58 protein-coding genes, 6 tRNA genes, 4 pseudogenes and 1 other annotated feature (1 of these 69 running past the window's edge) are annotated in these 57,671 nt (G+C 43.0%); of the genes and pseudogenes, 27 read left to right on the forward strand and 41 right to left on the reverse strand.

Annotated elements, in window-relative coordinates:
* The 18 genes and pseudogenes from JCM14374_RS10625 to JCM14374_RS10710 form a co-directional block, all read right to left on the reverse strand.
* The coding region (locus JCM14374_RS10625) for a methyl-accepting chemotaxis protein (RefSeq protein WP_054697056.1) at positions 1-1,548 on the reverse strand (1,548 nt) is incomplete at its 3' end.
* A gap of 478 nt (positions 1,549-2,026) precedes the next feature.
* Entirely contained in the window at positions 2,027-2,707 is a 681-nt protein-coding gene (gene phoU, locus JCM14374_RS10630; protein WP_054697059.1) for a phosphate signaling complex protein PhoU, read from the reverse strand.
* A gap of 17 nt (positions 2,708-2,724) precedes the next feature.
* Positions 2,725-3,485 (reverse strand): annotated as a pseudogene (gene pstB / locus JCM14374_RS10635) (phosphate ABC transporter ATP-binding protein PstB).
* 17 nt (positions 3,486-3,502) lie between these two features.
* A complete protein-coding gene (gene pstA / locus JCM14374_RS10640; protein WP_054697062.1) occupies positions 3,503-4,339 on the reverse strand; it encodes a phosphate ABC transporter permease PstA in 837 nt (278 codons plus the stop codon).
* Entirely contained in the window at positions 4,329-5,309 is a 981-nt protein-coding gene (gene pstC / locus JCM14374_RS10645; protein WP_157049086.1) for a phosphate ABC transporter permease subunit PstC, read from the reverse strand. The genes pstA and pstC overlap by 11 nt, the downstream gene beginning before the upstream one ends.
* Before the next feature lie 273 nt (positions 5,310-5,582).
* Positions 5,583-6,446: a phosphate ABC transporter substrate-binding protein gene (locus tag JCM14374_RS10650; protein ID WP_054697066.1), complete on the reverse strand. Its 864-nt coding sequence runs from the start codon at positions 6,444-6,446 to the stop codon at positions 5,583-5,585.
* A 253-nt stretch (positions 6,447-6,699) separates the two neighbouring features.
* Positions 6,700-8,457 carry an ATP-binding protein gene (locus tag JCM14374_RS10655; RefSeq protein WP_054697068.1) on the reverse strand — a complete coding sequence of 586 codons (1,758 nt, stop codon included), beginning with the start codon at positions 8,455-8,457 and terminating at the stop codon, positions 6,700-6,702.
* Positions 8,450-9,178 (reverse strand): response regulator, encoded by a 729-nt coding sequence (locus JCM14374_RS10660; RefSeq protein ID WP_054697071.1) that lies wholly within the window; start codon positions 9,176-9,178, stop codon positions 8,450-8,452. Before JCM14374_RS10660 ends, JCM14374_RS10655 begins: the two co-directional genes overlap by 8 nt.
* Positions 9,179-9,355: 177 nt before the next feature.
* Positions 9,356-11,029 carry a nucleoside kinase gene (locus JCM14374_RS10665; RefSeq protein ID WP_054697074.1) on the reverse strand — a complete coding sequence of 558 codons (1,674 nt, stop codon included), beginning with the start codon at positions 11,027-11,029 and terminating at the stop codon, positions 9,356-9,358.
* Positions 11,030-11,143: 114 nt separating this feature from the next.
* Positions 11,144-13,201, reverse strand: a complete 2,058-nt coding sequence (gene pheT, locus JCM14374_RS10670) for a phenylalanine--tRNA ligase subunit beta (protein WP_054697077.1) — start codon at positions 13,199-13,201, stop codon at positions 11,144-11,146.
* Positions 13,202-13,213: 12 nt separating this feature from the next.
* On the reverse strand, positions 13,214-14,236 hold the full coding sequence (gene pheS / locus JCM14374_RS10675) for a phenylalanine--tRNA ligase subunit alpha (protein ID WP_054697080.1): 1,023 nt from the start codon (positions 14,234-14,236) through the stop codon (positions 13,214-13,216).
* A gap of 42 nt (positions 14,237-14,278) precedes the next feature.
* Positions 14,279-14,506: a binding site (T-box leader), on the reverse strand.
* 209 nt (positions 14,507-14,715) lie between these two features.
* On the reverse strand, positions 14,716-15,507 hold the full coding sequence (locus JCM14374_RS10680) for a TrmH family RNA methyltransferase (protein ID WP_054697083.1): 792 nt from the start codon (positions 15,505-15,507) through the stop codon (positions 14,716-14,718).
* A gap of 55 nt (positions 15,508-15,562) precedes the next feature.
* Positions 15,563-15,913, reverse strand: a complete 351-nt coding sequence (gene rplT / locus JCM14374_RS10685; protein WP_054697086.1) for a 50S ribosomal protein L20 — start codon at positions 15,911-15,913, stop codon at positions 15,563-15,565.
* Between the two features lie 22 nt (positions 15,914-15,935).
* A complete protein-coding gene (gene rpmI, locus JCM14374_RS10690) occupies positions 15,936-16,130 on the reverse strand; it encodes a 50S ribosomal protein L35 (protein ID WP_054697089.1) in 195 nt (64 codons plus the stop codon).
* Positions 16,130-16,687 carry a translation initiation factor IF-3 gene (gene infC / locus JCM14374_RS10695; RefSeq protein WP_242848974.1) on the reverse strand — a complete coding sequence of 186 codons (558 nt, stop codon included), beginning with the start codon at positions 16,685-16,687 and terminating at the stop codon, positions 16,130-16,132. Before infC ends, rpmI begins: the two co-directional genes overlap by 1 nt.
* Positions 16,688-16,974: 287 nt before the next feature.
* A pseudogene (gene thrS / locus JCM14374_RS10700) lies at positions 16,975-18,879 on the reverse strand (threonine--tRNA ligase).
* A 27-nt stretch (positions 18,880-18,906) separates the two neighbouring features.
* Positions 18,907-19,506, reverse strand: a complete 600-nt coding sequence (locus JCM14374_RS10705) for a DUF445 domain-containing protein (RefSeq protein ID WP_054697096.1) — start codon at positions 19,504-19,506, stop codon at positions 18,907-18,909.
* 163 nt (positions 19,507-19,669) lie between these two features.
* On the reverse strand, positions 19,670-20,278 hold the full coding sequence (locus tag JCM14374_RS10710; protein WP_054697099.1) for an HD-GYP domain-containing protein: 609 nt from the start codon (positions 20,276-20,278) through the stop codon (positions 19,670-19,672).
* A gap of 233 nt (positions 20,279-20,511) precedes the next feature.
* On the opposite strand from JCM14374_RS10710, the gene JCM14374_RS10715 reads away from it, so the two are divergent.
* From JCM14374_RS10715 to JCM14374_RS10770, 14 genes are all read left to right on the forward strand, one after another.
* Positions 20,512-21,282: an acyl-CoA dehydratase activase gene (locus JCM14374_RS10715; protein WP_054697102.1), complete on the forward strand. Its 771-nt coding sequence runs from the start codon at positions 20,512-20,514 to the stop codon at positions 21,280-21,282.
* A gap of 14 nt (positions 21,283-21,296) precedes the next feature.
* Positions 21,297-22,445 carry a double-cubane-cluster-containing anaerobic reductase gene (locus JCM14374_RS10720; RefSeq protein ID WP_054697105.1) on the forward strand — a complete coding sequence of 383 codons (1,149 nt, stop codon included), beginning with the start codon at positions 21,297-21,299 and terminating at the stop codon, positions 22,443-22,445.
* A gap of 97 nt (positions 22,446-22,542) precedes the next feature.
* On the forward strand, positions 22,543-22,878 hold the full coding sequence (locus JCM14374_RS14890; protein ID WP_242848969.1) for a B12-binding domain-containing protein: 336 nt from the start codon (positions 22,543-22,545) through the stop codon (positions 22,876-22,878).
* On the forward strand, positions 22,875-23,198 hold the full coding sequence (locus tag JCM14374_RS14895) for a cobalamin B12-binding domain-containing protein (RefSeq protein WP_242848970.1): 324 nt from the start codon (positions 22,875-22,877) through the stop codon (positions 23,196-23,198). Before JCM14374_RS14890 ends, JCM14374_RS14895 begins: the two co-directional genes overlap by 4 nt.
* A 169-nt stretch (positions 23,199-23,367) precedes the next feature.
* On the forward strand, positions 23,368-24,693 hold the full coding sequence (locus JCM14374_RS10730; protein ID WP_054697107.1) for an ABC transporter substrate-binding protein: 1,326 nt from the start codon (positions 23,368-23,370) through the stop codon (positions 24,691-24,693).
* Positions 24,694-24,838: 145 nt separating this feature from the next.
* Positions 24,839-25,711, forward strand: coding sequence for a carbohydrate ABC transporter permease (locus JCM14374_RS10735; RefSeq protein WP_172674211.1), 873 nt, complete (start codon positions 24,839-24,841; stop codon positions 25,709-25,711).
* On the forward strand, positions 25,701-26,537 hold the full coding sequence (locus JCM14374_RS10740; RefSeq protein ID WP_054697112.1) for a carbohydrate ABC transporter permease: 837 nt from the start codon (positions 25,701-25,703) through the stop codon (positions 26,535-26,537). The genes JCM14374_RS10735 and JCM14374_RS10740 overlap by 11 nt, the downstream gene beginning before the upstream one ends.
* A 66-nt stretch (positions 26,538-26,603) precedes the next feature.
* Positions 26,604-27,611 (forward strand): uroporphyrinogen decarboxylase family protein, encoded by a 1,008-nt coding sequence (locus JCM14374_RS10745; RefSeq protein WP_054697115.1) that lies wholly within the window; start codon positions 26,604-26,606, stop codon positions 27,609-27,611.
* Between the two features lie 31 nt (positions 27,612-27,642).
* Positions 27,643-27,843 (forward strand): hypothetical protein, encoded by a 201-nt coding sequence (locus JCM14374_RS13630; RefSeq protein ID WP_054697118.1) that lies wholly within the window; start codon positions 27,643-27,645, stop codon positions 27,841-27,843.
* Positions 27,783-28,619: a uroporphyrinogen decarboxylase family protein gene (locus JCM14374_RS10755; protein ID WP_083454047.1), complete on the forward strand. Its 837-nt coding sequence runs from the start codon at positions 27,783-27,785 to the stop codon at positions 28,617-28,619. Before JCM14374_RS13630 ends, JCM14374_RS10755 begins: the two co-directional genes overlap by 61 nt.
* Before the next feature lie 165 nt (positions 28,620-28,784).
* Positions 28,785-29,531 (forward strand): ABC transporter ATP-binding protein, encoded by a 747-nt coding sequence (locus JCM14374_RS14900; RefSeq protein ID WP_083454048.1) that lies wholly within the window; start codon positions 28,785-28,787, stop codon positions 29,529-29,531.
* 23 nt (positions 29,532-29,554) lie between these two features.
* A complete protein-coding gene (locus JCM14374_RS15980) occupies positions 29,555-29,893 on the forward strand; it encodes a TOBE domain-containing protein (RefSeq protein WP_500797397.1) in 339 nt (112 codons plus the stop codon).
* Between the two features lie 23 nt (positions 29,894-29,916).
* Entirely contained in the window at positions 29,917-30,942 is a 1,026-nt protein-coding gene (locus JCM14374_RS10765; RefSeq protein WP_054697124.1) for an MtaA/CmuA family methyltransferase, read from the forward strand.
* An 83-nt stretch (positions 30,943-31,025) separates the two neighbouring features.
* Entirely contained in the window at positions 31,026-32,567 is a 1,542-nt protein-coding gene (locus JCM14374_RS10770) for an ASKHA domain-containing protein (protein WP_207641625.1), read from the forward strand.
* Between the two features lie 52 nt (positions 32,568-32,619).
* On the opposite strand, the gene ytxC is transcribed toward JCM14374_RS10770, so the two are convergent.
* Positions 32,620-33,552 carry a putative sporulation protein YtxC gene (gene ytxC, locus JCM14374_RS10775; RefSeq protein ID WP_054697130.1) on the reverse strand — a complete coding sequence of 311 codons (933 nt, stop codon included), beginning with the start codon at positions 33,550-33,552 and terminating at the stop codon, positions 32,620-32,622.
* Between the two features lie 240 nt (positions 33,553-33,792).
* On the opposite strand from ytxC, the gene JCM14374_RS10780 reads away from it, so the two are divergent.
* Positions 33,793-34,023: a YdbC family protein gene (locus JCM14374_RS10780; protein WP_054697132.1), complete on the forward strand. Its 231-nt coding sequence runs from the start codon at positions 33,793-33,795 to the stop codon at positions 34,021-34,023.
* Positions 34,024-34,038: 15 nt separating this feature from the next.
* Here JCM14374_RS10780 and JCM14374_RS10785 read toward each other — a convergent pair whose 3' ends face one another.
* The 12 genes from JCM14374_RS10785 to JCM14374_RS10840 form a co-directional block, all read right to left on the reverse strand.
* Complete coding sequence (locus tag JCM14374_RS10785; protein WP_242848971.1) at positions 34,039-34,404, reverse strand: DUF192 domain-containing protein; 366 nt, start codon at positions 34,402-34,404, stop codon at positions 34,039-34,041.
* A gap of 150 nt (positions 34,405-34,554) precedes the next feature.
* Positions 34,555-35,439, reverse strand: a complete 885-nt coding sequence (locus JCM14374_RS10790) for a type II secretion system F family protein (protein ID WP_054697135.1) — start codon at positions 35,437-35,439, stop codon at positions 34,555-34,557.
* 18 nt (positions 35,440-35,457) lie between these two features.
* On the reverse strand, positions 35,458-36,402 hold the full coding sequence (locus tag JCM14374_RS10795; protein ID WP_242848976.1) for a type II secretion system F family protein: 945 nt from the start codon (positions 36,400-36,402) through the stop codon (positions 35,458-35,460).
* 204 nt (positions 36,403-36,606) lie between these two features.
* Complete coding sequence (locus JCM14374_RS10800; RefSeq protein ID WP_054697141.1) at positions 36,607-37,953, reverse strand: TadA family conjugal transfer-associated ATPase; 1,347 nt, start codon at positions 37,951-37,953, stop codon at positions 36,607-36,609.
* 3 nt (positions 37,954-37,956) lie between these two features.
* Complete coding sequence (locus JCM14374_RS10805; protein WP_054697144.1) at positions 37,957-39,114, reverse strand: CpaE/TadZ family protein; 1,158 nt, start codon at positions 39,112-39,114, stop codon at positions 37,957-37,959.
* Between the two features lie 27 nt (positions 39,115-39,141).
* Positions 39,142-39,873, reverse strand: a complete 732-nt coding sequence (gene cpaB / locus JCM14374_RS10810) for a Flp pilus assembly protein CpaB (protein ID WP_054697147.1) — start codon at positions 39,871-39,873, stop codon at positions 39,142-39,144.
* An 11-nt stretch (positions 39,874-39,884) separates the two neighbouring features.
* Positions 39,885-40,235 carry a hypothetical protein gene (locus JCM14374_RS10815; RefSeq protein ID WP_054697150.1) on the reverse strand — a complete coding sequence of 117 codons (351 nt, stop codon included), beginning with the start codon at positions 40,233-40,235 and terminating at the stop codon, positions 39,885-39,887.
* A gap of 26 nt (positions 40,236-40,261) precedes the next feature.
* On the reverse strand, positions 40,262-40,816 hold the full coding sequence (locus tag JCM14374_RS10820) for a TadE/TadG family type IV pilus assembly protein (protein ID WP_054697153.1): 555 nt from the start codon (positions 40,814-40,816) through the stop codon (positions 40,262-40,264).
* A 27-nt stretch (positions 40,817-40,843) separates the two neighbouring features.
* The gene (locus tag JCM14374_RS10825; protein WP_054697155.1) at positions 40,844-41,245 is read right to left on the reverse strand and encodes a TadE/TadG family type IV pilus assembly protein; all 402 of its coding nucleotides are present in this window, start codon (positions 41,243-41,245) and stop codon (positions 40,844-40,846) included.
* Positions 41,246-41,247: 2 nt separating this feature from the next.
* Positions 41,248-41,763 carry an A24 family peptidase gene (locus tag JCM14374_RS10830; protein ID WP_054697157.1) on the reverse strand — a complete coding sequence of 172 codons (516 nt, stop codon included), beginning with the start codon at positions 41,761-41,763 and terminating at the stop codon, positions 41,248-41,250.
* Between the two features lie 66 nt (positions 41,764-41,829).
* Positions 41,830-41,985, reverse strand: a complete 156-nt coding sequence (locus tag JCM14374_RS10835; protein ID WP_054697159.1) for a Flp family type IVb pilin — start codon at positions 41,983-41,985, stop codon at positions 41,830-41,832.
* Positions 41,986-42,271: 286 nt separating this feature from the next.
* The gene (locus JCM14374_RS10840; RefSeq protein ID WP_083454052.1) at positions 42,272-42,823 is read right to left on the reverse strand and encodes an SOS response-associated peptidase; all 552 of its coding nucleotides are present in this window, start codon (positions 42,821-42,823) and stop codon (positions 42,272-42,274) included.
* Between the two features lie 265 nt (positions 42,824-43,088).
* Here JCM14374_RS10840 and JCM14374_RS10845 point away from each other — a divergent pair.
* From JCM14374_RS10845 to JCM14374_RS14905, 4 genes are all read left to right on the forward strand, one after another.
* Positions 43,089-43,163 (forward strand) — tRNA-Val (locus tag JCM14374_RS10845).
* A 215-nt stretch (positions 43,164-43,378) separates the two neighbouring features.
* The gene (locus JCM14374_RS10850) at positions 43,379-44,125 is read left to right on the forward strand and encodes a polysaccharide deacetylase family protein (protein WP_054697162.1); all 747 of its coding nucleotides are present in this window, start codon (positions 43,379-43,381) and stop codon (positions 44,123-44,125) included.
* A 55-nt stretch (positions 44,126-44,180) separates the two neighbouring features.
* Positions 44,181-44,807: a polysaccharide deacetylase family protein gene (locus tag JCM14374_RS10855; protein ID WP_242848972.1), complete on the forward strand. Its 627-nt coding sequence runs from the start codon at positions 44,181-44,183 to the stop codon at positions 44,805-44,807.
* Positions 44,785-44,928, forward strand: coding sequence for a hypothetical protein (locus JCM14374_RS14905; RefSeq protein WP_242848973.1), 144 nt, complete (start codon positions 44,785-44,787; stop codon positions 44,926-44,928). The genes JCM14374_RS10855 and JCM14374_RS14905 overlap by 23 nt, the downstream gene beginning before the upstream one ends.
* A gap of 253 nt (positions 44,929-45,181) precedes the next feature.
* Here the strand turns inward: JCM14374_RS14905 and JCM14374_RS10860 are convergent, their stop codons facing one another.
* Positions 45,182-46,615 carry a DNA recombination protein RmuC gene (locus JCM14374_RS10860; protein ID WP_054697164.1) on the reverse strand — a complete coding sequence of 478 codons (1,434 nt, stop codon included), beginning with the start codon at positions 46,613-46,615 and terminating at the stop codon, positions 45,182-45,184.
* Positions 46,616-46,663: 48 nt separating this feature from the next.
* Here JCM14374_RS10860 and JCM14374_RS10865 point away from each other — a divergent pair, with 48 nt between their 5' ends.
* A complete protein-coding gene (locus tag JCM14374_RS10865) occupies positions 46,664-46,897 on the forward strand; it encodes a hypothetical protein (protein ID WP_054697166.1) in 234 nt (77 codons plus the stop codon).
* Positions 46,898-46,920: 23 nt separating this feature from the next.
* Here the strand turns inward: JCM14374_RS10865 and JCM14374_RS10870 are convergent, their stop codons facing one another.
* The 3 genes from JCM14374_RS10870 to JCM14374_RS10880 form a co-directional block, all read right to left on the reverse strand.
* Positions 46,921-47,853, reverse strand: a complete 933-nt coding sequence (locus JCM14374_RS10870; protein WP_054697169.1) for an MBL fold metallo-hydrolase — start codon at positions 47,851-47,853, stop codon at positions 46,921-46,923.
* A gap of 196 nt (positions 47,854-48,049) precedes the next feature.
* Positions 48,050-48,448, reverse strand: coding sequence for a hypothetical protein (locus JCM14374_RS10875; RefSeq protein ID WP_054697172.1), 399 nt, complete (start codon positions 48,446-48,448; stop codon positions 48,050-48,052).
* A 241-nt stretch (positions 48,449-48,689) separates the two neighbouring features.
* Positions 48,690-48,980, reverse strand: coding sequence for a hypothetical protein (locus tag JCM14374_RS10880; RefSeq protein ID WP_054697174.1), 291 nt, complete (start codon positions 48,978-48,980; stop codon positions 48,690-48,692).
* A gap of 275 nt (positions 48,981-49,255) precedes the next feature.
* Between JCM14374_RS10880 and JCM14374_RS10885 the strand changes: the two genes are divergently transcribed.
* Positions 49,256-49,519, forward strand: coding sequence for a hypothetical protein (locus JCM14374_RS10885; RefSeq protein WP_054697177.1), 264 nt, complete (start codon positions 49,256-49,258; stop codon positions 49,517-49,519).
* A gap of 84 nt (positions 49,520-49,603) precedes the next feature.
* On the forward strand, positions 49,604-50,386 hold the full coding sequence (locus JCM14374_RS10890; protein WP_054697179.1) for a helix-turn-helix domain-containing protein: 783 nt from the start codon (positions 49,604-49,606) through the stop codon (positions 50,384-50,386).
* A 52-nt stretch (positions 50,387-50,438) separates the two neighbouring features.
* Here the strand turns inward: JCM14374_RS10890 and JCM14374_RS10895 are convergent.
* A tRNA-Leu gene (locus JCM14374_RS10895) sits at positions 50,439-50,527 on the reverse strand.
* Positions 50,528-50,734: 207 nt separating this feature from the next.
* Positions 50,735-51,757 (reverse strand): potassium channel family protein, encoded by a 1,023-nt coding sequence (locus JCM14374_RS10900; RefSeq protein WP_054697183.1) that lies wholly within the window; start codon positions 51,755-51,757, stop codon positions 50,735-50,737.
* 293 nt (positions 51,758-52,050) lie between these two features.
* Between JCM14374_RS10900 and JCM14374_RS10905 the strand changes: the two genes are divergently transcribed.
* From JCM14374_RS10905 to JCM14374_RS10920, 4 genes are all read left to right on the forward strand, one after another.
* A tRNA-Asp gene (locus JCM14374_RS10905) sits at positions 52,051-52,126 on the forward strand.
* A 5-nt stretch (positions 52,127-52,131) separates the two neighbouring features.
* Positions 52,132-52,207 (forward strand) — tRNA-Phe (locus JCM14374_RS10910).
* Positions 52,208-52,214: 7 nt separating this feature from the next.
* Positions 52,215-52,289 (forward strand) — tRNA-Gly (locus tag JCM14374_RS10915).
* 98 nt (positions 52,290-52,387) lie between these two features.
* Positions 52,388-52,463: transfer RNA gene (locus tag JCM14374_RS10920), tRNA-Cys, on the forward strand.
* Between the two features lie 83 nt (positions 52,464-52,546).
* On the opposite strand, the gene JCM14374_RS10925 is transcribed toward JCM14374_RS10920, so the two are convergent.
* Both JCM14374_RS10925 and JCM14374_RS15400 read right to left on the reverse strand, forming a co-directional pair.
* A complete protein-coding gene (locus JCM14374_RS10925) occupies positions 52,547-53,431 on the reverse strand; it encodes an NAD(P)/FAD-dependent oxidoreductase (RefSeq protein ID WP_054697186.1) in 885 nt (294 codons plus the stop codon).
* A gap of 71 nt (positions 53,432-53,502) precedes the next feature.
* Positions 53,503-54,330 (reverse strand): methyl-accepting chemotaxis protein, encoded by an 828-nt coding sequence (locus tag JCM14374_RS15400; protein ID WP_054697189.1) that lies wholly within the window; start codon positions 54,328-54,330, stop codon positions 53,503-53,505.
* 256 nt (positions 54,331-54,586) lie between these two features.
* On the opposite strand from JCM14374_RS15400, the pseudogene JCM14374_RS10935 reads away from it, so the two are divergent.
* A pseudogene (locus tag JCM14374_RS10935) lies at positions 54,587-55,803 on the forward strand (cofactor-independent phosphoglycerate mutase).
* A gap of 69 nt (positions 55,804-55,872) precedes the next feature.
* On the opposite strand, the pseudogene thrC reads toward JCM14374_RS10935, so the two are convergent.
* Positions 55,873-57,371 (reverse strand): annotated as a pseudogene (gene thrC, locus JCM14374_RS10940) (threonine synthase).
* A 139-nt stretch (positions 57,372-57,510) separates the two neighbouring features.
* On the reverse strand, positions 57,511-57,671 hold the final stretch of the coding sequence (locus tag JCM14374_RS10945; RefSeq protein WP_054697192.1) for a DHA2 family efflux MFS transporter permease subunit. Its footprint extends 1,375 nt past the window's final position; 161 of the gene's 1,536 nt are visible here — the last part of the coding sequence; the start codon falls outside the window, past its right edge — the gene reads right to left on this strand; the stop codon is at positions 57,511-57,513.

Raw genomic sequence — 57,671 nt, forward strand, 5'->3', positions numbered from 1 at the left:
ACACACTTTTTCAGCCAATGTGTAAAATGAGTCGGCATCATTTTTATACTGTCTGCTTATATCAAGCATAACCTTGTAGTCTCTGACAACATGCTCATTTATATAAGAAAGAACCTTTTGGGAATTTACCACCAGATTTTCAATGGAATGTTGAACCTGTTGAGTTGAATCCTGAATGGTACAGACTGTGAGTGCAGATTCCTCCGCCAGCTTTCTCACCTGTTCAGCAACCACAGTAAAACCTTTGCCCTGTTCTCCAGCACGGGCTGCTTCAATAGCGGCATTTAACGCTAATAGATTGGTTTGCTCTGCTATACCTGCTATGTTCTTAGCTAATTTAGAGATATCATTAACTACACTGGCATCGTTTATAGCTTGATTTAGACGGTTTTGTATGTCCTGGTAAAGCTGGGTGGCAAAGTCATAGGAATCTTGAGTGTCTTTTTCCAGGATGCGGGCTCTTTTTTCTATTTCTTCAGCTTTTCCTTTTTGCTCATTGGCTTCCGAAACTAATACCGCAATAGAAGCATTTATTTGTTCCCCTGCTGCGCATATCTCCTGAGTTACAGCTGATATGTCAATCATGCTGTTGCTGATCTCCTGAGTCGAAGATGATATCTGCTGTATATCGGCAGATACATTTTGGGTCATGGCGGAAAGCTGCTGACTGGTAGCAGCCAGGTTCTGAGCGACATTAGATAGGTGATCAGTTGTATCAGCTACATTTCTGGTGTTAGCCGCAATGTGACCGATTGTCTCTCGCAGTTGATGCATCATTTTTCCCAAAACACTATTAAGGCTGCCTATTTCATCTTGCCTTTGCCTATCTATTTTCTCAAGTTCAGTATCCAGCTTTCCTTGAGATATCTGGGTAGCCCAGCCTATAGCCCTGTTTAAAGGAATAGCAATATGTCTCCCCATTAATACCCCCAGGCCTATGGCTGTCAGAAAAGCCAAAACAGTGGCAAGGAGAATGTCTCTAATAGAATGCTTATAAAGTATTAAGCTATTTTCTTTTTTCATATTAGCCTTTTGCAGATTTAGTGCCGAAAGACTTTCAATATAACCCGTTAATTCTGAACGTCTAGTTCTTAGCTCAGGCACTAGCGTTGCAGCCTGTTCAATTTCATTCTGTCTCACAATGTTATTAAAAGAATCAACTAATGACTTGTATTCTTGTAAAGAAATTATTGTATCTTGAAATACTTTCTTTTCTTTATCATCAGACGCTCTATACAGATTATTTAACTTCATACTAACCCTGGCCATATCTCGTTCTATTTGTACAACCAACTGCCGACCCTGGTTTGCATCTTTTAACGCCAAGGTTTCCCACATGGTTCCTCTTATAGACATCAAATGGGTTTGAATCTCATTAAGTTCAAGCACTTTTTTTAGATTTTTATCCGTTAATGCAATCATAGCCGTATTTATGTTTTTCATATTCAGTAGACCAACTAAACCAACAATAATTATGAATACCGCTACCAGGCAGAAACCCATTACTAACTTAGATTGGATTTTAAGGCTTTGAAACCGTTTTAACATTGCTCAGTTCCCCCTTCTTTTAAGCAAGTTATTTGTTTGGTTTAACCTTAACTGATAAATATTAATGGTTATCCTTACCATTTTATATAACTGAGCTGTTTTAAGTAAAAATAGTGTGCAACTATCTCCTTAGGTCCTGGTATGCCATATTAAAAGCAAGAGCAATAGGAAAAGGATGCTAAAGCTGAAAGTTCGCCTGAGTTTGTCCGACATTTTAATACCCCCTCTGTCTGGCAAGATTCTAAAATTATAGAGACAAATAAAATTCCACCATATGACCACAGACTGGCACGTTCAGTCTGAGCTGCCTTTCGGAATACATGAACATAATCAGCAAAAGCATTGTTCATATTAGTCATTCCGCATAGCAACCGGTCACTGAGTGGAATTCCTTAATTAACCATAATTCATTTATCTTGATTTATTTTTTTTGCAAGCTATTTAAGAGGTAAAAAAACCGTTAAATATAACAACCCGATTACTGTGATGTATCGGTGCGCGCGATTTTATTCAAATCAACGCGGCGTCCTTCTACCAGGTAGAAAACCATCTCCGCCAGGTTGGTGGCATGATCCCCAATTCTCTCCAGATGTCCGGCCACTAAAAGCAAGGATGTAGCCTGGGGTATATTTTTGTGGTCCTGCATCATATATGACAACAATTCTCTAAATATCTGATCGTATAAACCATCCATTTCCTTTTCCATATATACCAGGCTGCTTGATTGCGCAGGGTTTTCCTCCACAAAAGCCTGCAGGGCATTTTCTACCATATCACGAGCAATGGCACCCATGCGGGGGATATCAATCAGCGGTTTAATGTAGGCTTGATCATGCAGTTGAATAGCGATCAAGGCTATATCTTCCGCATGATCGGCCATTCTCTCAATATCTACAATCATCCTTAAAATACTGGCAATAAGACGCAGATCTCTTGCCATAGGTTGCTTAAGGGCAATCAATCCCAGAGCTTTTTTTTCTATTTCCAGTTCCATTCTATCAATTACATCTTCATTGCTGATAACTTCACGAGCCAGTTCCATGTTTTTGTCAACCAGTGCTTTTGTAGCTTTAAACACCTGTTCTTCAAGTAACCGTCCCATTTTAAGCACATCTTGTTTAACTTTGTCCAATTCTTCCGATAATATATCATTACCCATTTACTAAACCTCCTTTATTAACCGAATCTTCCGGTAATGTAATCCTCGGTTCTTTTATCCGCAGGATTAACAAACAGTTCATCGGTGGCATTATATTCAACCAGTTCTCCATTAAGGAAGAAACCTGTATTATCAGATATTCTGGCAGCTTGTTGCATATTGTGGGTAACTATCACAATTGTGTATTGTTCTTTTAGTTCTACTATCAACTCTTCCAACCGTGAAGTGGAAATCGGATCAAGGGCTGAGGCAGGTTCATCCATAAGAATTACCTCAGGTTCACTGCCAGTACCCTGGCGATAACCAGCCTTTGCTGCTGTCCCCCTGACAGCCGGGCAGCAGAATCACGTAAACGATCACTGACTTCATTCCAGAGGTTGGCTGCTTTAAGACTTTTTTCCACTATTTCGTCAAGGCGGTATCGATCCTTCACTCCATGAATTCTCGGACCATAAGCAACATTATCAAATATAGACATTGGAAAAACCGAAGGTTTTTGAAAAACCATCCCTACTTTTTTTCGCAAAGAAACCACATCCAGGTCTTTATCATAAATAGCTTCATTATCAAGATAAATCTGCCCGCTGGTTTGTGTTCCCTCTATCAATTCATTTAACCGGTTTATTGTGCGCAGGAAACTGGATTTGCCGCACCCGGAAGGACCTATTAAAGCCGTTACCCGATTAGCCAGGAGGTCGACATTAATATCATATAATGCCTGGAAACTGCCATAATGAAGATTTAGATTATCAACTCTAATCTTTACTTGTTCGTTCATAAGCTCAACCCCTTTTATTACGTACCAATATTCGCCAAGCGGCGAATGCTCAAATTTGCAAAAGCATTTATTACGAGAACCAGGATTATAATAAGAAATGCTGTGCCAAATGCCCTTTCGACTGATAAACCTTCCATGGCCAGTATATAAAGATGAACTGCCATACTGCGCGCAGGGTCACTCAGGGCCACAGGCATATTAAGTGAACTGCCCGCCGTCAAAATTACGGCCGCAGTTTCCCCAACGGCTCTGCCGATGGAAAGAATAATCCCGGTAGTTATTCCCGGTATTGCCGGAGGCAGAACCACGCGATGCACTGTCTGCCAGCGTGTAGCTCCCAGTGCGAGGCTGTTTTCACGATATTCATTAGGGACTGCCAGTATGGCCTCCTGAGAAGTACGGGTTATCGTAGGAAGTATCATGATGGCCAGGGTCATGCTGCCTGAGATTATTGACCATCCCAGACCCATAAATATAACGAAAAACACAAAGCCAAACAAGCCAAATATAATAGATGGAACTCCTGCCAGGGTTTCCGTAGTAAGATTTATTAAATAGGCAAAGCGGCTGCGTTTTTTAGTATATTCCTCCAGGTAGACAGCAGTGCCTACCCCAAGGGGTACCGCTATCAACAAGGCCATTAAGGTTAAATAAACCGTACTAACAATAGTGGTTGATATACCGCCTTCCTTGCCTGCTCTGCCGGGAGCATGCAATATGAAATCCATATTAACGCTGCCGGCTCCCCGGTATACTATATAACCTATGATAGAAAGCAGAATGCCAGTAATTAACAGCGCGCTCAGCCATAATCCTATGGTTAATAATCTTTCACCCCATTTGTTATTTGGCATTTAATCCACCTGCCTTAACCACCATATTTACAACCAGATTAAGCATAATTATAAAAATGAACAATACGAGGCCGGTTGCGAAAAGGGCCGCCTGGTGGTCCCCGGAAGCATAGCCCATTTCCAGAACAATATTACTGGTCATAGTTCGCAAAGGGGATAACGGGCCTTCTGGGATTGTTGTTGAATTTCCGGTAACCATTACTACCGCCATGGTTTCGCCAATTGCCCTCCCCATTCCCAACACAATCGCGGTTATAATCCCGGAGCGGGCCGCGGGCAGAATAACTCTGCCAATGGTCTGATAGTGCGTTGCTCCAAGGGCTAATGAACTTGTCTTGTATTCTTCGGGAATGGCTATGATAGCGTCACGCGATATGTTAATAATGGTAGGCAGAACCATAATACCCAGAACAATAGCTCCGGCCAGAAGACTCATGCCATTACCGCCCAGGTTTTCCCGGATTAAGGGTACTATTACTATCAAGCCAAAAAAGCCATAAACTACCGATGGAATCCCAGCCAGGAGTTCAACCATTCTCCCCAGTAAATTGCCTGCCCGCTTTGAAGCGATTTCAGCCATAAATACAGCTGCTGATACTCCCAGGGGAACCGACCATAACAAGGCTGAAAAGGTTAAATATAATGAACCTACTAACATGCTGCCAATACCAAAACTGCTTCGCGTAGGACTCCAATCCAAGCTAAACAGAAATTTTACCAGTCCGGTTTTAAAAATCAGCGGCAGTCCTTCCATAAAAATAAAGGCGGTAATCACCAAAATAGCTATTATAGAAACACTGGCGAATAGCTGCAGCAACCTGACAATCAGATGTTCCATGCGAAATTTGCGATTCTTAACAGGCAGCGGATGTCTTAACGCATTGACAGACGTTTCATTATTATCAGATACAGCAGAAACTTTACTCTTTGGCAACAGGTTTGATTTATCTTTAAGGGCATGTGTATTCATATTTCTATCTCCCTTGGCAAAGCTGTTCATATTGAAAGCATAGCACCGGGATGTTAAGACTCAGGATAGAGAATTTTAAATTATGTGACTGCTTATGTAAAGTGATTGTAAAAAGGCAAAAACCCGTCCTCCTCTTGAAGTTCGGGTCTTTGTCATTTTATGATCATTTTAAGTTATCCACTCTAGCCTTGGAGCCGTTTTTATACGGTCTCCCTAACTATATATTTTTTACAATGGGATGGTCACAGCGTCTGTCTGTGCCGAATAAATACATTATTTAATACTGATAGCGCCTTCATCTACCATTATTTTTTGGCCTTCATCACTCATAACGTAATCGATAAAAGCCTTGGCCAGTCCCTGGGGCTCACCTTTGGTCAAATATAAGAACGGACGGGAAATTTTATAGCTGCCGTTTTTAACATTTTCTACACTGGCTTCAATTCCATCAATTTTAACCGCCTTAACTTCATTGTTAAGAGAAGCCAAAGATACAAATCCGATAGCCTTGGGGTCGCCAGCCACCGTGGTTCTTACTGCCCCGGTTGAGTTCTGAATTATAACCTTGTTAGAGATCTTTTCTTTATTCATAACTATGTCCTCAAAAGCTCCTCTGGTACCTGATCCTTCCTCCCGGCATACTACGGTGATGGGAGCATTTTCTCCCCCAACTTCTTTCCAGTTTTTAATATTACCCAGATAAATGTTGCGGATATCTTCTATTTTCATGTCAACCAACTTATTAGACGGGTGTACTACTACAGCTATGCCGTCAAGAGCAATCTTAGTTTCAACTAATCCCTTACCCTGTTCTTCAGATTTTAATTCCCTTGAACTGGAACCAATATCAGCAGCGCCAGAGATTGCAGCTTCTACACCCTGGCTGGAACCGCCGCCCTGAACATTGATCTGCACCTTAGGATTAATCTCTTGAAACTTCTCTGCTAAAACTTCGCTGAAAGGCTGTACTGAGGTGGATCCGGCAATGGTCAGAGAACCGGTAAGCGCATGATCTTCCTTTTGAGCAGGTGCTTTTTCATCAGTCTTTTGACCACAGCCAGCAAGAAATGCGGCCATCAGTAATAGAACCCCCAGAAGCGCAAAACTAATTCCCCGTCTCACAATTTTTGATACCATTCTTACATTCCTCCCTAAAATAAATCTTGGTTTTCACCTTTTCTGTTATCAGAATAACAATGGTTTGTTAAAGTAAGAATCAGTATATATCAAAATTACGTTTGATTAATGTAAAGATATTATTAAACGTTTTAACAGTCTCTTGTTTTTTTGCCATGATTGATATCGATTATAAAAACATTAAAGCTCATAAAAATAGTCCCGGAATGCTTTATTCCGAGACTTTATACTTCCCTGGGATGAAATTATTAGCTTAAAGATTACGCGGCAGGGTAAACCAGAAGATAGAACCTTTGCCCAGGCGGCTTTCTGCCCCTACTTCTCCCCCATGGTTTTCAACCAGGTGTTTGACTATGGATAACCCCAGTCCAGTTCCCCCTGTTTTGCGCGACCTGGTCTTATCCACCCGGTAGAAACGTTCAAAAACCCGGTCAAGTTCATTTTCTGGAATGCCTTCTCCCTGGTCGCTGATTATTACCTTAACCAGCCTGGTGTTGGTTTCCAAAGCAACATTGATAGGTGTGTTTTCATCACTATAAATAACAGCATTATCCAGATAGTTGATCAATACCTGGCTGATCAGATCTGGATCGGCTTTGATAGTGACAGGTTCAACAGATGGTGTAAACTCAATAATCCTGCCGCTCCTGCGTCTTATAGTGTTAATGCTGTCAGCAATTATTTCCTGCAGATCAGTTTCCCGGTAATTTATCTGCAATTTGCCTGATTCCAGACGGGATAGTTCCAACAAACCTTCAATAATGCGTTTCAGGCGCTGTGCTTCTTCAAATATTATCCTGGAAAACTCATGCACTCGCGGATTATCACTGTCTTCGGCCAGGAGGGTCTCAGCAAACCCGCTAATGCTGGCTACAGGAGTTTTTAATTCATGGGATACGTTGGCTACAAAATCGCGGCGGACAGTTTCTAGTTTTTTTAATTCGCTTATATCATTCAGCACCAGCAGGACTCCAGTCGGCAAAAAACCTTCATTTTCAGCAATGGGAACAGCATGCGCCACAAGTATCTTTTCACCCTGATTGTATAATTTTACTTCCTTGCGGACATTGTTGTTTTTGCATCTTACCTCATCAATCATATCCAGAAGCTCAAAATTACTGATAACCTCAAAAGGCTTTTTTCCTACCATATTATCGTTCCTGCCTATCAACTGAAGCGCAACCGGATTAGCATAGTTAATACGTCCATCTGCAGCCACCATCAAAATCCCATTAACCGTATTGTTCAATAATAATTCGAGATGATTTTTAACCGCAGATATTTCATGTATATTATGGTCAATTCGATCTGCCATATTATTAATAGCTCTGGCCAGAACCCCCAATTCGTCATCAGCATGCCAGGATATTCTCCGTTTTAAATCGCCTTGGGCCATATCTTTTACGGCCTGCGTAATTACGCCTACTGGTTCAGATACACGTTTGGCAATTAAAAAGCTGATAATACCAGTAATAAATCCACTGATTAAAATTGCCAAAACCATCATCAGTATAATATGATTATAAAAATCTTCAATGGCAGCCAATGATACCGCCAAACGCACTGCTCCCCGGGTATCATTATTGGAAAAAGGCACCGCAACATACAGCATTTTTTCATGAGCTGTACTGCTTAGCCTGCTGTTTATTCCCACCCTGCCGTGCAAGGCAGCATATATTTCAGGTCGGTCATTATGCGGTTCCATCTGGGACGGATCGTATACGGAATCACCTAGAACCTTGCCTTTATAATCAACTATAGTAATGCGTTTATCAGTATCCCTGCCAGCTTTATGGGCAATGTGCTGGTAAATATTTTCTGTATCATGTTTAAATTCATAATTGGAGGTGGTTTCAGCCAGTAAACGCGCTTCATAAATCAGGTTGGATTCCAAATCCCGATAATAATACTGTTTAAATGATAATGAAACAAAAATGCCTACTACCAACAACACCAAGCTGATTAACAGAAGATAACTTGCCGTCAGCCTCCAGCGAAACGAACTAAACATTCGCCGCCTCCTCAAATTTGTAGCCCAGGCCGCGTATGGTTTTTATATAAACCGGATTTTTTGAATCCTTTTCAATTTTGTCACGTAATTTGCTGATATGCACATCCAAAACCCGCGTATTGGCGCTCTCGGAAAAATCCCACAATACTTCCAATAGGTAATCCCTTTTCAATACACGCCCCTTGTTGCGAATTAATATATCCAGAAGCTCGTATTCTTTCAGAGTAAGTTCCAACAATTTTCCGTTATAATAAATTTGATAACTATCAGGTTTTATCACAAAGCTGCCAGCTACAATTTCCTTCTGATCTGTTAATTCTTCTTTATAGTCCTGACCTCTTCTCAAGACCGCCTTCACCCTAGCACAAAGCTCCCTAACACTGAACGGTTTCGTTACATAGTCATCCGCGCCCAGTTCCAAGCCCACTACTTTATCCACTTCATCGTCACGCGCCGTAAGCATTATAACTGGTGTCCTATAATCTTTTCCTCGTAAATGTCTGCACACATCCAGACCATCACGTCCGGGCAGCATCAAATCTAAGATAACTAAATCGGGCTTTTCTTCCTCAAATAACTTTATGGCTTCGTTTCCGTCATAGGCAGCAATTGCAGTGAATCCTTCCTTATTAAGGTTATAGCTGATCAAACGCACCAGAGATTCCTCATCATCAACTACCAAAATTTTTCCCTGCACTGTACCCACCTCACATATATTCATTCTCTAAGCTTATCCTATACCTTGCCTAATCATTATAAAAGCGATGAAACAAAATTTTTACATGTGACGTCAGCGAATTTTACATTTGTTATGGTTAAAAGCCGGGTTGTTATCCTCCCCGGCTTTGCCCGCATAGTGGTTATATGGTTTTAAATGATGAATAATAATGAAACTTGATTACACTTTAAAACATCCCTGGCCCACAAACTCCCGTATTATCGAAGTGGTCGGCACTGCATCGGTGGAAAGAGGGCGGAAATAACTCAGAAACTTGAGCAGCCTCCTGGCCTCCATATGCTCAGGATAATCTGCGGTAATTTCTCTCAGCAGCGGTTCAGCTACCGGCTTCAAAACTGATAATTCATAAACCAGAGACGAGTTGAACATTACATCGGCATTTTCCTGATAGGGAAAAATATTTTTTTCTTCCCCCCGCCGTACCGAAGGCCATTGCTTCAAAGTATTTATAGCACTGTAGCCGCGGGTACGGGCATCACGGACAATGCGTCGAATAAGCCGGCTGTCTGTAGTAGGTATACGATTTGTATAATCGATATTCAACTGGGTCAGGGCGCTGATATAGATTTTAAATTTCTGTTCTGGCAGAATCAAAGATGTCAGCTTATCATTTAAGCCGTGGATACCTTCAATGATAATTGGTTCGCCCGGCGGAACTTTCATGGGAATACCCATGGGTTCACAGCAGCCCGATTTAAAATTATAAACGGGCATTTCCACAATCTCTCCCCTGATAAGTCCCAGCAGATCCTGGTTAAAACGTTCTAAACGCAAAGCTTCCAGGGCTTCAAAATCATACTCTCCGTTTTCATCCCGAGGAGTCCGGTCTCGATTTACAAAATAATTATCAAGAGATATAGAAACCGGTCTGCGGCCGTTTACCCTGAGCTGAATAAGCAGGCGCTGGGCAAAGGTGGTTTTACCTGACGATGAAGGCCCGGCAATTAGAACCAACCGAATTCTGGGATCAGAACAGATCATATCTGCTATGGAAGCGATCTTTTTTTCGTGCAGGGCTTCGTTAACCCTGATCATATCAGCGATATCCCCAAACTCAATCATATCGTTCAGAGCGGCTACATGAGGAATTTCCAGCATTTCAGCCCACTTCTTGGCCTCTTGAAAAACACGGGCCAGTTTGGGTTGATGGATATATGGTTTAATGAATTCGGGGTCTTCCTTTTCAGGAGTCTGTAAAATCATGCCCGGCGGATAACAAAAGAGTTTGAAATGATCAATCACCCCGGTACGGGTAACCATGTAACCATAGAAGTATTCATAAAATCCGTCCAGCTCGCATATATGAACATGGTCCTTATCCCGGAACTCAAACAGCTTTACCTTGTCTGCCTGCCCCTGCCGGGTAAATATTTGACGTGCCTGTTCCTTGGATACTATTTCTTTCTTAATAGGCATATCATTAGCTGCCATTTCCCGCATATAAGATTCCAGGGATTCTATATCCTTATCCTCACAGGGATGCTCCAAAAATTCGCAGAACAAGCCATTGGACAACGAATGTTTAATCACCAGTTTACGCTCTGGGAACAGATCCCGGCATGCTTTAATTAAAAGGAAGGCAGCACTGCGACGGTATATTCTCATACCCGCTTCTGAACTTACATCTACCAGTTCTAATTCTGTGGGAATCCACAGGCTGTGGTGCAGATCCTTTAATTCATTTTCTATAACCACAGCTACAACCTGGTGAGGGCAATCATCCTGTACCAGAGCTGCCACATCCTCTGCCGTGGAACCTGCCGGGATACTATAAGTACCGTGACCTTTTACTACCACTTCTATATGTGGTACTTCAAGGCTGGAGATAGCCATAAAAAAACCTCCTCATCCCCGTACTGTTTATATTATATAACAATACGAGTAAAAGGAGGACATGAGTGATATACACGGATTGCCCGTGTGAGGAGAACCATCACTCCATTTCTTCTACCTGCGAGTCGCTTTTAATTTAATTTCCAGGCTGTTAATGATTTTTTCCATGCTCTGATTAATATCAGCTTCGGTCAGAGTACGTTCCGAAGATTGGAAGGTCATCTTAAATGCCACACTCTTAAAGCCCTCAGGAACCTGTTCACCGGTATATATATCAAAAACTACAATATTCCTCAGCAAATCTTTTTCCGCCTCGGCAATCACCTGCAGGGCTTCACCGGCCTCAATTTCTTGGGACATTAATACCGCAATATCACGTTCTACCGCAGGATAACGGGTTATTTCCTCCATCATGGTTTTATTTTGGCTGAAGCTGAACAGCTTTTCCATATCCAGTTCAAAAGCGCAACAGCGCTGCTTTATATCATAGTTTTCCAAAACAAGAGGATGAATCTCCCCCAGTATACCAATTACTAGATCATCTTTAATTATCCGTGCGGTTCGGCCGGGATGGAATGAATCATCTCTCACCGGAACAAATTTTGCTCCATTAATGCCCAGTTGTATAAATATATCTTCCAGTATTCCTTTAAGGTAGAAAAAGTCCATTTCCACTTTGTGTCTCAACCAATTTATCTCGCTGCTTCCCGACACTATGCCCCCCAGCTGCAGCCTTTCTATGGGAAGTCCGGAATCTGAAGGCATAAATACTGAACCCATCTCAAAAAAAGCTAGATTTTCATTTTTGCGGGCTAGGTTCGTACTGGCGGTAGCAAGAAGTCCAGGAAGCAATAAGGTCCGCATCACTCCCTGTTCTTCTGATAATGGATTAGCTACTACCACAGTATCACGCAGAGGACTGTCCTCATTAATCAACAAAGCGTCAAAAGCAGCCGGGTTAATAAAACTGTACGTAACCACTTCAAACAGACTGCGGGCGGCCAGGTTTTTGACCTGATCCCGAAATTTTTGCCAGGGGTTTAGGCCTCCCTGTGCAGCGCTGCCCGCAGGTAATGTAGGCGCTATATTTTCATAACCGTACAGTCTGGCTACTTCTTCAATTAAATCAACTTCCATGGTTATATCAGGCCGGTAGCCAGGAATTTCCACCACCAGAGCTGACCCGTTTTTATCAATTCGGAATTCCAGGCGCTCTAGATAAGACACAATCTTATCTTCAGTTAATTCAGTTCCCAACAGGTAGTTCACCCTTTCGGGACGCAGCGTGATTCTTTTCACAGGTTCGGGATGCGGAAAAGCGTCACAAATGCCCCTGGCGATTTTACCGTCAGCCAGTTCCTGCATCAAAGCTGCGGCTCTGTTCACAGCATAAATTACGCCGTTCACATCCAGGCCTTTTTCAAAGCGCTGTGAAGAATCGGTTCTAATGGCTAGTTTTCGCCCGGTGCGGCGATTATTAGGTCCGGAGAAATTTGCCGATTCCAGCAAAACATCAACCGTGTCATCACGAATTTCAGTGTTTTCCCCGCCCATAATACCGGCGAGAGCTATGGCTTGATTTCCGTCAGTAATTACCAGCATATCGTGATCAAGCTTGCGTTCCACTCCATCTAAAGTAGTAAAGAGTTCACCATCTTTGGCCCTTCTAACCACGATTTTTTTAGGATCGCCGCTGAGCAAGCGGTAATCAAAGGCATGCAGAGGCTGATTGCTTTCAAGCATTACATAGTTGGTTATGTCGACTATGTTGTTAATTGGCCTTATGCCGGCTTTCTCCAGAGCCTCCTGCATCCAAACCGGTGACGGTTTAATTTTTACATCTTTAATCAAGCGGGCAGCATAACGGCGGCAAAGATCAGGGTCGTTGATTTCTACATTTATGTAGTTTTCAATCGGTTCTTCACTTTCCTGAAGTTTAATCTCCGGCAGCTGTATTTTAGAACCTGTTAGCGCGGCCACTTCACGAGCCAGGTTGATTATACCCAAACAATCACCACGGTTAGGAGTAAGATCCATTTCCAGCAGAAAATCGTCACCCGCTTTTTCGACCCCCTCCACAGCGATGCCGGCCATAGTTAATCGATTGGCCAGTTCCTGCGGGCTCCACTCGCAATCTACATACTGCTTCAACCATTTGATTGAAACTCCCATTTGCTACACTCCTTAGAATTGTTTTAAAAATCTCACATCATTATCAAAGAATAAACGCAGATCATTGACACCGTATTTTAACATGGCGATACGTTCCACTCCCATGCCAAATGCAAAACCGGTAACATACTCAGGATCATATCCGCCGTACTGCAAAACCCGGGGGTTTACCATACCAGCTCCCAGTATTTCTAACCAACCGGTATTTGAACATACCCTGCAGCCTGAGCCTTTGCATATTACACAAGAGATATCCATTTCCGCACTGGGCTCAGTGAAGGGAAAAAAGCTGGGACGATAGCGAACCTCTAAATCCTCACTGAAGATCTTGCGGGCAAAAGTCATCAATATGCCTTTCAAATCCCCAAAGGTAATACGGGTGTCGACCAGGAGGCCTTCTACCTGGTGAAACATGGGAGAATGAGTGGCATCATCATCACGACGGTATACCCTGCCCGGCACAATGATTTTAACCGGCAGATGGGGAGCCATTTTTTCCATAGTTCGAACTTGTACAGGAGATGTATGGGTGCGCAGCAGGATTTCTTCGCTTATGTAGAAAGAGTCCTGCATATCACGAGCCGGATGATCCTTAGGAATATTCAAAGCTTCAAAATTATAATAGTCAGATTCTATTTCCGGACCTTCGGCAACACTAAAGCCCATCCCGGTAAAAATCTCGCGAATTTCTTCTGTAACCAGACTCAGCGGATGCTTCCCGCCTCTCTGGAACGGCAGTCCCGGCAGGGTGACATCAACTTTTTCATTTTGCAGCCTGGTTTCCATTTCCAGTCTCTTTAAATCGTTAATTTTTTTGCTTATTGCCATTTCTAAATGATCTTTTACCTCATTGGCAGTGCGTCCAAATTCAGCGCGTTCATCCGGTTTTAGATCCTTAAGGCCGCGCAGGAGGGTTGTGATTTCACCTTTTCTACCCAAAAACCTGACCCTGATTTCATTAAGTTCATCAAGGCTGCGAGCCTTACTCAAGGTTTCTGATACGTTCTTTTCTATTTCCCTTAGTTTATCAAACACCTTTAACCATCCTTCCTGGCAGAAAATAAGAAACTCCCCTCCCCGTAGGACGGAAGCACAATTCCGCGGTACCACCCTGATTAATTAAACCTATAAGGTTTAATTCACCTCCAAACCCATAACGGCGGTTACCGGAAGGGTCTACTGCAATTTCAACCCCCTGCTCCCAGGTGAATTCACCCGCCTTCGCCCTGGATGTACTTCCAGTCGCCGGTACAACCTCCCTGTAAGGCTACCTGGCAGGCTACTTGTCCTGTTCCTCGCATTTATTATGTCTGGTGCAACAAAGCAAAACTGTTACCGCTTATTATCCTTCAATAAAATTACTGGGTTATCATTATTTTATATAAAAGATAATAAACAATGCAACCTGATGCTTCAAAAAGACGCCATAAACTTTCAGCCTGACTCGTCATTGCTGGTCCACCCTTTCAGAGAGGTAGAACTCAAGCGAGTTCAATCATAGCATAGTGCAACTGTTAAAACAAGGAAGGCCTCCGCTGCCTGAACGCCTCTCCTAAGATTATAGCACAGGCAATCGCTGCGTTCAAAGATTCTACTTGAGAATCGTGAGGTATTTTAAACTGATGTTGACATAGGGATTTTATTTTGTTGCTCACACCACGTGCTTCGTTCCCAATCACAATTATGCTGCGGCCTGTTAAATTCAGATCGTAGAGATCATCCTTTGCGCTGGGTGAACTGCAATACAAAATATAACCCTGACACCGCAGTCGTTCTATATCCATTATGTCAATATCCGAATATATAGGAATATTAAGAACACCGCCCATGCTGGCCCTGACAACTTTAGGACTGAAGGGATCGGCACAGTTACGGCTCATTAAAATGCCATCGACCGAAAAAGCCCTGGCGGTACGAATAATGGTCCCCAGGTTGCCGGGATCTGATAATTGATCCAGAAGCAGCAAAAGGCTGGCTTGTTTCGTCAAATTTACCAGGTTCGCCTGCGGTATACGCATAACTGCGGCGATTCCCTGCGGGTGCTCGGTATCGCAAATCATGTCCAGCAGCTTTTTATCTACAGATATCCATTCAATCTGTGGGTTTTTCTGCAATAATGAATCGTATTCTTCTTCACGGCCGTTTTCGATAAAAATTCTTATCAGCAGATCTTGGCGTTTAATGGCTTCCGTTACATTGTTTCGGCCTTCCATCAGGAACATTCCGTCCCGGCAGCGGTATTTTTTATCCTTCAATTTTATAGCCTGTTTAATAGTAAGATTGTCTTTAGAAGCAATATATCTCATAAAATATTCACCATAAAATTAAAAAGTATGGCTTTTAAGCCATACTTTTTAATTTTTACTGTTTCTTGGCCAGTTCAGCCAGAGCGGTGAAACCAGCGGGATCGCTAATGGCCAGTTCAGCCAGTACTTTGCGGTTAATGTCTACTCCGGCTACCTTAAGTCCGTGCATCATACGGCTATAGGTAGTGCCGTTATCACGTGCCGCGGCGTTAATTCTGGCTATCCATAGCTTGCGGAAATCTCTCTTTTTTAAGCGTCGATGTATATAGGCGTACTGCCCTGATTTCATAACCTGTTGATTGGCCACGCGGTAGAGCTTGGATTTACTGCCGCGGTAGCCTTTGGCCATTTTCAATATCTTTTTATGTCTGCGATGAGTGGTTACACCACGTTTAACTCTCGGCATATGTTAATACCTCCTGTGCCATTTAGTAAGGAATCAACCTGGTGATTCTCTTGTTTTCAACTTCGCTCACCAGGCCTGGTTTACGCAGATGTCTCTTCCTCTTGGGCGATTTCCCTCCCAGGAGGTGGCTGGCATAAGCTTTGGACCTCTTGATTTTACCAGAACCCGTTTTCTTAAATCTTTTGGCTGCACCCCGATGGGTCTTGGTCTTGGGCATTAGGCTTCCTCCTTCTTTTCTTTATCTTTATCCTTTTCTTTTTCGGAATCGAATTTGGGTATCAGGACGGTGGTCATGTTTCTTCCTTCAACCTTGGGAAGTTTCTCAACATTTGATATATCAGTCAGTTCCTCCACAAATCTGAGCGAAAGCTTTTCACCCAGATCGGCATGAGTTATTTCTCTGCCGCGAAACATAATGGTCAGCTTAACTTTATCCCCAGCGTTTAAAAACTTACGGGCATTTTTAACTTTTACCTGGAAATCATGATCCTCAATATTCGGCCGCATTTTTACTTCTTTGATGGATATAATCTTCTGCTTTTTGCGGGCGTCTTTTTCACGTTTATTCTGCTCAAACTTAAATTTGCCATAATCCATCAAACGGCACACCGGCGGTTGGGCTGAGGGAGCCACCTCAACCAGATCCAGTCCTTTTTCCATAGCCGTATCTAATGCCTGTCGCAATGGAATAATGCCTAACTGTTCTCCATCGTCACTGACCAGTCTTACTTCCCTGGCCCGGATTTCCTCATTGATTCGCCAATCCTTGCTGATAAGCTCTTCACCCCCTGATAAAATAAAAAGCGGGTCGCAAAAACCCGCTTACATCTGGCCATCATTAATTCAGGACTGTTTAGAGTCCTTTAATTTAGCCGTTAGTTACCTTACGAACAGTAGTTGTAAGGTGAGAAGCGCAGCTTCTGCTTAGTACAAAAAATAGTCTATCACAAACCCCTAACCAGCGCAAGTTTTAATTACCCACTGATTTACACTGATTAGAACAACCACGATTAATACTTTTCTCATTTATAAAGATCGAAATAATCTTTATAAATCTGTGGTTATAATGCCTTGCTGGTGATTTCTTCTTTAATCATTTTAAGAAAATCAGCACGTTCCATGGCGCCCAGGTCGCCCTTTTGACGATGGCGCACCGCCAGGCCGCCAGCTTCAACTTCTTTGTCGCCTAAAACCAGCAGGTAGGGTATTTTCTGCATCTGTCCTTCCCGAATCTTGTAGCCGGTTTTTCGCTGCGAAATCTCCTTCGGCTCTGATGCCCGCCTTCTGCAATTCTTCCAGTACTTCCAGAGCATAATGATGATGTCTTTCGGTTATTGGCAGCACTCTAACCTGAACCGGAGCCAGCCAAGCAGGAAATGCACCGCCGAAGTGTTCGGTTAAAATACCTATAAATCTTTCAATGCTGCCGTAAATCACGCGGTGTATCATAACTGGGCGATGCTTCTCTCCGTCTTCCCCGATATAACTTAAATCAAACCTCTCCGGCATCTGGAAATCAAGCTGAATGGTTCCGCACTGCCAGGTACGATCCAGGCAATCACGCAGGTGAAAATCTATTTTCGGACCGTAAAAGGCACCATCGCCTTCATTTATTTTGAAATCCAGGCCTTTTTCTTTTAAAGCCTGGCTCAGGGTATTTGTAGCCAATTCCCACATTTCGTCCGAACCCATAGCTTTCTCCGGTTTTGTAGAGAGTTCTACATGGTATTCAAAACCAAACAGACTGTAGAAATGGTCGATAAGGTTTATTACACCCTTTATCTCATCTATAATCTGTTCTGGCAGCATAAATATATGCGCATCATCCTGAGTAAAATTGCGTACCCGCATAAGCCCGTGCAGAACTCCCGATAATTCATGACGGTGCACCAGGCCCAGTTCTCCCATGCGAATAGGCAGCTCCCTGTAGCTATGCAGGTTTTGTTTATACACCAGCATACCGCCGGGGCAGTTCATGGGTTTAATACAGTAATTAGCTTCATCTATAGTAGTAAAATACATATTATCCTTATAGTTGTCCCAATGACCTGAACGCTCCCAGAGTTCTTGATTTAATATGATTGGAGTACGTATTTCCTGATAACCGGCCTTGCGGTGTTCTTCCCGCCAGAAACTTTCCAATTCATTGCGCAGGATCATGCCTTTAGGGAGAAAGAAAGGAAAACCAGGACCTTCCTCCAAAACCACAAAAAGACCCAACTCACGGCCTAAGCGCCGATGATCTCTTTTTTTGCTTCTTCCAGTTTGAAGAGATAGTCATCCAGCATCTCCTTTTTAGGAAAGGAAGTAGCGTAAATCCGTTGCAACATGCGATTTTTCTCACTGCCCCGCCAGTAAGCCCCTGCTAAACTCATCAGTTTGAAGGCTTTTAGTTTTCCGGTCGAAGGCAGATGCGGCCCCGCGCATAGATCAACAAACTCGCCCTGCTGGTAAATACTAATAATCGCATCTTCGGGCAAGTCTTCAATAAGTTCAACCTTATAATTCTCATTCTGTTCGGCAAATAATTTCAGGGCCTCTTCCCGGCTCAGTTCTTTTCTAACTATTGAATAATCAGCCTTGATTATTTTATTCATCTCTGCTTCGATGGCAGCAAAATCTTCCGGGCTAAAGGTATGTTCACCGTCAAAATCATAGTAAAATCCCTTTTCTATAGCCGGCCCAATAGCCAGCCTGGTATCAGGCCAAAGCCTTTTTACGGCTTGAGCCATTACATGTGCGGATGAATGGCGATAGACATCCAGCGCTTGTGGATCGTCCAGCCCCAGAATCTCCAGTTCCCCATCCTCAGTTATTTCAGTATTGAGATCGGTTAGTTTTCCGTTAAATAAAGCTATTGCAGCGTTTTTAGCCAATTTTGCACTTATGTCCTTTGTTGCCTGCAAAAGGGTTATACCCTCAGGGTATTCGCGTTTGGAACCGTCTTTTAGTTTAATTGCTACCATAATATAACCTCCCGTATATACAAACCACTAGAGCGGAAAGATGAACATAATAGACACCTGCACCAATCCAATAATCAGTCCCAGAACTCCGCCGAGGATTTCGATGAACTTAAGTTCCGGCGAAGATACACTCCAGATCATATCCTCTAACTGCTTCAAATCAAAAGCATTAACCTTATCTTCAACTATCTTTCTGATCTGAACTTCCTTAGTTAGATAGTCGCGGCCATATTCGATAATCTGATGCACCATGTTTTCAGCTTCCTGGCGCAGAATTTTCTCTAGAGTCTCACTGATAACCTGGACCACTTTAGCTGGTATAAGGCGAGGCAGCAAATTATTCAGTCTGTCCCGCAGCAGCACCATGATGCGGCTAATAATCTTATCTCTTACATCTGGGGTATTGATTTTATCAAACAGGTCATCAATGCTTAGGAGCTGTTCCTCGACTAATTGTCCCAGACTGCTGGCAACCTGAGACCGCCTCTTGGGCAACACCCCATAAAGTTCAAAGAAGAACAGGTTTATAGGCTGCCGAGGCCAAAAGAGCATTTTAACTGCGACGACATTGGTGATATAACCTATTAAGGCACTGATAAGTGGTATTAATAATAACTGAACTTTCATGCCATCACCTGAACTATATCTATCGCTGTTGATTACCTAAAGAATATATCAGATTTTGCTATATATCGCAATGAAGTAACGACTTCAACAGAATATCGCGCAAAAAATAAGGATTGAATAATCCTTATTTATTGGCAGATCATATTATTCTGCTATAAACAATTTAATACAGCGGTTTTCCTTTATACCAGGTGATTACCTGATGAACAATCTCTTCATCAAATTGAGTACCGCAATAATTTATTAATTTCAACAGGGCTCGTCCTATAGAATAGATATCGTCCCTGAAAGGGCGCGGACTCATCATAGCGTCAAGCGCATCAGCAATAGCCACTATTCTCGCATCAAATGGTATTTGTTCTCCCTGCAGCGCAAAAGGATACCCGCTCCCATCCATATGTTCATGATGATAAAGTACAACTGGAATTGTTGTTTCCAGAGAAGAATCATTAAGGGAATTAATTAAATCAGTCCCTATTTGCGGATGTTGTTTGACTAAACCCCACTCCTCATCGGTAAGACCTTCCTTTTTTCTAAACACTTCAATCGGCAGTTTTATTTTACCCAGGTCATGAATAAGTGCAGCATTGTATATCAGCAGGATGCGTTTTCTGCTTAGACCGATTATTTGCCCAATCATTACGCTATTTTGAGCTACTTTTTGACAATGATAATATGTATCCACATCATAATTGTATATAAGATTTTGTATACACTTCATTTGTTCAGAAACTGGACCAGTTATATTCAATGATTTCTTTCTCTTTGTCACAACTAAACCACCCCTACATACAGAATTATATCATAAATCCCGATTTGTGTGTTTCATTCATTACCATTAGCACTGTTTGCAGGAATATTAATTATATTTTGGTATATTGTCAAAGAACTCTGTACATTTTATTATATAAATTATTCTTATATATATAATTACGTTTTTTATTTACACTTTGATTGTATATTCGTATAATAATTAAGAATTAATGGGCAAGTTGGTGTGTTTTCATGAATTATGTCGGCATTGATATAGGATCAACTGCCGCAAAAACAATTGTTTATGACGGAGAAAAGATAATTGCGTCCTTCGTTATGCCTACCGGTTGGAACAGCAAGGAAACTGCAGCACGTATTAAAGGTCACTTGGAATATCTGGGGTTTAATGTTACGTCCCCAGATATTAAAACAATCGCAACCGGTTATGGGCGCATTTCGGTTGAATATGCCGATATGGTTTTAACTGAAATTACCTGTCATGGCAAAGGCGGTTATCATTTATTTTCCCAGGATAGCTTGATCATTGACGTGGGAGGCCAGGATACTAAAGTCATTACTATAAAAAACGGGATGGTTTCCAACTTTTTGATGAATGATAAATGTTCTGCCGGTACTGGCAAGTTCATTGAGATAATGGCCAATCGTTTGGCAGTAGATATTGACGAGCTTTTTTCCTTGGCTGAATGCGGTACACCCATACCGATCAGTTCAATGTGTACAGTCTTTGCTGAGTCAGAAATAATTAGTCATATTGGCGCTGGAACATTAAAAACTGATTTGGCCGCTGGTATTGTACAATCTGTGGTATCGCGGGTAGCTTTGCTGGTGGAAAGGCATGATATAAAGAACATCTGTGTTTTAACCGGAGGATTGAGTCATAACCAATACTTCAGGAAGCAGCTTGGAGCAAAACTGGGGCGAGAGATTCACACTCATGATCTGGGGAAATATGCCGGCGCGTTGGGGGCAGCACTGATTGCGGCAGATAAATTCAAATATTAAAGTGAGGCAGAATAATGTTAAATCTACCCGAGAATTTCAAAAGCTATTCGCAAGCCCGACAGGAAGGTTTCATACGCTTAAAAGAATTAAAGGAATCAGGCAAAAAGGTGATAGGGGTATTTTGCTCTTATACTCCTACTGAGTTGATTCTGGCAGCTGGTGCAATTCCAGTAAGTTTGTGCGGAGCCATCGAGGAACCTATACCCTTTGCAGAAAAAACCCTGCCCAAGAACCTGTGTCCACTCATTAAATCGAGTTATGGTTTTGCCGCCTCCGACACCTGCCCCTATTTCTATTTCTCGGATTTGGTGGTCGGAGAAACAACATGCGATGGTAAAAAGAAGATGTTTGAGTGGATGAATGAACTAAAGCCCACCCATGTTATGCAACTGCCGCCGGGAAGGACCAGCAGTTTGTCGCTGACTACCTGGCACAGAGAAATGCAGCGGCTAAAAGAAGTCCTGTCTCTGGCACTGCAGGTTGAAATAACCGATGATGAACTACGCCAGGCTATCCATCTCAAGAACCGGGAGAGGAAGGCTATTCTTGATTTTTTTGAAATCGGCAGACTAAAGCCTACTCCGCTTTCTGGATATGAAATCAATACCCTGATCGACAACAACAGTTTTCTGTTTGATACCGAAGAAAAGATCGCGATATTAGAAAAACGGACGGCTGAGTTGCGAGAGGACTTCGAGAAAAACTTTAAAGGAAAACACTCTCCTCCACGGATATTAATTACCGGCTGTCCTACGGGCGGCGTTCGGGAAAAGATCATCCGCCGGATTGAAGAACTGGGAGCCGACATTGTGGGCTTTGAAAACTGTTCGGGGCCGCGGGAACAAAAAGATCTGGTGGACGAAAACAAAGACCCCTTACTGGCTCTAGCCGAAAAATACCTGCGGGTAAATTGTTCGGTAATGAGTCCCAATCCCCAGCGCATCGAGGCTATGGATGAAATGATCGAAGATTACCAGGTGGACGGCGTAATCGAGGTGATCCTTCAGGCCTGCCACACCTTTGCCATTGAATCAAGTCGGGTAAGGAAATTTGTAACCGAGCAAAAGCATCTACCCTATCTTTGCCTGGAAACCGATTATTCCCAGGGCGATACCGGTCAAATAGACACCAGGGTCAGCGCTTTTTTGGAGATGCTTACTTAGTTGAAAGCAGATTTAATGAAGATATTCTTCTGGTGGATTTACCCTCATTATTTTTCAGGTATTACCCTTTATACCTTGATAGGAGGCATATCTACCCATGAAAAAACATGAGATATTAGATGGTTTAGCCAGGGCAGTAGTAAACATGGATACTGATTCAGTCATTAACCTGGCGCAAAAATCATTAGAAATGATGATTCCAGCGGAAGAAGCCATAGAAAATGGACTGTCTCGGGGAATGGAGATAGTGGGAGATCTATTTGCCGCCGCCGAATATTTTGTCCCCGAGGTTGTTGTTTGTGCTGATACCATGTACGCCGGTTTAAATATTCTCAAACCTGCTGTGATCAGGCAGATCAAACCCAAGGGAAAAATTGTAATAGGTGTGGTTGAAGGAGATACTCATGATATAGCAAGAATATTGTTGCCATGATGCTAGAAGCAGGCGGGTTTGAGGTTATTGATCTGGGCCGGAATGTTCCTCTGCATAATTTCTCCCGATGCGCCCTGGAAGTAGATGCAGACATCATAGCCTTATCATCACTAATGACCACTACAATGGAAGGAATGAAGCAGGTAGTAGATGATGTTTCTGCTATATCTTCTGATCGGCGCCCCTATGTTTTGGTCGGAGGCGCTCCAATCACTCCAGCATTTGCCCGCCGCATTGGAGCTGATGCCTATGCTCCCAATGCTAACGCGGCCGTTAAGGCAGCTAGAGAACTACTGGGTTTGAAAGACAAAAAAGAATGATCAGTATTATTTCAAATATTCATCAAATTATATTTTTCAAGCAGTAATTAAGCGCCTGGTCTGTAAATCAAAGGAGGTGAGTTTGGGTCAAATATAAAACTCAGTATACCAACTGGTGGTATGGTCTATAAACCGTTCGAATCGACTAACTAATAAAGGAGATTGATTAATGAAAAGCAAGAAAATACTCGCATTTATACTCTTATTAATATTTAGTATGACAATTGTGGCCGGATGCGGCAACGCAAAAAAAGAATCATCACAAAATGAAGTTGTTACTGTGAAATTCTCCTATCCTCCGTTTGGGTATGATTCTAAGAAGGAAGATGCTTTTTGGAAAAAGTATATTGCCGAGTTTGAAAAACAAAATCCTAATATCAAAATCGAACAGACAGTTGAAAGCTGGGACAATGATGGGGTCTTCCTTAAATGGCAGGCAGCTTTTCAGTCCAAAGATACCCCCGATATCGGTTATGCCAGTCCTTCAAATGTTATTGGTTATGCCTTAAAAGGCAGATTATTACCAGTAACCGATGTGGTAAATGAATTGGGCGGAGACAGCGCATTTTCCAGCGCGATGAAATATTTTAAAACCGGTGGAGAATGGTATGCAGTACCGAATTGTGACGCAGCCGTAGTTTTAGCTTACCGCAAAGATCTGCTTAAAGCAGCCGGCTTCGAAAACCCTCCCAAGACTTGGGACGAATTGGTTGAGGTTGCTAAAGCTACTACAAAAAACGGTGTTTATGGTTTGGGCATGTTTACTGGTGACAATATATTGACTGACCAGATTATATCTGCATTGATGGTAGCATCAGGCGGTAAAATGCTGGATGACAAAGGAAACGTTGCTCTAAATTCTCCAGAGAACTTAAGGGCATTAAAATATATGACTGATCTCGTTAAGGTTCATAAGGTAGTCCCCCCCAGCGCCAACGACTGGAAGTATGGAGATGATGTAAACGTAATCGGTTCAGGGAAAGTGGCTATGGACTTCATGTGGGCTGGATACGGCACCTTGTTAGAAACCATGTTTCCCAAGGATTACAAAAATATAGGCTTTACAACGATACCGGTCGGTCCTTCCGGTCATTCCGGAAGTTGGTCAGGAGCAGGCGGATTCTTCATGTTTAAGGATGCTAAGCATCCGGCAGAAGCCAAGAAGTTTATCAAATTTATGAGTCGTCCCGAGATCAGCAAAGAATGGTGCATTATTTCCGGCAATGTATCTCCTTTCATCACCATTGCCCAGGACCCTGATCTTACCAAATATGAATGGTATCGGGCGACTGCCCAACAATCGCCGACTACCGTAAATCTGGGTTGGGATTACGGGATAGTATATGGAATGGATATCTTGCGTACCGCTCATTATCCGGCCAAAGCAGTGGTAGAAATACTTGAAAACAAGAAAACTCCAGAGCAGGCTTTAGCAGACCTGGACACTCGCGTTAAGGATGTGCTGGCTAAAGCCAAGGCGCAAAACACCAAGTAAACTCTTTTAATGGTAAAGAAATATCAAATGTAATCCCTGTTGTTTGGGGCTGGAGGTCTTCTGGCCCCAAATAATACGGTTGTTAGCTAATAAACGTTAATCTACTTTGGGGTAGCAGATTATGGACGGAACTGGGATAAAAAGAATGCGACTTGATAAACCGGTGTTTTATATTGCACCAGCCATATTAAGTATCCTGTTGGTTATGGTATATCCGTTGGGAGAAGGCATATATATCGGTCTTACCGATCGGCTGTTTACCTATGACCATTACTCTTTTATCGGATTGCAAAATTATTTTGATCTGTGCCATGATGAATTGTTCGGTCTGTCTTTGTTCAATTCGCTCAAGTTAACGGCTATCAGTGTGGTGGGCAGCCTGCTGCTGGGCCTGCTGCTCGCTTTATTACTAAATAATGATGCGAAGTATATCAAGGTTTTCAGGGGGTTGCTGTTCATACCCTGGGTCATGCCTTCCATGGTAACGGCCCTGATATTTCGCTGGGTCTATAATGATTTTTACGGTTATGCCAACTTTGTCCTGGTTAAATACCACATCATACAAGCCCCGGTCAATCTCCTGGCTGATCAGTCCCTGGCCTGGGTAGGCATCAGCATGCCGATGATCTGGCATCACTACCCCTTCGTAATGGTCTTCTTCCTGGCTACCCTGCAAACCATTGATAAAACTCTGTATGAAGCTGCTCAGATCGATGGAGCCAACCGCTGGCAAGCTTTTTGGACCGTGACCTTCCCCGCTATGAAGCCTGCCATCATTATTGTGACCATATTGGAGATCATATGGAATTTCTGTTCCTTTGATTTGGTTTACCTGCTGACCCATGGAGGCCCTTTCAACTCAACACTTACTCTTAGTGTGTATATATACCAAAAGGCCTTTGAGTACAAGGTTTTGGGTATGGCTTCCGCCATGTCAACTATTATGTTCATTTTGTTATTCAGTTTTACTATGCTGTATTTTTGGACCATAAGAAGGAACCAGGTTTATGAAAATTAGAAGCAATCTGCTTTTCAATACTATTAAATTACTCATTCTTGGTTTGATTGCTTTTGTATTATCATTTCCCATTATCATTGCTTTCTTTACCGCTCTGAAGCCGCCGGGGGAAATATTCACGGCTGAACCCTCTATACTCCCCCATATCTATACTCTGCAGAATTATATTGACCTGTTCAGTATTAGAGAATTTCCCAACTATTTGCTAAACAGCCTGCTGGTTGCCAGTACGACTGCGCTGATAACCCTTATTATTGCCTCACTGGCGGCTTGTGCTATCGTATGGATGAAGTTCCCGGCCAAACAAATGATAGTACGCTCAATATTGTTCACCTATATGTTTCCAGAGATTTTGTTGGTGATTCCCTTGTTTCTATTGTGCTACCACCTGAACCTGGTTGATACCAAGGCCGGACTGGTATTAACCTACCTGTCGTTTTCCCTGCCTTTCAGTATATGGATGCTAAAATCATTCTTTGAATCCCTTTCGATTGAATTGATTGAGGCAGCCTTGCTGGATGGATGCAGTTATGCCAAATTGCTGCGGAAGGTGGTTCTACCAGTATCACTACCCGGAGTTACGGCGGTTATGATCTTTTCATTCATATTGGCCTGGAGTGAATATCTCTTTGCCAACACCTTGATTGTAAGCGATACCAACCGAACCATTGCAATCGGTTTGCAAACCCTGCTCGGCTATTACCGAACTGATTACGGTTTGCTAACCGCAGCCAGCATGGTAATGGTCTTGCCAGTCTTAGCTTTTTTCATCGCGGTGCAAAAGTATTTTATCAAGGGTTTAACGGTGGGCGCAGTTAAGGAGTAATCGGTTGGCTTAATCGAAACATGCCGGGGGTGATTTGCTATCAGACCACAGAGCAAAACAGATAAAATGACTCCAAAAGAAAGAATGACTGCATTTTTAAGCGGCCAGGAGATCGATAGGCTGCCTTGCTGTCCTTCCCTGGGTGAAACCTGTGCGCCCTTGTTCGGGATGAAAACCAGCACATACTACCGTTCGGCTGAGTGCATGGCTGAAATTGAAATTGAGGTTTTTAATAGATTTAGACCGGACGGAGCAGGTATCGGCATGGGCCTGCGGGCTATGCCTGAAGCGATGGGGGCGAAAGTCGGCTATCCTGACTATGGCATTGCCTATATTCAAGAACCTTTGCTCAAAGACTATGATGACATTAAACACCTAAGACGAATAGACCCCTGGCGGGACCCGTGTTTGTCGATGATTCTGCGAGCCAATCAAATGGTGCAGGATGCCATCGGCAATCAGGTTGCCGTATCTTCAGGGATAGTCGGCCCATTTACACTGGCAGCCGCTATCCGCGGGTTTGAAAATCTGCTCAGAGATATATATAAAAATCCCCAGGCCGTGCACGACATACTCGCCGTAGTAACCGAGAATAATCTGCGCTACATTGATTCTGCCTGTTCACTTGGACTAGGTACCGGAATCGGCGACCCGGTAGCTTCCGGGTCCATGATCAGTCCAGAGCATTTTCGGGAGTTTGCCAAACCTTACCTGAAAATATGTATTGACCGGATACGCAAATGGACCGGCAGCGGGGGCCGACTGCATATATGCGGCAAAACCAAAAATCTGTGGAATGATATGGTCGATTGCGGAGCCAGCATTCTGAGTATTGACAATATTGAAGACCTGGAAGAAGCCAAACAAGCGGTCGGTGACAGAGTCTGCCTGATGGGAAACGTTGACCCGGTCAAGACCATAAAAGAAGGAACAGTGGCTGATGTTCACCGGGAGGTGCGGGAGTGCATACGGAAAGCCCAAAATAACCCACGCGGATTTATCATCAGTTCCGGATGCCAGATTCCTATCGGTACCCCGGGGGCCAATATTCAAGCCATGATGGACGCTGCCTGAATCTACGGCGGCAGCGGGGAGGAAGCACTTAATGAGGTTATATGAATATGTCTCAGGTTTTGATCGTCGCTTGGCTTTTCCCTGGATGTCCAGCATCGGCCTGCGCTTGACCGGCTATAAGCTGGAGGAGGTATATCTATCTCCCCCCAAACATTTGGAGCTGGCTATAGCATGGACCATGAATTCCCGGCGGATTTTGTTTATCCGTTGGACTTTGGGGCTATCTTCATAGAAGTCCTGGGGTTGCCGCAGATGAAATCAGACTTCGGCTTCCCTAGCACCTTGGATAATCCAGTCAAGAACGTGGATGATTTGGCCAGGTTGCCGCGGGTTGACTGGGATAATAATAGATATATTTCTAATTATCTCGAGGGTATTGGCATGATCGCCAAGCATTTTCACAAGCCGCTGGCCATGTCCATGCGGGGGGCATTCACCCTGGCGGTTGAACTGGTGGGCATTACTGATTTTGCCCGCGCAATTATTCGCAACCCGCTGTTCATTGAGGAGGTATTACGTTACACCAATCAACTGGTAGGGAAATATGCCCGGGCCCTGGCTAATGCCGGAGTGCGCTTGCTTTGCATCAGCGAACCGACAGCGGTTATTTTGTCACCGGCCCATTTTGAAACCATGGTGGGAGATTCTTTGCGGGCGATCTACCAGGGCTTGCCGGAAGATGTGTGGCGAGTTCTTCATATCTGCGGGGATACGAATTACCTGCTGCCGCAGATGATAAGCTGCGGGGTTGATGGATTGAGCCTGGATCAGATCATGGATTTTCCCCAGGTTGCTGCCCAGGTGCCGCCCGATGTGGTGCTAATCGGCAATCTGGACCCGATCAGTGTTTTGAGGGAATTATCTGCCGCCGAGGTCAGAGAACGTACTCTTGAGTTGCTGAAGTCCATGCAGGGCTATCCTAATTACCTGTTTTCATTTGGTTGTGATTGTTCTCCCGACACCCCGCTAGAGAACTTGAAAGCAGCCTTGTTGGCGGTAATAAGGTAAGAGGCGAGACCTTATAGCGAGTATCTGTCCGCTGGCGAGCTAATCTAAGCAGTGGTGAACAGCGTTGTACCTGTAGGGTAATTAACTCTGCGGAGAACAGATGGCTATAGGTTGCTATAAATCAGTGTTAATCCATGAAAAAATCTTAAGAATCTGGTGATGTATATGGAAAAGGCCAAGGTTGTTATGGAGCACATATATAAAAAATATGACCGAAAACAAGAAGCGGTCTGTGATTTTTGCCTGCAGGTCTATGAAAATGAATTTTTGGTTTTGGTTGGTCCATCGGGATGCGGCAAAACTACTATATTGCGTATGATTGCTGGACTGGAGGAAATCACTTCCGGAAGCCTATATATAGATGGAAGATTATCTAACGACATACCTCCCCAGGAACGAGACATCGCCATGGTTTTTCAGAATTATGCCCTGTATCCGCATATGACGGTTTATGATAACATGGCTTTTGCTCTGAAAATGCGGAAAATTCCTATGGTTCAAATTGATCAGCGGGTAAAGGAAGCGGCCGCCTTCTTAAATCTCGGAGATTATTTGCACCGCCTCCCGCGTATGCTGTCGGGAGGAGAACGGCAGCGCGTAGCCCTAGGTCGGGCTATGGTTAGAGAACCGCGGGTCTTTCTTATGGATGAACCGCTTTCCAATCTGGATGCTAAACTTCGGAGCCAGGTACGAACGGAGATCTTAAAGCTACACCAGCGGCTTAACAGCACCTTTATCTACGTCACTCATGACCAAACTGAAGCTATGACCATGGGAAGCCGTATTGTAGTAATGAACGAGGGACGCATCCAACAAATTGATACCCCCCAGGGAATATTTGAACATCCGGCTAATATCTTTGTAGCCGGATTCATTGGCAATCCCACCATGAATTTTTTTCAGCTGCTCTGAAAAGGAACGGGCATCGTTGCTATATTGTCTTCTCCGGGCAGGATTGTGAGTTAGAAACTGAATTATGCCAGTCTCTCAAGTATCAACCAGCGGCAGAGCAAACGGTAATAGTCGGCATAAGACCCGAAGATATAATCATCTCTGCTGATGGAAATAACGCTTTCCCTTGTACAATTGAATTAGTGGAACCTATCGGTTCCGAGATGTACATTCATCTCAAGGCTGGAGAGTTAAGCTTAGTCGCGACTGTTAAATCCGACTATAGTGTCAGACCAGGACAAACATTAATGATTAGGTTGAATGCTGCTAAATTGCATCTATTTGATCCAAAAAGCCAGTACAACCTGATTCGTCCTGAATAAAAGAGTAGAAAGAGGCTATAACTTTGATAAATGCTAAGACTCGTTTGGTGCATGCCCTGCAGGGAAGCGAAGTAGACCGCCCCCCCTTTGTCTGTCCGGGCGGGATGATGAATATGGTTACTGCTGAGGTTTTGCATAAGCTTGACCTTTCCTGGCCGCAGGTCTATGGAGACCCCAAATTGCTTGCCGAATTAGCGCTGAAGGCACGTGAACTCAGCGGTATTGAAAACCTAGGGGTTCCCTTTTGTATGACAGTAGAGGCTGAAGGGCTGGGGGCCGGGATAGACTGGGGCTCGCAGTATACCGAACCCAGAGTTGTCAAATACCCCTTGGCCCAGGTGAAGGATTGGCACGAATTAAGGGATTTTGACCTAAACCAAGGCCGAATAGCGATCATGTTGCAGGCAATCCGTCAACTGGCGCAATTGGACAATGAAATGCCCATAATTGTGAGCTTGACTGGTCCGCTTAGTCTGGCCACTTCCCTAATTGAACCGATGAGCTTTTTCCGCGGAATGCGAGGCAATAAAGACGAAATTCATGCCTTTTTGGCGTTTCTCAGCTCCAACCTGATAAGACTGGCATTGGCGCTGGCGCAAGCCGGGGCCGATGTTTTAACCATCGCCGACCCAAGTTCCAGCGGAGAGATTCTGGGGCCAGCTATTTTTGAAGAATTTGCGCTGCCCTATATCAACCAGATAATCGCGGAGTCGGATGATGTTTACAGGACTTCACTGATCCATATCTGCGGCCATCTAGACAGCATTTTCCCTCAGTTACGCCGACTAGATTCGCCGGCAATCAGCATTGACTCGGCAACCAACGTAACGGCTATTAAGGCCGCCGTACCAAATAAAGTTGTGGTTGGCAATGTAAGTACTCATCTTTTGCAGACGGCCAGCCCGGAAAAGGTAGAAGCAGCCGCCCGTCGCTGTATGATTCAGGGGGTCGGTGTATTGGCTCCAGCCTGTGGCCTTAGTATGAGCACTCCCCTGTTAAATCTGCAGGCCATGTCAATTGCAGCCAGGAAATTCAACCTAACAAGTTAAGCAGGAGTCGTTTGTGGATGAGCTGTAATATCTATAATAATATATTTACTGTTAACCAAGATAATTGGACGCGAGTTTTTGATTTGCCGGGACTGGCAGAGTTATTAGCTGACAGTCCTTGCGGCGGTGCAGGTACCTGCGGCAAATGCCGCGTAATGGTTCTCAATGGCGATGTTTCATCCCTTTCCCCCGAAGAACAGCTTTGGCTTAGCCCGTCAGAGATGGAAGAAGGCATAAGGCTGGCCTGTTTCTGTCAGGTAAAAGGTGAAATCAGGCTAGGCCTGCCGGAAAAGACGGCAACGCAGATTCTATCAAACACTGGCAATATAAAAAGGATTTTTGTTAAGGGTTTCACGCACAAACTATTTGGAATGGCCGTGGACCTGGGCACAACATCTGTCGTAGGAAGCCTGTTCAATATGAATACAGGCGAGGAGATAAACACCAGTTCTAGGCTTAATCCGCAATGTAGTTATGGCCTGGATATAATGTCTCGTATTGATTATGCTTCGCGTGATGGCGGTATCCAGAAACTTAATCGTCTTATTCTCGATTGCTTGGACGAGCTGGTGATAGACAACTGTAGTGCTGCCGGGATCAAGGCCGATGATATTCAAGAAATAGTGATAGCCGGCAATACGGTTATGCTGCATTTGCTGGCCGGAATAAATCCTGCGGCCATGGGACGCTTCCCCTATACACCTGTTTTCACCTCTGCCATGCAGATATCCGCCGCCGGACTGGGTATGAAAGCACCTTGCAAAGCTGACGTATATCTTATGCCCTCCGCTTCGGCCTTTATTGGTTCGGATATTGTAGGAGGCATACTGGCCACTGGATTGCATCAAGAGCAAGAAAATTGTTTTTTACTTGATTTAGGAACAAATGGAGAGATGGTCTTGTTCAGTAAAAACCAGCTTTATGCCTGTTCGGTCGCAGTTGGGCCAGCCCTGGAGGGAATGAACATTGAGTGTGGCATGCGATCTGAAGCTGGTGCCATAGACAAAGTGTGGACCGAAGGTGAATCATTGTGTTTTCATACCATAGGCGAAAAACCCGCCCGAGGATTGTGCGGCAGCGGTCTGATCGAAGCAGCAGGAGTTATGTGGAATAAGGGGTTGCTGGCTGCCAATGGGAAAATATTAACTAATCCCCGCAGTTATTCTTCTTCCATCTGGGCAGAATTCATAACGGAAAAAGAAAAAAATATTAGGTTCTGTTTAATTCCATGTCGAGGACCGAAAAATGCTATATTCATCAGCCAACATGATATCCGTCAGCTGCAACTGGCCAAAGCAGCCATCTGTGCCGGAATCAAATTATTAATGGATGCAGCTAAGATAGAAGCCCAGGATGTATATAGGGTCAACCTGGCAGGAGCTCTCGGAAACTATGTTAACTACGATTTAATGATTGAGCTGGGGTTTTTCCCTTCCGAATGGCGCGGTAAAATCCGCCCAGCAGGCAACTCGGCCCTCCTGGGCGCAACTATGGTATTAATGTCAACTACAGCCCTGAAACAGGCAGATGAAATATCAAAAAGACTTATCTGCTTGGATCTTGCCTCTACTTTGGAGTTTCAAGATATATTCGTCCGGGGGATGGCGTTGGGCTCAACCGGCTAAAACCTTTATACTTTGGGAAATTTATTGATCGGTATTCCGTTGAAAATATCATTTAAAATGTTGAAGGCTTTACATTAATGTTTTTACAGCGTTCACAGCCGCAGCATTCACTGATTCTTTCTTTAAAAACTTTGCGTATGGTTTGTACAGGTTCACTGGGTTCCATATGCATGGTATTATGAAGAATAATATGACATGGTGATATGGTTATTAATATGCTGACCAATACGTCATCCAGATTTATCTCTTCCACGAGCATATCTTCCAGATAATAATTCATGAAATGCTCGTCTATTTTAGTGCCTTCTCCATCCCAGAGGTAAAAGGTTCCTTTTTCACCAATCATCAAGTTGACTTCTTGCATACGCGGAACTTGACTATCTACAAAATAACGGAGCAGGTTAATAAAATCATTATATTCCTTTTGATTTTTAAGTTCTTCACAGGCTACTTCTACAGAAAACTTCAGTTCATTAAGGTATTCTCTCAAGCAAAAATTAATAAACCCTTCGACTACAATCTGTCTGTTTTCGCCCATATAATCGAATATACGCCTGGTAATCCGGTTCTTGCGTCCGTAATTCATAAGAAGATTCAGGCTCTCGTTATCGTGACATCGAGACATAAAGGATACTGACTTCTCAAAGATTATATCTTTTTCTTCATTAGAGTAGCGGCGGCAATTGCGTTGTATCTCTTTCCATAAGAGTTCATTTTCCCAGTTATTCATAATATGTTCCGCCAGACTCTCAGATAATTGGTGTTTAAAAATATATATTATGTCTTCGTCACGAAACACCAGGTTATTAATGTTTCCCCGCAGACGCAAATCAATTATGCATGTCCTCTGGTCCTCATTTATAAATTGGGAAATATTTATTTCATAACCCCTTTGTTTAATCCACTGCAAGCGTTGTTCTAAATCACTGATTAATGGCTGGCCTTTATTATTGCCTATGGTGTGTATTTTAAATTCGTAATCCATGGCTGGCCTCCCCAAAAAATTTACTTTATTATATGTATGGCTGTTGACCATTATTCAGTGCCTAAAAAGCTATATAAGGATACTGAGCATGTCAAAAAAGCAATTAATCATATTTAGCATGGATCAGCAGATTGTATTTGTATTTGTTGTAAATATACCCATTTTAAAGGTATAATATAATTACGTTAATGATTCATTATTTAAGATATAATTTGGTTTTTAAGGTTAGGAGGCTGCTATATGGCGGATATCAAATTTGAAATTACAAATCATCTGGGGGTGCTTTCGCAGGGTTCAAAAGGATGGCAAAAAGAGGTTAATATGGTGAGTTGGAATGAACGGCCGCCCAAATTCGATATTCGTGACTGGGGTCCGGGAAATGAGCGGATGGGTAAGGGAGTTACATTAAGCAAAGAAGAACTGCAGGCTTTGAAGCAGCTTCTGCAGGAAATAAACCTGGATGGACTATGATTAACCTTATCAGCCTCATGTCCTTGGGGCTGCTTCTATCTTGAGAATGTCACCCGTTCTTGTTTTGCTGCGTTTGAGTTTGCCGGCGGGAAGTTCCAGCACATATTGGGCTTTTTTCACCCGGGGACTTATTCTTTGCGGAACCATGTTATCCAGTAAATATAAGACCTTATATTCCTGATCTAAAAAAGCTACATCGATAGCAAATTTCATTCCGAAACTATGTACCATATCACAGGGGCATATAATCAGTGCTTCACCTTCTAAAAATTCACTTCGCCCTAACAGACCTTTAAGACGGCTGATAAACCGATCGGCCTTCTGTGCATTTTGAGCAATTAATTCATGGTTATTTATGTTCCATATTCGCAAGTATTCCATCCTTTAAATATCTCCTCAATTTTATTCAAATTAAAATTAAAATTTTGAAAACAATTTGCAGCTAAAATTGAGACACAATATGGTAACCAGTTAACTGCGAAAGTTGATTTTAAATAACATGTTTTAATCAGTGTTAATCTATGGCTGTTTTTATAACGAATCTATTATCTGAATCATAGCTGGACCCAGCAAAACAATCAGTATAGTTGGGAAAATAAAGAGCACAAGCGGAAGCAGGATTTTAACTGGTGCTTTTTGAGCCTGTTCTTCTACGCGCATCCGGCGGTTGTTGCGCACCTGGTTTGATTGTATACGCAAAACATTGCTCATACTGACCCCCATTTGATCAGCTTGAATGACTGAACCCAAAAAAGACCTGATGTCATCCACATTTACTCGTTCGGCCATACTACGCAAAGCTTCCCGGCGAATCGTCCCTAGATTTATTTCTTTCAGGGTCTTTTCAAATTCAAGCGTAAGCGGACCTTCTGATTTTTCGACTACTTTTTGCAAGGCCCCGTCAAAACTCAGTCCTGCCTCCACGCTTACGCTCAAAAGATCCAGTATGTCAGGCAAGCTCTTTAACATGCTTTCTTTGCGTTTTCCTTCCTGCATTTTTAAATATATATCTGGTCCTGCATAGCCAATAAAGACTAAGACAACAAAACAGGTAACATTATGACTGATTAATCCCATTACAGCAAATACAGCAACAGATAAGTATTTTAACAATACAAAACTGGATGCGTCCATACCATGGGGGTAGCCTGCCGCCATAAGCTTATTCTCATAAACTTGATTTTTCTGACGGGGTAACCGCTGAGAAATGTTTCTAAATACGGGTTTAACGAAACTCTGTATTCGTTGCATCAAAGGCAATTGCAGTTCCGGCGGTAATTGATTGCTTCTCTCGTCACGTTCAAGAGAATCCAAACGGTCCAAAACAGTAAGCCTGTCACGTTTAACCATATGTATTATTCCCATTGTTAAAGATGCTATTGTTAAGAAAAATCCTGTAACCAAAAGGGTTTCCATTTTACCACCACCTAATAACTATATATCGATATCCACGATTTTATTAATCATCAAAAACCCCATAATTTCCATAATTACCGCCGCAACCAAAATGGTAATTCCCCTGATATCATATATTAGGATATTAAAATACGTCGGATTTATTAGAAGCATGACGGCGATTAGAACTACAGGCAGCAGGCCGATTATCAAACCGGATAACCTGCCCTGGGCTGTTAAAACCTTTATTTGACGTTTAATTTTTGTCCTTTCCCTAATCGTACTGGATATATTATCAAGTATTTCCGCCAAATTTCCGCCAACCTGGCGTTGTATAATTATGCCGGTAATAATCATATCCAGATCATCACTGCCGACTCTTCGCCCCAGGTTCAGCATGGCTTCTTCATGGCTCATACCCAGGTTCATTTCGCGCAGAGTCCAGGCAAACTCGGCTGATATTGGATCAGGTAGTTCTCGTTTTACGGCGTCCATGGCTTGTTGAAACCCAATCCCTGCTCTTAAAGCATTGGCCATGATTACCAGCGCGTCACCCAACTGCTGATTTAACAACTGCAGCCTCTTGTCCATTCTACTTTTAAGATATATATGGGGCAGGCACAAACCTAAAAATAGTCCTATGGGCAGGGCCCAAATATTTCGCGTTGGCAAATACATTGCAAGTGGAGCTAAAAATATACTGCCAATCCACAAGGCGACGTATTCTTCTCCTTTTAAGGGAATACCTGCTCTGAACAGTTTAAACTGTAATGTCCTGGCCAGAGACTGGCTCGCAAAAACTCGCGTAATACTATTTATTAATGGTTTCAAGAACAGCCTTTTCTCGCTATTTTCTATTGAAGTTGGGTTTTCGTTCGTCTCTAACTGAGCCAGGCGCTCCTGATAAATATCATAAGATGAAACCGATCGCCAAACTGCAATTACTGTTGTTGTTACAAGTACAAATCCAGCCAGGCAAATCATATATTCCACAAACAGAACCTCCCTTAGACGCGATTTACCACCGAAACGTACAATTTCAATATTAGATTCTAAGATGAAAAGTTTAAAATAATATTAATGAATAACTTCTTGTCTACGATAAGATGAGATTAAAATTCATTTTCATAAAAACATCATTGTTCATCAGGGTTTAATCTATCCGTCAGTTGGTGAATTTCTGCCTTATTAAATTGAGAAATAATCTGTGGGCAGCAATATCCCCTGGGCCGCCAGGCGGTCACGGCATCTGGGAATTAAACCCGTGGCCCGGTGTCTGCCTTTAACCCTGCCCCGCTCATCTACTCCATTTTGCTCGAATACGAAGAGATCCTGCAAGGTAATGACATCCCCTTCCATTCCTACAACCTCAGTAATCTGGGTTATTTTGCGATAACCATCCTGCAGCCTGCTCTGGTGCACAATGAGGTCAATGGCCGCAGCGATCTGTTCACGAATAGCTCGTACCGGCAAATCTATGCCTGCCATAAGCACCATGGTTTCCAAACGGGATATGGTATCCCGCGGAGAGTTGGAATGTCCAGTTGTTAATGAACCGTCATGCCCGGTATTCATAGCCTGGAGCATATCAAGGGCCTCTCCGCCTCTGACCTCACCAACAACCAGGCGATCGGGTCTCATGCGCAGTGAATTTATAACCAGATCACGAATCCCTATTTCCCCTTTGCCGTCAACATTAGCCGGTCTGGTTTCCAAAGAGATTACATGTTGCTGTTTCAGTTGCAGTTCTGCGGAATCTTCAATTGTAATAATACGTTCATCCTCGGGAATGAAAGATGAAATAATATTGAGAGTGCTGGTTTTTCCTGCTCCAGTTCCTCCTGATACAATTATGTTCATACGTCCCTTAACACAGGCTTCAAGAAACCTCGCCATAGGCACATCCAGGGTATTATTTCTAATAAGGTCTTCAACTCCCAGCAATCGCGCAGAAAACTTGCGAATGGTTAAAACACAGCCATTGAGAGCCAACGGAGGAATGATAGCGTTTACTCGGGATCCATCCGGCAGCCGTGCGTCAACCATGGGCATACTTTCATCAATACGGCGTCCCAATGGTGAAATAATTCTCTCGATAATCGCATGCAAATGTTGGTCATCACGAAATTTTATCCTGGTCAATTCTATTTTGCCGCTTCTTTCCACATAGATTTGATCAGGTCCGTTTACCATGATTTCTGATATACTTTCATCTTTTATAAGCGGATTAATAGGACCGAAACCTAGAACTTCATCTAAAACCAGATTTGCTATATCCTCTCGGTCATTACGCGAATAATAAACACCTTCATGATCCAGAGCTTCTTCTACCCTCCGCCGGATTAATAACTCCTGTTCATTGTTCTCTGCTCCCGCTTTATTTGTGTGCAGATGATCTCCGCCCAGTTCCTTAACAATTTGCCGATGTATTGTGTATACCTGTTCCTGAAAACGCAGTAATGGCAGCTCTTGTGCTGCAGGAACCAATGCCAGGCTTCCATTATTATTGTTCTGTAAGCGTGATCGCAATGACATTTTTTATCCCTCCTGCACTACTTTTAAGACTGCAGATATTCCTTTGGAAATCGGAGAACGAGGATTCATTTTAACGAAAGGCACACCCTGGTTAAGCGAGGTTACCACTAGTTTACCGTCACTGGGCACTTCCGCCTCAATTGACATATCCAAAACCCTTTCAACATCATCCGGCTCGATTCCGGCAACTCCCGAAGATCGGTTTAATATTAACCTGGTGCGTTCTAACAAGTTTAGTGAACGTAAAATATCAATGCCCTTTTTTACGTTTTTGATTGTAGGAAGATCAAGACTTACTATTAGCAGGATTAAATCAGAGATTTCAAGCGCTGTGAGAGTAGTATCGTCAATGAATGAAGGCGTGTCTATGAAGGTATATTTGAACATCATGCGGCAAAGTTCCAGTATATTTTGCACGCCATCAGGGTTAACCAGATCAGCCAGCTCAGGTCTATTTGGCGCGGCCAGGATTTGTACTCCATTGCGTTCGTAAAGGTATTCCTCCAAAATCTGTATTGAAAGTCTGTTCCCTTCTTGCATTAATTCAGAAATGGTTTTGCGAGGACTTAAATTCATCATCAGGCTGATATCACCGAATTGAATATCTAAATCAACTACTCCTACCTGGTTCTTATATTCCTTGGCCGCAGCCACGGCCAAATTAGAGCAAACCACGCTCCTGCCTACCCCGCCCTTGGTCCCGAATATTGTTATTAACTGTTTGCTCTTGCCTTCTGGTTTATGACTTGTCTCAATTTCGTTCTTTTCTTCCTGGGTAATTACTTTACCGGGCAGGGAAGCGACCTGCCGCACGGTACGATGCAGCTGCCCCGGCGACAAGGGCTTAACCAGATATTCCCTGGCCCCGGCCAGCATAGCCTTCTTAACTGTTTCCAGATCATCGGTAAGCGATAACATAATAACTGAAATACGGGGATAATTTATACTGATCTGCCGGGCGGTTTCCAGACCATCCATGCCATCCAGATTGACATCAGTAACCAAAACCTGCGGTTCGGTGGTTTCTATAAGTTCCATAACCTCTTTGCCGCTGCCTGCCTCCCCGACTATATCTATACCATCATCCAGTTCAAGGAGATTACGAATGCTCACCCGGGAAGATTCATTACGATCGGCCAGTATTAATTTTATCTTTTTCATTTATCCACCCTCCGCCATCAATCCACTTTATCGCTGAACAGGAGCATTTAATAAGTTGTTGAGTTGATAGGGATCTGGTGTAAAATTCGTCTTGTCAATCGGTGAACGCAGCATCAAACGTACGCTGCCACGTTCTGAAGACAAAACCAATGGCAATGCTTCATCTACTCCCACCGCGAGAGTAATAGTCTTATTAGAGGGATTTTTCTTTTCATCAACCAATTTCAGGTTTTCCCCTACGGCAATTACTTGAACGTTCTGCAGATTAAGCACTGTATACGTTCTTGATCTGCCTTGATCATCAACAGGTATATCTACCGTTGCCACCACATCTACTCGGTCTCCCGCTTCTATGTATCCTGCAACCCCGCTTACATCGTTTACGGCTACAGATACAGCCCTTTTCCCCTCGGGTACGGCATATGCAAGGCGCTGCTTCATATCATGGACGGTTAATAGTTTTGAACTGAGAATCTGTTCCCCGGCACTTATATCTGAAATCGCGGTCTTCCCAACAACGCTCTCTTCCTGATATAGAGCCAAAGGATGAGCATATGATTTGGGCAGTTCGGTTATTTTTATTTTTTTACTGTCAATTATGGTGTCTTTTTTAATATTACTGCTGGCTGTAACTACCCTTACCAGCTCAGATGGGCTGTAACTCGCTTTAAGATTGTGGAGGTACTGATAAGCCAGACCCGCCGTAATCAAGCCACACATTATCGCTATAAACCAATATTTTCTGCTGCCCCTTAACATGGTTGATCCTCCTAGTCGCATAATTTGGCTGTATATAAACCGCTGTCGCTGACATTTTCGTCCCCTTTTGCCGAAATTACATAGCGCATGAATTTGCCTTTTACTTTATTTTCAATCCCCTGACCTGCGTATTCCTCTGTAAAAAACGCTGCAAATCCAACAACCTTAACTGTGCATGGATGTTCACCCCAATTTACCTGTTCTATATGGACTACCGGAACCAAAAGAATACGCGGGCAGCCCTTATGATACTGATAGTAGCTACAGGATGGCGTGTGTTTACACATGTTTATACGATACTCCACTCCATTTTTAGTCGGTCCGGACATATTGCCTGATTCTATCGAAATAATATCACCCACTTTAATTTCACCCGAGTAGCCGTATTTTATATTGTCCCGATAAGGTCCGCCCCATTACGACCTAGTATCAGTGCTCCAAACCAACCATGATACAGGTTATCCCCCGAACCTTGTTTCAATATGATTTCTTCACCGTAATTAAAGTCACCCTCTAAGACTCCGAAGGGAACCACCCCATATACTGAGGATACAGGAATTACTTTGGCTTTTGACTGTGCTTTAACCTTTGCTCTATCAAATCCCAACAGACGTGCAAAACCTAAAGTCAATTGTCTGGTGGCCGCCCCGCCAATGCGGCGGTTATCATTATCCAGCACAAATCCGGCTTCCTCATCGGATAATCCGTTAAGTCCGGCATATTGGTCAGCAACCCCCAGTGATACATCGGGCTTAGCAGGCAAATCCTGAGCTGCCGCTAAAACTGCGCTGTCGAGGGCATTAGCCATACGTGCCCGGTTAAGATATATTAAGCCTGCATCAGTAACCAAAGATGCAAAACCGGCGAAAACCACCATGGCCAGGGCCACAAATACCGCTGCGTTTCCTTTATCTGAAAATATCAGCCTGCGCCATAGTTTCAAGGACCCTGCCTCCCCCCAATTTTGATGCTATTCCATTCTCATGCTGCATTCCGCAGATAATAAAACCGGATTGGGCAAAATACTGGCAAAAAGTGGTGTCATTAAATCTGATCTGTAATTTATCCCCACCCGTAAAGTTTCACCCATACTGCGGTCTGTTGATGTTGGAGATATTCTAATTTCCATACGGCCTTGTTCTAACCAACTTCTTTGTTCATTGATACGGTTTTGTATTTCCTGGTCAGTGTGACCTACCGCACCGTAACGCGCTCCTTCGCGTGCCAGGTTGCTGATCAGTAAGTAGGTGCCGATTATCTTTCCAGATTCACATATCCCGGTAAAGAGCAATATTAATATTGGCAAAACCAGAGCTAGTTCAACTAACGCCTGAGCCTTTTCCTTTTTAAGCACTCCAGATAAATACTTCATCTTTAACACCAACCCCTAATGAAGCTGCTCAATACTCCCAGAGCAATAGGAATCGCATATGGATAGTACATACTGAATTCATCTTTATGAACCATATCGGTCAGATTTGCCATGCCTATTCCAGCTAAAAAAACCCCGCGCCTTAATCTTTTAAAGGCTGCGCCAAGCTGCCTCTGCATAGTTAAAATTATTACCGCAATAATCCCGCCCCAAATTGCCATCCACAGAAACGTATTTAAAGCAAAAATACTTCCCTGACAAGCGCCGATAAAACCTAAAAGTTTTACATCTCCAGCCCCCATCCCTCCTAATACGAACGGAATTATCAATAACGCTAATCCCGTTCCCAGCCCTTTTAAAGCGGATAACACATCAGCGCTCCCTCCCGTCCAAGCATGCAGTAAAAGAGCCAGAATCAAACCAGACGCCAACAAAATGTTTGGAATGCGTCTTTCCTTGTAATCAAAAAATACCGCTATGCTCAATACAACTACCATAAGAACATCATGCAAATCCATGAAGCCAACCACCCTTTAAGGAAAAATAGCCCTACTTTTTAAAAAGCAGGGCTGTCTGCAGATTAATTAAAATACAATACTGTCAAAAAGAGCGACCAATCTGTCTCCTAACGCGGCAATGGCAACCATTACAACTACAGCGATGCCAGCCAAAATTAGTCCATACTCAGCCATACCTTGTCCTTCTTCATTGGTTATAAGCTTCTTTCCCATTTTAAACATAAACGCCACCTCCAGATTTTTTTAAAAGACTATTTAATGCTTGTCTTAAGGATAACAGGTGATGTTCGACAAATATATCCACAACTCGACTCATTTTTTCTAATATTATTTTCATTCGGTTTAGACTGGTCTTTTGTCCCATGTTTTCAGCTTAATTAGGTCTATTTTCCTTGCGTTGATTTAATGGATATTGATACCATAACCCAGAAAAAACAAGTCCCGGCATAAAGCCGGGTAAAATCATTCGTATATCATTCCCAATATCTATGACCTATGGGGGATATAGTCAGTTTAAGACCTGGATACATTCGGGAACATCTATTTTAACTGAGTTTACCATTTTGGATACCCTGTAGAACTTCAGGGTGTCTTCAGGTTTAAAACGGGATAGAAAAGTTTGTGCCTCCTGGCGTTTTATAATGCCGCTGCGCAGCCAGAGATCTTCTTGTCCGTTTTTTATTATGAAAGGCATACGCTTATGAATTTTATATACTGCAGAGGCGGCTTCGGTGGTAATTATGGTAAAGCTCTGCAGAACTTGGCCATCCTCAGCTATCCATTCATCCCATAGGCCGGCAAAACAGAATAAGTCGCGCGAAGGCACCACAAAACGATAGGGCTGTTTCTCAAAGCCTAGTCCTTGCCATTCATAATAACCATCAGCTGGAACGAGGCATCGCCGCTGCCGCAGTGATTCCTTAAATGATGCTTTCTCAGCTATAGTTTCCCAACGTGCATTAATAAGTTTGCTTCCAAGGGTACGGTCTTTGGCCCAGCAAGGCACCAGTCCCCATTGCATCTGCCGCATCTGCGTTTCGCCGCGATAATAAATTATCACGGGGCGCTCTTTGCAGTGGGGCGATGTTATAGCGGGGTCCGCCTATTTTTTCAATAACAACACACCCAAACCGTTCTGATAACTCATCAGTATTAATTGTCAGTGTATAACGCCCGCACATCATCAAAGCCCCCTCTACCTAATTGATTTGCGTCTGACCGACTTTACCATAGGTTTTCCTTCGTCTTCAATCGTCATATTTTCCTCAAGAAATAGGCCATAGGCTTGATTTTAAGTGTTGTTCACGATATAATAATCACCACAAGGGCCGTTAACTCAGTGGGAGAGTGCTTCCTTGACGCGGAAGAAGTCATAAGTTCGAATCTTATACGGCCCACCATATTTAACATTAATAAGCCTGATTTTATCAGGCTTTTTCTATTCTGGCTATATTATTCCAGGTCGATGGCATTTCCCTTAAATCGTTAAGTATCAACAAAGGTATATATTACTCAGATAAAAGGCAGATAAAAATAAACCCCAATATTCCAATAACATAGTTTTTGTACCCCCGCAATATATTTATGATATGAATTTGGGGCAGGGGGTTCGATTATGTTTTTCGTGCTCCGCAAAAAAGATCTGATTGTATTTCTCTGTGGCATCCTCTTTATAGGTCTGTCCTGGTCAACATTTCATATCGCTGCACATCCCAATATGGAAAGTTGGCTCAAAGAAAAAATTGTTATCTCCCAATTCCCAACCGATAAAAAAATCGTGGTCTTAACCTATGACGATGGGCCTGATCCACGTTTCACCCCTTTAGTTCTGGACATTTTAAAAAAGCACCATGCTCACGCCAGTTTTTTTATTCTGGGTAAACGGGCTGAAAATCACCCAGAAATAGTGAAGCGTATAAGTAAAGAAGGCCACGAGATCGCCAACCACAGTTACAGTCACGCCGATTTTAATAGAATAAATAAAGCTGCCATGCTTCAGGAAATACAGACTACGAATCGAATAATTCATTTTATCACCGGAAAAAAACCGCTCTGGTTCAGACCGCCGGGGGGTTTTCTTTCCTACCAGTTGGTTGAAATATGCCGTAAAGAAAATCTGACTATCGCTTACTGGACCTACCAGCAGGACAGTAAAGACTGGCGCCCCGGGGTAGGAGCACAACAAATTGCCAATCATATCATCAAAAGGATTAAACCGGGACAGATAATAATTTTGCATGACGGCGCCCCTAACGGAATGCAAACTGCCCAGGCCACTGATATATTGCTTGATGATCTTGAAAAACAAAGCTATCGCTGCGTGACTATGAGCGAATTAATGGCTCTGGCAAACAAGGAATAATGTATAGGATAAGGCCATAAATATGTAAAAAACCTTTTAAAGGGGGCGCGATTTCATGCCCAGAATTATTGGTTTTTACACCATGTCCCATAGGGCTAAAATTATGTTGGCCGCTATTATTGTAATGGTTCTGCTTACCAGCAGCATAGTGTATGTTCAGGCTTACCATCGTTTAAAACCGGTTTATGAGGTGCCTACCGACAAAAAAATTGTAGCTTTAACTTTTGACATAAGTTGGGGCAACCAGACGCCAATGCCCGTAATAGAGATACTTAAGCAGAACAATCTAAAATGTACGTTCTTTCTTTCCGGTCCCTGGGTTAAACAATACCCAGAAATTGCGCAGAGAATTAAGAAGGATGGCCACGAAATCGGCAGTCATGGATACCGCCATATTAACCTGAGCAATTTAAGTAAGAGTGAAATTAAAGATGAAATCGAAAAAGCACACAAAAATATTAAAGAGGTTACCGGGGTTGATGCCAAGTTAATCAGAACCCCCAATGGAGATTTTAATGACCAGGTTATAGAAGCCATCCATGAAAGCAATTATGAAGCAATTCAATGGACCACCGATTCATTGGACTGGATGAATCCGGGAATTGATACTATTATTGAACGCGTCAGCAAAAAAAGTTCATCCGGGCGATATTATCCTTATGCATGCCAGCGATACCTGTAAACAAACCCAGGAAGCTTTGCCTGTAGTAATAAAGAATCTCAAAGACCAGGGTTACCAGTTTGTAACTGTATCAGAATTACTAAAAGAAGTTCCCAGCAGCAGTGAAAAACCAGCCGATTAGTTAAGCTAAGCAGTAAAACCAAGAAAAAGAGAAGCCATTTAAGTGATCGCTTAAATGGCTTCTCTTCAGTCTTCGTCGGTATAACCTTCGATATGCTCCAGCCCTATGGCCCGCAGTATTTCATCAATCAAGGCTTTATCCAATGGAATCCCTCCCTTCTTTTTTTATACAATAACATTTCATGTTTAAATTATATCATTTATAGATGTTAAAATAATGTAAAATTTTGATTAATATATCAATTCAGTGTTTTCTATTTATCATTATCCTCATGATTCTGTTCAGGCCAGGATACCAATTGACGAGGTATCCTGGATACCGATTCTAGAAATATTATCTCATCATCCTGGGTCGCGCCTAATTCTTTGAATCTGCGGGCCGCGACCAGCACACGGCTTTCTAATGAACCTGCCGCCTTATTGTAAGCCTCGATGGATTTTTCAAGTCCCTTTCTTATATCATTAAAATGACCAGCCATGGTAGCGATCCGGTTGTACAACAATTTTCCCAGTCCGCTTATTTCCCGGGCATTTTCGGCTATCTGCTCCTGCCGCCATCCATAGGCCACGACCATTAATAGGGCTATCAGTGTTGTAGGCGTAGCCAATACAACCTTTTGCTGTGAAGCGTATTCGAGCAATGCCGGATCCTGTTCCAAAGCAGCACTGAAAAAGGATTCTCCGGGCACAAATAAAACTACAAATTCCGGGACCGGTTGAAATTGCTCCCAATAGCTTTTACTGGCCAGTTGATTGACATGGGTCTTAAGCTGCCTGGCATGGTCCTTCAATTTCTCCTGGCGTAAATTTTCCTCTTGTGATTCTATGGCATCCAGATATGCTTGTAGTGGAGTTTTGGCATCAATAATTATATGCCTATTGTTAGGCATTTTTACAAGCAGGTCAGGACGCAAACGCCCGCTATCTGAACTTGCAGATACCTGTTCATAAAAATCACAGTACGGGGTCATCCCGGCTAATTCTACTGCCCGGCGCAGCTGCATTTCTCCCCAGCGTCCCCTTACCTGAGGCATACGCAGGGCTTTCACCAGTTTTGCTGTCTCCGTCTGCAGTTGTAGTTCGCTGCGTGCCAGATTTTCCAACTGCTGGCTAAGTCCTGAATAAGCAGCTATACGGTTTTTCTCCATTTGCTGCAGTTCCTGGTCCACCCTTTGCAATGAATTCTGTAATGGAGACACTAATTGGGAAATAGCCATCTGCCTTTTCTCCAGATCGTTTTTGGCTTTTTCCTGAAAGCTTTCTAAACTAGCCCTGGCCAGTTCTATAAATGACTGGTTGTTGTTATGCAAAGCCTGGGCAGACAGCGACCGGAAAACATCACTGAATTTATCCTGCGCCTCATGCAGTACCGCCATTTTCTCCTGCAGGATCTTCTCCTCTTGAGCAAGCTGCATCTGCAATTGTACCGTCTTTTCACGCAGTTCAGTGTTTATGGCCTGAAGTTCTTCTATTTTTCTATCCCGCTGGTGCAAAAGGTTCTCTAACTCCCCTAACCGCAAAGACTTTTCACGAACAACTGCGCGAGCCTGCAACATCCGGGCTGCAAAATAAGAACCTGAAAACGCCACGATTATGATGGCTATAATAATCAAAAGTATAAAATTAGTGTTCACAGATTCTCCCCTCTCTTCTATAAAATGCCTGCAGACTGTGCGTATTGTCTGCATGTTACACCTCCAAACTAATTCATAAAGTAATTATTTGGAGGTGGTTTTATGTTGCCACGTGACGGAGTTATCGCCCGTTATATATTTGCTTTATGTTTCTTTTTATTAGGTTCACAAATGGTGACGGGTTGGTTATCGGCTGCCTGTGCGATCCTGGGTTGTGTAGAACTGGCTACGGCATTATTGCGTTATTCTCCGCTGTGTGAAATAATTAGCATTTATAACAGCAACAACCTAAAGCATAAATCTATATCCAATCTGAGCGAAGAAGAAACAAAATAAAGATTGAGAACGGTTACGTTCGTTCAAACTCCGGTGCGAATGAAATGGTAATCATCCGGCTGGATAACCTGGCCCCACTTTTTTAAGCGCTGCAGGTGCTTTAATATCATCATTTTATTCCAAAAAACCAAATGTTCAGTGCGAGGGGCCGGGTCATACACCAATCCCTGTTGGGCAATATCGTCAATAGTCCGAGGTTGGTCCAAAAAACTGAGTATATCCTCTTCCCTTTGCAAAGCAACTGCCAGATAATCACGCAGCAAAGCATCTACATTATCATTATTCCGCTTGAATACTCGGCGGTGCGAAGTCACCAGGATTTCAGGCTTTAACTCCATTATACGCTGTACTGATGTAATTACCTGGTCAAAATCCGAATACTCCTCACCATACCAGGGACCACCCGGTGATAGATCTATATCGGCAGTAAACAGAATCCCCTCTTTTTCGAACCAAAATCCATAATGACCGTTTGTATGCCCGGGTATATGCACCGTCTCTATTTTTGTCTTTCCACATGAGATTATATCTCCATCACTAAAAACACTATGGAGACTAATAGGACGAAATCCAGGTTTCTCTGGAACATCAGGCGGCAGATTACTGCCCCCTGAAAACAGCTGTCTTTTGGGTTGACCCATCAGCATCTCCCAGCGCGCAAAACCACTGAAATCAAAGTATGCTTCTGGAGAACTATAAACTAGAGCTTCTTCGACTCCAGCCATAACGACTGCGCTTCTGAAGTAACCTAGACTGTGGGTATGGTCAAAATGATAATGGCTAAGACATATCCGTTCAACAGCAGAAGTGGGAATTTCACTGTATACCCGTCCCCCTGCGCCGGCATCGATTACAGTTTTAATATCATCATCAATAAAAATCGAATTACTGTAAGGAAAGGATGCGCGTGGTTGGGGTCTTAATAATTTAATTGTATCCGTCAGATCAATAATCATTTGAAATCACCGCAGCTCAACAAATAGCAATAAGCCCGGGCTTTTCCCGGGCTCAGAGCATCGATAAAAGCGAATTTCATTTATTTACAAACCTGTTCAATCAGCGCAGCTAATATACGCCTTGTTCGCAGAATTTGCTTATTCCTCGGCATTTACCTAAAACGTCTGTTCTGCTGTAATAGAATATGTGTAAAGTTTATTCCAATTTATCCAGCATCTCCAGTACCATATCAAAAAAGTAGCTGATATCTTCCTTATCGTTAACTCCGGCTTTAAATCCTATTTCCGGGAACCTGCTGCTGCCATTTATCTGCACATTCACCTGGTAGGAGGATGAATCAATTTCCTCATCTCCAATATCCTGTTCAATATCATCCCAGTTTTCCTCAAATGCTGCTTCTGCCCCCAGTATTTCCTCCAGGGGCTGGGTATCAAGATTTTCTGTATTGTCTATAATTTGAGCTACTATCCATAAAACATCTGTGTAGGACATTTCCAACTCTTCACACAGCTGCATAATCTCATTGGCCACTGGCGTAATTCTCAAGAGATCTGATAAACTAACCGGGTCGCCTTTGCTCCATTTCCTTTTCATAGTCCCACCTCCGCATCTATTTGCCGCAAACCGATCCCATACGGATTTTACGGGTAACTGCAAGTTCTACTGGACAAAGCCGAGCTCCCTTATAACACAGTACATTGTACTCTCATTACATAGATTATATGTGAAGCCCCTGTTAAAAACCATTAAATAAATTAGGTAATTGCTAATCTATTTTCCGGTTTTACTCACAGATTATTAGTTTAATATAAAATCTTTCCCCTTTCAAGAGCAATTAATCTTCATATAGTTTAGCAATTGCTTCACGTTGTTCCTGTCGCAGTTTCTGTACCTGCGGATTAATAAATCGTTTTAAACGACTCTTATTATTTATTATATATTCCTCAATCTGTTCTAATTTTAGATCAGGACCGCAGCGATTTGCTCTTATACCGACACAGTAATCACTTTGCAGGTAAAACAAAAGCTCACCGCGATGCTCCCTGCCATCTATAACAAAAATCGCCTCTCCTGCCGCAACATTTCGGTCAATCATTCTTAAGTTGATTACTTCCAGTAATTCCACGAACAAACACCTCTCCAGCATATACTTAATTTAATATTCGCTATAACATGCACTCTTCCTGCCAGTAATTTTTGCACTGAATAAAATAAGAAGCAAGGGTATTTTTCATTAATTCATTTCAAATATTTTCCCTAACCCGGATATCCTTGTCTATAAAATATTTTTTCGGTAATATAGTATTATAGGTGGTTTTGGTGGTACAATTTCCTACCAATGGGCCTATTTCTTTTGCGATTTGATAGGCTTCGTTAGTTATGCCGAAAGGAGCATGTTATTTGGACTTTACAGCAGCTATTTATAAACGTGATGATCTAACCTGTGTGGTAGTAATCGTGAAGAAAGAAATTATTAAGGATAAGTATGAATCAGAACAAGCCAGTCAGCTGTTTGGCAAATTGTTTCCTTTGATGCCAGTAGTATTAATGGCTCAGGATTATCGCGGCGACGGTATGTTTTACGGTCCTAAAGATATAGTACACGTATTATCCAAGATCAAACCCGAACATATGCCCTGGAAGAAGTATTCAGTAAAGGATTAACCCCGGGCAACGTAGTATATAATAGTCGCAGATTATTGGCTGTATTGATTTTTATATGATATGGGTTGCTGGAGGTATTTATTAATGAAGTTTGATGAACGGCTGAAACAATTAAGGATTGAAAAGGGTCTCAGCGAAAAAGAACTGGCGGAAGAACTCATGACTACGGAGACTACAGTAAGGCTTTGGGAAAAAGGCAAGCTGGATGTTAATCTGGAGATGTTGGAAAAACTTGCGGAGTATTTTGACGTATCCACCAAGTTTCTGCTGGGTACTGTAATGGAAAATCTCCCTCCAGAAGAAGCTGTTCAGAGTTATCGAATTGCCCGAGAACTTTCCAAAGCGAGACAACAAGAAAAAATGCAGAAAATGATGCAAGAAGCTGCGATTGATCCTCCCCGGCAAACTCAACCGGCTGAAGATTCACCAGTTGAATCATTTACCCTGGAGGATGAATTCCAAACACTTCATGCCAGTACAGTCGCTGTTTATAGTAAGATTTCCGGCAGCGATCCGGCGGAATGGGTGAATTTTATAGAGGATTACTGGCCGATAGGAACGGCTATCACCAATATGTATGGCAATGACCTTAATAATTACTTTTACCTGCGGGTTGACGGCGATCGCATGAAACCTACCCTCTTAAAAGGTGAAGTGGTCCTGGTACGCAAACAAAGCAGTGTTCATAATAACGAAGTAGCTGTGCTGTTATGCGATTGGGGAGAATCAATTATAGCCCGTGTAACACATACTCCCGATAAAATTGTGTTATACTTCGATAATCAAGCATACCCTGCTCAGGTGTATGATTCTGCTAATTGTTTGGTACTTGGCAAAGTGCTGTGGAAGTCAAACGCTCCCCAATAACATGACAGCAAAAACCCCCTGTTTTTTAAGGACAGGGGGTTTAGTTTTTGTCTGGTGCCCGGAGCCGGGGTCGAACCGGCACGATTGTCACCAATCGACGGATTTTAAGTCCGTTGCGTCTGCCTGTTCCGCCATCCGGGCATTAATATCACAAAAAAGAGTTTAACAGATAAATACTAATTTATCAAGGCCACTAGCTGGTATTTCAGTTTGCCTTACGTTAATCAGTAACCAACTATCGCAGTTGACACATAATGCGACACAGCTTATCTGTTATTGCTGACATATCGCTTCATTCATTTGCGAGCGTTAGCGAAGCTATCTATTTTAACCTTAAAATAACATGTATCAGGCAAATATATCCTCTAATTTCGCTCTCTGCTCTGGATTTCCAATGATGACCAGTTTTCCGCCGGCTTGTATTTTAGCTTCCGGCCCCGGGTTATACAGCCATTGCCCCTCTTTGTCCTGCAGGGCAATGGGAAAAAGTCCTGCTATTTTCCAAAAATCCACATCCGCGAGTCTCTTGCCAATATAGCGTGTTTTCTCGCTTATGTTTATTTCTTCCACCCTCAAGTTTTTATCTTTGTCCCTTAACATTATATCCAGGAAACTAACTGCCATGGGGCGAATCATTTCAGAAGCCATCCTCAAACCGCCGATCTGGTTAGGAGAAACTACCGAATCCGCGCCGGCTTTGCGCAGCTTATCTATCATGCGGCTGTCCTTACAGCGAGATATAATCCTTAAGTTTTCGCACATTTGTCGGGAATAGAGGGTAATAACCAGGTTGTCTTTATCCTCCATAACACAGGCAATAAGTCCGCGTGCTTTTTCAATTCCGGCCTTAATAAGATTCTCGTCATGTGTTGCGTCACCGTTTATTATATAGAAATCCGGAGAATCAATTTCCCTTTCCAGTAACGCTGCACGTTCGGAGTTGATTTCAATGGCAACTATGGGACGCCCAGTAGCAATACACTCCCGTACAATATGTATGCCGGTTTCTCCGCAGCCACACAGTATATAATGATTTTCAAGCTTCTGAATTAATTTAGCCATTTTATTCCTCCTAAAAATATGCAAGAGATTTCCTTCTACCAGCAGAGCGGTAACATTTGAAGTAACCAATAGAAAACCTGCCGCCCCGCATATAATAAGAATCATTGTAAAGATCCTGCCGCTGGGATTATTGGATAAATCAAATATTTCCCCGTATCCTACACTGGCTATGGTAATTATGGTCATATATGCGCAATCCAGCCAGCTTGCAGTACCTTTCATTATTATGTAATATCCAATAGTTCCCACTAGAATAATAATAAATAGTAACTGCACCGTCCAAATTACTTTTTTGCATATTTGTTTCAAGAGACGCCCCCCGGTTGTTCCGATTACTTATATTACCTCATATCAGCCTCTGCAGAGAAGCCGCGTCAAGTTGCTCGCAAAACCCAAATTTGCGGTGTAGTTAAAGGCATAACGTGAGTGATAAATAATTCAATTTGTGTATTCCATATTCCTGCCACAATTTCCTTATAATTATTTTATTGTACTGTTTAATAATCATGTTTGAGTATATTTGGTGATTTACGCCCGGGGGCAAAAATACCCTCTAATATGTTGACTATTAAAATAGGTGATGGTAAAATATAATTCGTTGCGGAGCCGTGGTGTAGCGGTGAACATGCCGGCCTGTCACGCCGGAGATCGAGGGTTCAAATCCCTTCGGCTTCGCCATATTAGCCTCGGTAGCTCAGCAGGTAGAGCAGCGGACTGAAAATCCGCGTGTCGGTGGTTCAACTCCGCCCCGAGGCACCATGAATAAGCGGAAGTGGCTCAGTGGTAGAGCATCGCCTTGCCAAGGCGAGGGTCGCGAGTTCGAATCTCGTCTTCCGCTCCAGAAAAAACAGCGCTGCTTAATGTGGCGCTTTTCATTTCCTGTCCGAGAACTTAAGCCTTGCTAGTATTCTTGGATGCTGATATAATAATACTTGCTTTGGGCGGGTGGCGAAGAGGCTAACGCTGCGGTCTGCAAAACCGCCATCCACCGGTTCGAATCCGGTCCCGCCCTCCATACAAAAACGAAAGCGCTTGATGCTTAATGCATAAGCGCTTTTTGTTATTAGCCCCAGATTAACACAATTTATCGCAGGTTTTTCATCTGTGGGATAAGACAAAATTCTTCTCTGAAACATAGCGGGCGGCATTTAAGCCAGCCACCTGCCCTTCTCCTACTGATTTGGCCACCTGATAAGGGGCTCCGGTACAATCACCAGCCGCAAATATACCTGGAATATTGGTTTCCTGCTGGCGATTCACCTTAATATGTTTATCATCAAGTTCCAAACCAGATATTAAGCGTTCTGGAGATGTTTCACCGCCCAAAATGAAGATCCCATCCAATTCAAGCCTCTGATTATCCTTAAATACTAAACCCTCCACATATTCCTGCCCCAATATTTTAGCGGGTTTATTATATATTATCTCTACCCTCTGATCTAAAACACCGATCCCTTTATATAGCGGTAAATAATAAACCTTATGGCATATTTCCGCCATAAAATTGGCTTCATGTTCGGCTTCAGAACTGTGAGCAATTATAATTATATCTTTGCCCCTGTACAAAGGGCCATCACATGTGGCACAATAGCCCAAACCTTTCCCTAAATAGCTCTCTTCGGCGGGCAGAGTCTCCTTATATGGAATGCCTGTTGCAATAATTATACTGCGGGTTGTGATTATTTCTTCACCAGCCAGTATTTTAAACCAGCCGTTCTCTTCCATAATGCTGTCAGCTTTCATGCTGGTACGTTCAAGATTCATTTTATCAACATGATCCATGAAGCTGTCTAACAATTCCTGGCCAGTAATACCGGGCAGGCCCAGATAATTATTAATTAATTGTGCCTTATGCAAAGGAGGGCTGCATAGTGCAGCCCCGACAATAATTACCCGTTTGTTTCTGATTCTGGCATTAACCGCTGCAGACAATCCCGCTGGGCCACAGCCCAATATAACAATATCGTAAAGTGACTGCTCCAATACCTTCACCTCGATTTTAATTCTACATATAATTTTTATCTGCAGGATTAAATATTATGTGTATTAAATAACTATATTTCGTAGGCTATACGACGCAATTCCTCTATCAAGCTGGTTAATTCCTGTACACTGGCGGTAATCTCTTCGCTGGCGGCCGCCTGCTCTTCACTGGATTTGACTGTTATCTCCGAACCACGAATCGCTGCGGTAATTTTATCCTGTATATCCTGAGTGAGTCTGCGTATTTCCATGGCAGTAGTTTTAGAGCTTTCAGACAGTTTGCGTATCTCCTCCGCTACCACCCCAAAGCCCTTGCCGGCATCTCCGGCTCGCGCTGCTTCTATGGCGGCATTTAAACCCAACATCTTGGTTTGATCAGCAATTGTCTTTATGTAATCCAGGGTATTAACGATTTCTACTGCACTCTGTCGGATGTTAATTATTTCCTCGTATAAAGCTCTCTGACTGCTGTTTATTTCACCTGCCGCCGTGGCGTTTTCCTCAATAGCCGCAGAAATTTCGTGCATACCGGTCTGGTAGGTATCAGACATCCGGCGCAAGGCATAAGCATTATCTCGTTTCAAAGCCGTCCCGATGGTTCCCACCACCTTGGAGCTATCTTCATCATCAAAAACTGGTGCACAGTGTACCTTCAATGCTATTCCATAAAAGCTTTCATCCAGTTCAATCTCCAAAGGTTTCTTGCTTTGAATTACTTTATCTGCTGCCCCGCCTTTGGCAAAAGCTTCTCCAACCTTTACAAACGGAACATCAAAACTATGTGTATCTTTAAATAAAAATTTTTCAAGGTCAGTTGAATAGAACGTTATATTTTTGGGAAATATCGTATAGGCCTTGGAAATAAACTCCGGAAAATCGTCAAGTAACCGGCTGCCCATAATAACACTCCTCCCTGTTTATTATATATCTGCAAAATTATCTTCATAATATTTCGTCATCTCAGTAAGTTATTCCTTTAAAATCATTCAAATATTAGCGGCTTATTTTGTACAGCCGATGCGAATGTTTATGATTTTTATGAACCTTTCATACCAGTAAAAATAATTGTTAATCAAATAAAATGATATACTTAGAAATATTACAGAGATGATGGAGTTGAATTTCTTGAAATATCTGTTAATCCTAGCTGATGGCATGGCAGACTACCCTTTAAGTGAATTTGGCCATAAGACTCCCCTGCAGGCAGCAAAAACTCCTAACATGGACCTTTTATCTAAAACCTCCTTAATAGGAATGGTCAAAACTGTTCCTGCTGATTTTCCTCCCGGAAGTGATGTGGCCAATCTCTCGGTTATGGGTTATGATCCCCGTCAATACTATACGGGACGTTCCCCGCTGGAGGCCGTTAGTATGGGGGTGGAAATGGGGGAAAACGACCTGGCCCTGCGCTGCAACCTGGTAAGTCTGTCAGAAGAAACAGAATATGAAAATAAGACTATGCTTGACTACAGTGCAGGAGAAATTCCTTCCGAACAATCGGCTATCCTTATGGCAGCAGTTCAAAAGGAACTGGGTAATGATAATTTTTATTTTTATGCCGGTATCAGCTACCGCCATTTAATGATATGGACCAATGGCGGTGAAAAAGAACTTGTTTTAACACCTCCCCATGATATTTCTGACCGCTGCATTTCCGCTTATCTTCCTCAAGGACAAGACGGCGCCGTGCTTCTCGAGATAATGAAAGCCAGTGAAAAGGTTTTAGAAAATCATCCCCTTAATAACTCCCGCCGTAAACAGGGTTTAAAACCTGCCAATTCCTTATGGTTCTGGGGCGAAGGCAAAAAGCCGGTACTGCCCAGTTTTTTTGATCGTTACGGTCTGAAAGGTTCAGTTGTTGCTGCGGTTGACCTGGTAAAAGGGCTGGGTATATCTGCAGGCATGGCCTCGGTTGCAGTACCGGGGGCTACTGGAGGCATTCATACCAATTTGCCGGCAAAGCCAGGGCGGCCCTGGATGAATTAAAGCGGGGACAGGATTTTGTTTATATGCATATAGAATCACCAGATGAAGCCGGTCATCAGGGCAGCCTGGAAAGCAAAATCTGGAGTATTGAACAGATAGACCGTGAGGTTTTGGGAATGATATTGCAGGAACTAGACAATTTTAACGAAATTAAAATTATGCTGTTGCCAGATCATCCCACCCCGCTGTCCACTCGAACACACAGTTCCGAGCCGGTCCCTTTTTTGATATTTGACAAAAGTCACCCCCGAAAAAATCATCTGACTTATGATGAATCATCTGCCGCCAGAGGAATTGTCATTGACGAAGGCTATCGCTTAATGGACCTGTTCATAAAAGGCGATATTTTTGAAACCAAGAACTTAACCACGGATTCACACAGATAGTGTATTAGTTAGACCTAATTGTCAAGAATAATCATCTGTGTTCATCTGTGGTTGAATGTTCCTTGCCGTCTAATTATCAAGCAATAATCTTACGGTATTTTCCATCTCCTCTGGAGCTGTCACCGCACTATGCCGGATTTTCTTATCCTCCAGGTTTCTTATCCCTTCGGGGATCTGGAGTTCAGCAGCATCGGCTAAAATACGCAGGGTCTCAAATTCACTTTTACCTTTAATTATCTCCGGGGCGAGGATTGCCTCGGCCACACTCTTGCCAAATTTGAACGGGCTGGCAGTGGAAGCGATAATGGCTGCCCTGTCATCACCGGTGGCCATCTGGTATTTCCTGTATACATCCATAGCGACAGCAGTATGGGTATCCAACAGATAATGCTCTTCATTCCAGGTTTTATTAATGGATAGTTTTGTTTCAGCATCAGAACTATAATCTGCCCAGAATAATTCCTGCACCTGGTTCAGGGTTTGTTTATCCACCTCATAATAACCATTTTGCTGCAATTCCCGCATCCACTGCGATATCCTAACATCATCATGTCCGGTCAGTTCAAACAGCAAACGTTCCAGATTCGACGATATTAATATATCCATGGAGGGAGAAATGGTTTTTTCAAACTTGCGCTGGCGGTCATATACCCGGTGTTAATAAATTCAGTTAAGACATTATTGGCATTGGAAGCACAGACCAGCTTGTTAATGGGAACACCCATCCTCCCGGCATAGTAAGCTGCCAAGATGTTGCCGAAGTTTCCGGTGGGAACCACGAAATTGATGGATTCACCCTCGGGTACTTTCCCATTGCGCCTGAGTTCAACATAAGCAGAGATATAATACACTATCTGCGGCAAAAGCCTTCCCCAGTTAATAGAATTCGCCGAAGACATTTTACGGTTTTGCTCAGCCAGCAGGTTAATCATATCGCTACTGGCAAATATCCTTTTTACTCCGGTCTGAGCATCATCGAAATTGCCGTTGACAGCAACGACATTGACATTCTTCCCTTCCTGGGTGACCATCTGCCGTTCCTGCACCTGGCTGACCCCTTCGCGGGGATAAAACACGATAATACGTGTTCCCTCAACATCTTTAAAACCTTCCAGAGCTGCTTTGCCAGTATCGCCGGACGTAGCCACCAGAACAACAAATTCGCTCATATCCCCTTGTTTACGTGCGCTGGTGGTCAACAGCCGCGGCAAAACCTGCAGAGCCATATCTTTAAAAGCAGAGGTAGGCCCATGCCAGAGTTCCAGAACATAAAGGCTATCATTGAGTTTAATAAGGGGCGCTATAGAATCATTATCAAAATTGTTCGGGTTGTAGGCGCCATATACGCAGTAATCTATTTCTTCATCACTGAATTCTGCAAGATATTGTTTTAGAATGTATACAGCCTTTTGCTGGTAATTCCATTCCCCCATGGCCGCAAATATATTTTTATCAAGCACCGGAATTATTTCAGGCACAAAAAGCCCCCCATCAGGAGCTATACCATTTAGAATAGCCTCTGCTCCCTCAACAGGCTGGCTTCGTCCCCTGCTGCTTAAATAACGCAAAGTAATCCTCCTCAGACTTTATTTAATTGTTATACATTTTATACTGAAAAAGCTTCGGGCAAAAGGTTATGATTTAATATTCCACTTATAAGACTGCTTTCTATATCTATTATCCCTAAAAGCATATGCAGACAATCGGCTATTTCTGGCGCCCTTTGAAAAAGGATGCCAGAATTAAGGCTATAATGGTCAATCCGGCAGCTATAATAAAACAATCTCCCATTGCCTTGACCATGGATTCTTTTACTGCCTGCTGCATTATCATACTGCCGGTCATAGCAAACACCGAATCCCCTCTGA

It is taken from the genome of Syntrophomonas palmitatica JCM 14374, assembly GCF_001311885.1.
Taxonomy (GTDB): Bacteria; Bacillota; Syntrophomonadia; order Syntrophomonadales; family Syntrophomonadaceae; genus Syntrophomonas_A; species Syntrophomonas_A palmitatica.

Coding starts and splice junctions, on each gene's coding strand:
- JCM14374_RS10850 (WP_054697162.1), top strand. CDS start 43,379: ATGTTTTTCGTGCTCCGCAAAAAAGATCTGATTGTATTTCTCTGTGGC.
- JCM14374_RS14890 (WP_242848969.1), top strand. CDS start 22,543: ATGAAAAAACATGAGATATTAGATGGTTTAGCCAGGGCAGTAGTAAAC.
- JCM14374_RS10790 (WP_054697135.1), bottom strand. CDS start 35,439: ATGGAAACCCTTTTGGTTACAGGATTTTTCTTAACAATAGCATCTTTA.
- rpmI (WP_054697089.1), bottom strand. CDS start 16,130: ATGCCCAAGACCAAGACCCATCGGGGTGCAGCCAAAAGATTTAAGAAA.
- JCM14374_RS15400 (WP_054697189.1), bottom strand. CDS start 54,330: ATGGGCAGCCGGTTACTTGACGATTTTCCGGAGTTTATTTCCAAGGCC.
- JCM14374_RS10755 (WP_083454047.1), top strand. CDS start 27,783: ATGGACCATGAATTCCCGGCGGATTTTGTTTATCCGTTGGACTTTGGG.
- JCM14374_RS10890 (WP_054697179.1), top strand. CDS start 49,604: ATGAAGTTTGATGAACGGCTGAAACAATTAAGGATTGAAAAGGGTCTC.
- rplT (WP_054697086.1), bottom strand. CDS start 15,913: ATGCCGAGAGTTAAACGTGGTGTAACCACTCATCGCAGACATAAAAAG.
- JCM14374_RS10870 (WP_054697169.1), bottom strand. CDS start 47,853: ATGATTATTGATCTGACGGATACAATTAAATTATTAAGACCCCAACCA.
- JCM14374_RS10735 (WP_172674211.1), top strand. CDS start 24,839: ATGCGACTTGATAAACCGGTGTTTTATATTGCACCAGCCATATTAAGT.
- JCM14374_RS10795 (WP_242848976.1), bottom strand. CDS start 36,402: ATGATTTGCCTGGCTGGATTTGTACTTGTAACAACAACAGTAATTGCA.
- JCM14374_RS10745 (WP_054697115.1), top strand. CDS start 26,604: ATGACTCCAAAAGAAAGAATGACTGCATTTTTAAGCGGCCAGGAGATC.
- JCM14374_RS10720 (WP_054697105.1), top strand. CDS start 21,297: ATGTTAAATCTACCCGAGAATTTCAAAAGCTATTCGCAAGCCCGACAG.
- JCM14374_RS10785 (WP_242848971.1), bottom strand. CDS start 34,404: ATGGAATACTTGCGAATATGGAACATAAATAACCATGAATTAATTGCT.
- JCM14374_RS10705 (WP_054697096.1), bottom strand. CDS start 19,506: ATGAAAGTTCAGTTATTATTAATACCACTTATCAGTGCCTTAATAGGT.
- JCM14374_RS10715 (WP_054697102.1), top strand. CDS start 20,512: ATGAATTATGTCGGCATTGATATAGGATCAACTGCCGCAAAAACAATT.
- pstC (WP_157049086.1), bottom strand. CDS start 5,309: ATGAATACACATGCCCTTAAAGATAAATCAAACCTGTTGCCAAAGAGT.
- ytxC (WP_054697130.1), bottom strand. CDS start 33,552: ATGGATTACGAATTTAAAATACACACCATAGGCAATAATAAAGGCCAG.
- JCM14374_RS14905 (WP_242848973.1), top strand. CDS start 44,785: ATGCATGCCAGCGATACCTGTAAACAAACCCAGGAAGCTTTGCCTGTA.
- pheT (WP_054697077.1), bottom strand. CDS start 13,201: ATGGGAGTTTCAATCAAATGGTTGAAGCAGTATGTAGATTGCGAGTGG.
- JCM14374_RS10740 (WP_054697112.1), top strand. CDS start 25,701: ATGAAAATTAGAAGCAATCTGCTTTTCAATACTATTAAATTACTCATT.
- JCM14374_RS10680 (WP_054697083.1), bottom strand. CDS start 15,507: ATGAGATATATTGCTTCTAAAGACAATCTTACTATTAAACAGGCTATA.
- JCM14374_RS10825 (WP_054697155.1), bottom strand. CDS start 41,245: ATGAAGTATTTATCTGGAGTGCTTAAAAAGGAAAAGGCTCAGGCGTTA.
- JCM14374_RS10660 (WP_054697071.1), bottom strand. CDS start 9,178: ATGAATATATGTGAGGTGGGTACAGTGCAGGGAAAAATTTTGGTAGTT.
- JCM14374_RS10655 (WP_054697068.1), bottom strand. CDS start 8,457: ATGTTTAGTTCGTTTCGCTGGAGGCTGACGGCAAGTTATCTTCTGTTA.
- JCM14374_RS13630 (WP_054697118.1), top strand. CDS start 27,643: ATGAGGTTATATGAATATGTCTCAGGTTTTGATCGTCGCTTGGCTTTT.
- JCM14374_RS10780 (WP_054697132.1), top strand. CDS start 33,793: ATGGCGGATATCAAATTTGAAATTACAAATCATCTGGGGGTGCTTTCG.
- JCM14374_RS14895 (WP_242848970.1), top strand. CDS start 22,875: ATGATGCTAGAAGCAGGCGGGTTTGAGGTTATTGATCTGGGCCGGAAT.
- JCM14374_RS14900 (WP_083454048.1), top strand. CDS start 28,785: ATGGAAAAGGCCAAGGTTGTTATGGAGCACATATATAAAAAATATGAC.
- JCM14374_RS10865 (WP_054697166.1), top strand. CDS start 46,664: ATGTTGCCACGTGACGGAGTTATCGCCCGTTATATATTTGCTTTATGT.
- JCM14374_RS10665 (WP_054697074.1), bottom strand. CDS start 11,029: ATGGCTATCTCCAGCCTTGAAGTACCACATATAGAAGTGGTAGTAAAA.
- JCM14374_RS10835 (WP_054697159.1), bottom strand. CDS start 41,985: ATGTTTAAAATGGGAAAGAAGCTTATAACCAATGAAGAAGGACAAGGT.
- JCM14374_RS10860 (WP_054697164.1), bottom strand. CDS start 46,615: ATGCAGACAATACGCACAGTCTGCAGGCATTTTATAGAAGAGAGGGGA.
- JCM14374_RS10855 (WP_242848972.1), top strand. CDS start 44,181: ATGCCCAGAATTATTGGTTTTTACACCATGTCCCATAGGGCTAAAATT.
- JCM14374_RS10875 (WP_054697172.1), bottom strand. CDS start 48,448: ATGAAAAGGAAATGGAGCAAAGGCGACCCGGTTAGTTTATCAGATCTC.
- JCM14374_RS10730 (WP_054697107.1), top strand. CDS start 23,368: ATGAAAAGCAAGAAAATACTCGCATTTATACTCTTATTAATATTTAGT.
- JCM14374_RS10650 (WP_054697066.1), bottom strand. CDS start 6,446: ATGGTATCAAAAATTGTGAGACGGGGAATTAGTTTTGCGCTTCTGGGG.
- JCM14374_RS10830 (WP_054697157.1), bottom strand. CDS start 41,763: ATGGATTTGCATGATGTTCTTATGGTAGTTGTATTGAGCATAGCGGTA.
- cpaB (WP_054697147.1), bottom strand. CDS start 39,873: ATGTTAAGGGGCAGCAGAAAATATTGGTTTATAGCGATAATGTGTGGC.
- pstA (WP_054697062.1), bottom strand. CDS start 4,339: ATGCCAAATAACAAATGGGGTGAAAGATTATTAACCATAGGATTATGG.
- phoU (WP_054697059.1), bottom strand. CDS start 2,707: ATGGGTAATGATATATTATCGGAAGAATTGGACAAAGTTAAACAAGAT.
- JCM14374_RS10800 (WP_054697141.1), bottom strand. CDS start 37,953: ATGTCATTGCGATCACGCTTACAGAACAATAATAATGGAAGCCTGGCA.
- JCM14374_RS10805 (WP_054697144.1), bottom strand. CDS start 39,114: ATGAAAAAGATAAAATTAATACTGGCCGATCGTAATGAATCTTCCCGG.